General features: G+C 73.5%; 54 protein-coding genes, 3 tRNA genes, 1 other RNA gene and 1 pseudogene (1 of these 59 running past the window's edge). 20 read left to right on the top strand and 39 right to left on the bottom strand.

Going from position 1 to position 55,415, the window contains the following annotated elements:
• Positions 1–1,193 carry the 5' portion of an energy-dependent translational throttle protein EttA gene (ettA, locus tag KVS67_RS01850; RefSeq protein ID WP_063190229.1) on the bottom strand. It extends 490 nt beyond the left edge of the window, so 1,193 of the gene's 1,683 nt are visible here — the first part of the coding sequence; the start codon lies at positions 1,191–1,193; its stop codon lies off the left edge, out of view.
• A 98-nt stretch (positions 1,194–1,291) separates the two neighbouring features.
• Entirely contained in the window at positions 1,292–1,843 is a 552-nt protein-coding gene (locus KVS67_RS01845; protein WP_036381125.1) for a single-stranded DNA-binding protein, read from the bottom strand.
• 198 nt (positions 1,844–2,041) lie between these two features.
• Between KVS67_RS01845 and KVS67_RS01840 the strand changes: the two genes are divergently transcribed.
• Both KVS67_RS01840 and KVS67_RS01835 read left to right on the top strand, forming a co-directional pair.
• A tRNA-Arg gene (locus KVS67_RS01840) sits at positions 2,042–2,115 on the top strand.
• Between the two features lie 115 nt (positions 2,116–2,230).
• Positions 2,231–3,676 carry a DUF2079 domain-containing protein gene (locus tag KVS67_RS01835; RefSeq protein WP_061867776.1) on the top strand — a complete coding sequence of 482 codons (1,446 nt, stop codon included), beginning with the start codon at positions 2,231–2,233 and terminating at the stop codon, positions 3,674–3,676.
• Between the two features lie 36 nt (positions 3,677–3,712).
• On the opposite strand, the gene KVS67_RS01830 is transcribed toward KVS67_RS01835, so the two are convergent.
• Genes KVS67_RS01830 through mptB (KVS67_RS01820) form a run of 3 tightly spaced genes read right to left on the bottom strand, consistent with a single transcriptional unit; the run spans position 3,713 to position 8,474 of the window.
• A complete protein-coding gene (locus KVS67_RS01830) occupies positions 3,713–5,098 on the bottom strand; it encodes a glycosyltransferase family 87 protein (RefSeq protein ID WP_036316843.1) in 1,386 nt (461 codons plus the stop codon).
• The gene (gene mptB / locus KVS67_RS01825) at positions 5,095–6,768 is read right to left on the bottom strand and encodes a polyprenol phosphomannose-dependent alpha 1,6 mannosyltransferase MptB (protein WP_230297487.1); all 1,674 of its coding nucleotides are present in this window, start codon (positions 6,766–6,768) and stop codon (positions 5,095–5,097) included. The genes KVS67_RS01830 and mptB (KVS67_RS01825) overlap by 4 nt, the downstream gene beginning before the upstream one ends.
• A gap of 50 nt (positions 6,769–6,818) precedes the next feature.
• Positions 6,819–8,474 (bottom strand): polyprenol phosphomannose-dependent alpha 1,6 mannosyltransferase MptB, encoded by a 1,656-nt coding sequence (mptB, locus tag KVS67_RS01820; RefSeq protein ID WP_061867779.1) that lies wholly within the window; start codon positions 8,472–8,474, stop codon positions 6,819–6,821.
• Between the two features lie 90 nt (positions 8,475–8,564).
• On the opposite strand from mptB (KVS67_RS01820), the gene orn reads away from it, so the two are divergent.
• Together orn and KVS67_RS01810 are read left to right on the top strand one after the other, a co-directional pair.
• Complete coding sequence (gene orn / locus KVS67_RS01815; RefSeq protein WP_002857127.1) at positions 8,565–9,191, top strand: oligoribonuclease; 627 nt, start codon at positions 8,565–8,567, stop codon at positions 9,189–9,191.
• Between the two features lie 103 nt (positions 9,192–9,294).
• Positions 9,295–9,370, top strand: a tRNA-His gene (locus KVS67_RS01810).
• 68 nt (positions 9,371–9,438) lie between these two features.
• Here the strand turns inward: KVS67_RS01810 and KVS67_RS01805 are convergent.
• Positions 9,439–10,022 (bottom strand): annotated as a pseudogene (locus KVS67_RS01805) (MFS transporter); the annotation flags it as partial.
• Between the two features lie 110 nt (positions 10,023–10,132).
• Here KVS67_RS01805 and KVS67_RS01800 point away from each other — a divergent pair.
• A complete protein-coding gene (locus tag KVS67_RS01800; protein WP_010078879.1) occupies positions 10,133–10,438 on the top strand; it encodes an antibiotic biosynthesis monooxygenase in 306 nt (101 codons plus the stop codon).
• Here KVS67_RS01800 and KVS67_RS01795 read toward each other — a convergent pair.
• Positions 10,354–12,273: a cation-translocating P-type ATPase gene (locus KVS67_RS01795; protein WP_063190240.1), complete on the bottom strand. Its 1,920-nt coding sequence runs from the start codon at positions 12,271–12,273 to the stop codon at positions 10,354–10,356. The two genes, KVS67_RS01800 and KVS67_RS01795, sit on opposite strands and share 85 nt — an antisense overlap.
• A 107-nt stretch (positions 12,274–12,380) precedes the next feature.
• A complete protein-coding gene (locus tag KVS67_RS01790) occupies positions 12,381–12,608 on the bottom strand; it encodes a heavy-metal-associated domain-containing protein (RefSeq protein WP_010078881.1) in 228 nt (75 codons plus the stop codon).
• Between the two features lie 168 nt (positions 12,609–12,776).
• Between KVS67_RS01790 and KVS67_RS01785 the strand changes: the two genes are divergently transcribed.
• Together KVS67_RS01785 and def are read left to right on the top strand one after the other, a co-directional pair.
• Positions 12,777–13,472 carry a Crp/Fnr family transcriptional regulator gene (locus tag KVS67_RS01785; RefSeq protein ID WP_061867780.1) on the top strand — a complete coding sequence of 232 codons (696 nt, stop codon included), beginning with the start codon at positions 12,777–12,779 and terminating at the stop codon, positions 13,470–13,472.
• A 94-nt stretch (positions 13,473–13,566) separates the two neighbouring features.
• Positions 13,567–14,208: a peptide deformylase gene (def, locus tag KVS67_RS01780; RefSeq protein WP_044659107.1), complete on the top strand. Its 642-nt coding sequence runs from the start codon at positions 13,567–13,569 to the stop codon at positions 14,206–14,208.
• Between the two features lie 82 nt (positions 14,209–14,290).
• On the opposite strand, the gene KVS67_RS01775 is transcribed toward def, so the two are convergent.
• Positions 14,291–15,736 (bottom strand): glyceraldehyde-3-phosphate dehydrogenase, encoded by a 1,446-nt coding sequence (locus KVS67_RS01775; RefSeq protein ID WP_061873100.1) that lies wholly within the window; start codon positions 15,734–15,736, stop codon positions 14,291–14,293.
• A gap of 144 nt (positions 15,737–15,880) precedes the next feature.
• Here KVS67_RS01775 and rnpB point away from each other — a divergent pair.
• Positions 15,881–16,259, top strand: an RNA gene (rnpB, locus tag KVS67_RS01770) — RNase P RNA component class A.
• 21 nt (positions 16,260–16,280) lie between these two features.
• On the opposite strand, the gene KVS67_RS01765 is transcribed toward rnpB, so the two are convergent.
• On the bottom strand, positions 16,281–16,595 hold the full coding sequence (locus tag KVS67_RS01765; protein ID WP_061867832.1) for a hypothetical protein: 315 nt from the start codon (positions 16,593–16,595) through the stop codon (positions 16,281–16,283).
• 120 nt (positions 16,596–16,715) lie between these two features.
• Between KVS67_RS01765 and KVS67_RS01760 the strand changes: the two genes are divergently transcribed.
• Positions 16,716–17,513 carry a YaaA family protein gene (locus KVS67_RS01760; RefSeq protein WP_063190228.1) on the top strand — a complete coding sequence of 266 codons (798 nt, stop codon included), beginning with the start codon at positions 16,716–16,718 and terminating at the stop codon, positions 17,511–17,513.
• A gap of 34 nt (positions 17,514–17,547) precedes the next feature.
• On the opposite strand, the gene KVS67_RS01755 is transcribed toward KVS67_RS01760, so the two are convergent.
• The 3 genes from KVS67_RS01755 to KVS67_RS01745 form a co-directional block, all read right to left on the bottom strand.
• The gene (locus KVS67_RS01755) at positions 17,548–18,537 is read right to left on the bottom strand and encodes a reverse transcriptase-like protein (RefSeq protein ID WP_063190227.1); all 990 of its coding nucleotides are present in this window, start codon (positions 18,535–18,537) and stop codon (positions 17,548–17,550) included.
• A gap of 82 nt (positions 18,538–18,619) precedes the next feature.
• A complete protein-coding gene (locus KVS67_RS01750; protein WP_063190226.1) occupies positions 18,620–19,354 on the bottom strand; it encodes a zinc ribbon domain-containing protein in 735 nt (244 codons plus the stop codon).
• Positions 19,351–20,280 (bottom strand): Nif3-like dinuclear metal center hexameric protein, encoded by a 930-nt coding sequence (locus KVS67_RS01745; protein WP_061867836.1) that lies wholly within the window; start codon positions 20,278–20,280, stop codon positions 19,351–19,353. The genes KVS67_RS01750 and KVS67_RS01745 overlap by 4 nt, the downstream gene beginning before the upstream one ends.
• Before the next feature lie 113 nt (positions 20,281–20,393).
• On the opposite strand from KVS67_RS01745, the gene msrA reads away from it, so the two are divergent.
• The 3 genes from msrA (at position 20,394) to epsC (ending at position 22,631) form a co-directional block, all read left to right on the top strand.
• On the top strand, positions 20,394–20,975 hold the full coding sequence (gene msrA / locus KVS67_RS01740; protein WP_012750832.1) for a peptide-methionine (S)-S-oxide reductase MsrA: 582 nt from the start codon (positions 20,394–20,396) through the stop codon (positions 20,973–20,975).
• Positions 20,976–21,064: 89 nt separating this feature from the next.
• Complete coding sequence (gene cysK / locus KVS67_RS01735; protein ID WP_010078892.1) at positions 21,065–22,000, top strand: cysteine synthase A; 936 nt, start codon at positions 21,065–21,067, stop codon at positions 21,998–22,000.
• Positions 22,001–22,043: 43 nt separating this feature from the next.
• Complete coding sequence (gene epsC / locus KVS67_RS01730) at positions 22,044–22,631, top strand: serine O-acetyltransferase EpsC (protein ID WP_036340179.1); 588 nt, start codon at positions 22,044–22,046, stop codon at positions 22,629–22,631.
• Positions 22,632–22,650: 19 nt separating this feature from the next.
• Here epsC and gndA read toward each other — a convergent pair whose 3' ends face one another.
• The 3 genes from gndA to KVS67_RS01715 all read right to left on the bottom strand — a co-directional run bounded on the left by gndA (position 22,651) and on the right by KVS67_RS01715 (position 25,912).
• Positions 22,651–24,213, bottom strand: a complete 1,563-nt coding sequence (gene gndA, locus KVS67_RS01725) for an NADP-dependent phosphogluconate dehydrogenase (protein WP_036340176.1) — start codon at positions 24,211–24,213, stop codon at positions 22,651–22,653.
• A gap of 79 nt (positions 24,214–24,292) precedes the next feature.
• On the bottom strand, positions 24,293–25,207 hold the full coding sequence (gene ppk2 / locus KVS67_RS01720) for a polyphosphate kinase 2 (protein ID WP_036340172.1): 915 nt from the start codon (positions 25,205–25,207) through the stop codon (positions 24,293–24,295).
• Between the two features lie 204 nt (positions 25,208–25,411).
• Positions 25,412–25,912: a hypothetical protein gene (locus KVS67_RS01715; RefSeq protein WP_036312781.1), complete on the bottom strand. Its 501-nt coding sequence runs from the start codon at positions 25,910–25,912 to the stop codon at positions 25,412–25,414.
• 138 nt (positions 25,913–26,050) lie between these two features.
• Here KVS67_RS01715 and KVS67_RS01710 point away from each other — a divergent pair, with 138 nt between their 5' ends.
• A complete protein-coding gene (locus KVS67_RS01710; protein ID WP_063190369.1) occupies positions 26,051–26,635 on the top strand; it encodes a hypothetical protein in 585 nt (194 codons plus the stop codon).
• Here the strand turns inward: KVS67_RS01710 and KVS67_RS01705 are convergent.
• From KVS67_RS01705 to KVS67_RS01685, 5 genes are all read right to left on the bottom strand, one after another.
• On the bottom strand, positions 26,622–26,966 hold the full coding sequence (locus KVS67_RS01705; RefSeq protein ID WP_036312787.1) for an AzlD domain-containing protein: 345 nt from the start codon (positions 26,964–26,966) through the stop codon (positions 26,622–26,624). The two genes, KVS67_RS01710 and KVS67_RS01705, sit on opposite strands and share 14 nt — an antisense overlap.
• On the bottom strand, positions 26,963–27,790 hold the full coding sequence (locus KVS67_RS01700) for an AzlC family ABC transporter permease (RefSeq protein WP_231866374.1): 828 nt from the start codon (positions 27,788–27,790) through the stop codon (positions 26,963–26,965). Before KVS67_RS01700 ends, KVS67_RS01705 begins: the two co-directional genes overlap by 4 nt.
• Positions 27,791–27,876: 86 nt before the next feature.
• Positions 27,877–27,950: transfer RNA gene (locus KVS67_RS01695), tRNA-Val, on the bottom strand.
• Between the two features lie 15 nt (positions 27,951–27,965).
• Positions 27,966–28,472, bottom strand: a complete 507-nt coding sequence (locus KVS67_RS01690; protein ID WP_036312792.1) for a redoxin domain-containing protein — start codon at positions 28,470–28,472, stop codon at positions 27,966–27,968.
• A complete protein-coding gene (locus KVS67_RS01685; protein ID WP_036340159.1) occupies positions 28,465–28,896 on the bottom strand; it encodes a DUF3052 domain-containing protein in 432 nt (143 codons plus the stop codon). The genes KVS67_RS01690 and KVS67_RS01685 overlap by 8 nt, the downstream gene beginning before the upstream one ends.
• A gap of 254 nt (positions 28,897–29,150) precedes the next feature.
• On the opposite strand from KVS67_RS01685, the gene aceE reads away from it, so the two are divergent.
• From aceE to fabF, 6 genes are all read left to right on the top strand, one after another.
• Positions 29,151–31,901, top strand: a complete 2,751-nt coding sequence (aceE, locus tag KVS67_RS01680; protein WP_063190367.1) for a pyruvate dehydrogenase (acetyl-transferring), homodimeric type — start codon at positions 29,151–29,153, stop codon at positions 31,899–31,901.
• Between the two features lie 124 nt (positions 31,902–32,025).
• Positions 32,026–33,228, top strand: coding sequence for a CdaR family transcriptional regulator (locus KVS67_RS01675; RefSeq protein WP_060974030.1), 1,203 nt, complete (start codon positions 32,026–32,028; stop codon positions 33,226–33,228).
• A gap of 104 nt (positions 33,229–33,332) precedes the next feature.
• Positions 33,333–34,256, top strand: coding sequence for an ACP S-malonyltransferase (locus tag KVS67_RS01670; RefSeq protein ID WP_036340154.1), 924 nt, complete (start codon positions 33,333–33,335; stop codon positions 34,254–34,256).
• Between the two features lie 32 nt (positions 34,257–34,288).
• On the top strand, positions 34,289–35,341 hold the full coding sequence (locus KVS67_RS01665) for a beta-ketoacyl-ACP synthase III (RefSeq protein ID WP_060974029.1): 1,053 nt from the start codon (positions 34,289–34,291) through the stop codon (positions 35,339–35,341).
• A 61-nt stretch (positions 35,342–35,402) separates the two neighbouring features.
• Positions 35,403–35,648: an acyl carrier protein gene (locus KVS67_RS01660; protein ID WP_010078906.1), complete on the top strand. Its 246-nt coding sequence runs from the start codon at positions 35,403–35,405 to the stop codon at positions 35,646–35,648.
• Positions 35,649–35,824: 176 nt separating this feature from the next.
• Complete coding sequence (gene fabF, locus KVS67_RS01655) at positions 35,825–37,069, top strand: beta-ketoacyl-ACP synthase II (RefSeq protein ID WP_041103123.1); 1,245 nt, start codon at positions 35,825–35,827, stop codon at positions 37,067–37,069.
• Positions 37,070–37,103: 34 nt separating this feature from the next.
• Here fabF and KVS67_RS01650 read toward each other — a convergent pair whose 3' ends face one another.
• The 17 genes from KVS67_RS01650 to ftsY form a co-directional block, all read right to left on the bottom strand.
• Complete coding sequence (locus KVS67_RS01650; RefSeq protein WP_060974028.1) at positions 37,104–37,607, bottom strand: DUF3145 domain-containing protein; 504 nt, start codon at positions 37,605–37,607, stop codon at positions 37,104–37,106.
• Between the two features lie 170 nt (positions 37,608–37,777).
• Positions 37,778–38,818: a tyrosine recombinase XerC gene (locus KVS67_RS01645; RefSeq protein WP_060974133.1), complete on the bottom strand. Its 1,041-nt coding sequence runs from the start codon at positions 38,816–38,818 to the stop codon at positions 37,778–37,780.
• Positions 38,819–38,875: 57 nt separating this feature from the next.
• Positions 38,876–40,144: a DNA-processing protein DprA gene (locus KVS67_RS01640; RefSeq protein WP_036312818.1), complete on the bottom strand. Its 1,269-nt coding sequence runs from the start codon at positions 40,142–40,144 to the stop codon at positions 38,876–38,878.
• Positions 40,141–41,745 (bottom strand): YifB family Mg chelatase-like AAA ATPase, encoded by a 1,605-nt coding sequence (locus tag KVS67_RS01635; RefSeq protein ID WP_036312821.1) that lies wholly within the window; start codon positions 41,743–41,745, stop codon positions 40,141–40,143. Before KVS67_RS01635 ends, KVS67_RS01640 begins: the two co-directional genes overlap by 4 nt.
• Positions 41,742–42,161: a YraN family protein gene (locus KVS67_RS01630; protein WP_036312824.1), complete on the bottom strand. Its 420-nt coding sequence runs from the start codon at positions 42,159–42,161 to the stop codon at positions 41,742–41,744. Before KVS67_RS01630 ends, KVS67_RS01635 begins: the two co-directional genes overlap by 4 nt.
• 134 nt (positions 42,162–42,295) lie before the next feature.
• Positions 42,296–42,619: a DUF2469 domain-containing protein gene (locus KVS67_RS01625; RefSeq protein WP_002853817.1), complete on the bottom strand. Its 324-nt coding sequence runs from the start codon at positions 42,617–42,619 to the stop codon at positions 42,296–42,298.
• Positions 42,620–42,735: 116 nt separating this feature from the next.
• Positions 42,736–43,488, bottom strand: a complete 753-nt coding sequence (locus KVS67_RS01620) for a ribonuclease HII (protein WP_141843067.1) — start codon at positions 43,486–43,488, stop codon at positions 42,736–42,738.
• A complete protein-coding gene (gene lepB / locus KVS67_RS01615; RefSeq protein ID WP_217564729.1) occupies positions 43,485–44,084 on the bottom strand; it encodes a signal peptidase I in 600 nt (199 codons plus the stop codon). Before lepB (KVS67_RS01615) ends, KVS67_RS01620 begins: the two co-directional genes overlap by 4 nt.
• On the bottom strand, positions 44,081–44,824 hold the full coding sequence (lepB, locus tag KVS67_RS01610) for a signal peptidase I (RefSeq protein WP_144919044.1): 744 nt from the start codon (positions 44,822–44,824) through the stop codon (positions 44,081–44,083). Before lepB (KVS67_RS01610) ends, lepB (KVS67_RS01615) begins: the two co-directional genes overlap by 4 nt.
• A gap of 36 nt (positions 44,825–44,860) precedes the next feature.
• Entirely contained in the window at positions 44,861–45,214 is a 354-nt protein-coding gene (gene rplS, locus KVS67_RS01605) for a 50S ribosomal protein L19 (RefSeq protein WP_002853821.1), read from the bottom strand.
• Positions 45,215–45,462: 248 nt separating this feature from the next.
• Entirely contained in the window at positions 45,463–46,209 is a 747-nt protein-coding gene (gene trmD / locus KVS67_RS01600) for a tRNA (guanosine(37)-N1)-methyltransferase TrmD (protein ID WP_217564728.1), read from the bottom strand.
• A 3-nt stretch (positions 46,210–46,212) separates the two neighbouring features.
• On the bottom strand, positions 46,213–46,815 hold the full coding sequence (rimM, locus tag KVS67_RS01595; protein ID WP_217564727.1) for a ribosome maturation factor RimM: 603 nt from the start codon (positions 46,813–46,815) through the stop codon (positions 46,213–46,215).
• Between the two features lie 104 nt (positions 46,816–46,919).
• Positions 46,920–47,159 carry an RNA-binding protein gene (locus KVS67_RS01590; protein ID WP_029248213.1) on the bottom strand — a complete coding sequence of 80 codons (240 nt, stop codon included), beginning with the start codon at positions 47,157–47,159 and terminating at the stop codon, positions 46,920–46,922.
• Between the two features lie 2 nt (positions 47,160–47,161).
• Positions 47,162–47,584: a 30S ribosomal protein S16 gene (gene rpsP, locus KVS67_RS01585; protein WP_049146048.1), complete on the bottom strand. Its 423-nt coding sequence runs from the start codon at positions 47,582–47,584 to the stop codon at positions 47,162–47,164.
• 200 nt (positions 47,585–47,784) lie between these two features.
• Entirely contained in the window at positions 47,785–49,371 is a 1,587-nt protein-coding gene (gene ffh, locus KVS67_RS01580; protein WP_020628323.1) for a signal recognition particle protein, read from the bottom strand.
• A 123-nt stretch (positions 49,372–49,494) separates the two neighbouring features.
• Entirely contained in the window at positions 49,495–50,757 is a 1,263-nt protein-coding gene (locus KVS67_RS01575; protein ID WP_217564726.1) for an ammonium transporter, read from the bottom strand.
• A gap of 195 nt (positions 50,758–50,952) precedes the next feature.
• Entirely contained in the window at positions 50,953–52,161 is a 1,209-nt protein-coding gene (ftsY, locus tag KVS67_RS01570; RefSeq protein WP_217564725.1) for a signal recognition particle-docking protein FtsY, read from the bottom strand.
• A 71-nt stretch (positions 52,162–52,232) separates the two neighbouring features.
• On the opposite strand from ftsY, the gene KVS67_RS01565 reads away from it, so the two are divergent.
• Positions 52,233–53,537, top strand: a complete 1,305-nt coding sequence (locus KVS67_RS01565) for an MFS transporter (protein ID WP_217564724.1) — start codon at positions 52,233–52,235, stop codon at positions 53,535–53,537.
• A gap of 94 nt (positions 53,538–53,631) precedes the next feature.
• On the opposite strand, the gene wecB is transcribed toward KVS67_RS01565, so the two are convergent.
• Entirely contained in the window at positions 53,632–54,777 is a 1,146-nt protein-coding gene (wecB, locus tag KVS67_RS01560) for a non-hydrolyzing UDP-N-acetylglucosamine 2-epimerase (protein ID WP_217564723.1), read from the bottom strand.
• Positions 54,778–55,415 lie beyond the last annotated feature (638 nt).

Genomic DNA, 55,415 nt, shown 5'->3' with positions numbered 1-55,415 from the left:
ATGTTGGAGCGAGACTGGTCCACGTACGAGATCTTCACGGTCTCGCCGATCTTCAGCTCACCGCCGTCCAGGGGCTCGAGGCCGACGATGGTCTTGAACAGGGTGGTCTTGCCGACGCCGTTCGGGCCGATCACGCCGACGATGCCGTTGCGGGGCAGGGAGAAGGACAGGCCGTCGATGAGGACGCGGTCCCCGAAGCCCTTCTTCAGGTCCTTGGCCTCGATCACGACGGTGCCCAGCCGCGGGCCCGGCGGGATCTGGATCTCCTCGAAGTCCAGCTTGCGGGTCTTCTCGGCCTCGGCCGCCATCTCCTCGTAGCGGGCCAGGCGGGCCTTGGACTTCGCCTGACGGCCCTTCGTGTTGGAGCGGACCCAGTCGAGCTCCTCGGCCAGGCGCTTGGCGAGCTTGGCGTCCTTCTTGCCCTGCACCTCGAGGCGGGCACGCTTGGTCTCCAGGTAGGTGGAGTAGTTGCCCTCGTACGGGTAGAGGCGGCCGCGGTCGACCTCCGCGATCCACTCCGCGACGTGGTCGAGGAAGTACCGGTCGTGGGTGACGGCGATGACGGCGCCCGGGTAGGAGGCCAGGTGCTGCTCGAGCCACAGCACGGACTCGGCGTCCAGGTGGTTGGTGGGCTCGTCGAGCAGGAGCAGGTCGGGCTTCTCCAGCAGCAGCTTGCACAGTGCGACGCGCCGCTTCTCGCCGCCGGAGAGGTTCGTGACCGGCTCGTCCCCCGGGGGCGTGCGCAGGGCGTCCATCGCCTGCTCGAGCTGGGAGTCGATGTCCCACGCGTCCGCGGCGTCGATGGCGGACTGCAGCTCGCCCATCTCCCCCATGAGGGCGTCGAAGTCCGCGTCCGGGTTCGCCATCTCCTCGGAGATCTGGTTGTAGCGCTGGATCTTGCCGTAGATCTCGCCGACGCCCTCCTGGACGTTCTCGAGCACCGTCTTGGACTCGTCCAGCTTGGGCTCCTGCATCAGGATGCCCACCGAGTAGCCGGGAGAGAGCCGCGCCTCGCCGTTCGAGGGCTCGTCCAGCCCGGCCATGATCTTCAGGATCGTCGACTTGCCGGCGCCGTTGGGGCCGACCATGCCGATCTTCGCCCCGGGGTAGAACGACATGGTGACGTCGTCCAGGATCAGTTTGTCGCCCACCTTCTTGCGGGCCTTGACCATCGTGTAGATGAATTCCGCCATGCGGCCCAGGCTAGTCGGTGGCCGCGGGATTCCACTCATCGTGCCGATCCCGCGACCACCGAGCCCGCTCCCCCTCCGTGCTCCGTGCCGCCCCGTGGTCAGGCGACGCCGGCCGCCGCCGGCTCGCGCCCGGGGGCGCCCGCGTCCGACTCGTCCGGGCCGGGCGAGGCCGGGGCGTCGCCACCCTGGAACCCGTCCGGCAGGCCCGCGCTGAACCCGTCGCCGACCGCGCCGGCCCGCCCGCCCGACGCGTCGTCGTCGCGCGGGGCCGACTCGGGGCGCGGCACGGCCGCGCGCTGGCTGCGCTGGAACGCCGCCGAGCCGAAGCCCAGGTCCAGCCCGACGGCGTCCGCCACCACGTCCACGGACGTGCCGGAGCGCTCGCCCGAGGACCAGTCGCGGACCCGGAGTCGACCGGTGACGATCACGGGGTTGCCCTTCTTCACGGACTGGGCGGTGTTCGAGCCGAGCTGGCCGAACGCCGAGATGCTGTACCAGTTGGTGTGGGCGTCCACCCACTCAGCGGTCTCGCGGTCGAAGCGCCGCTCGGTGGTGGCCAGGCGGAAGCCGGTCACGGCGGCCCCCGATGCGGTGTGGCGGGTGGCGGGGTCCGTGGCCACGAAGCCGCGCACGGTGATGAGGTCCTGCATGGTGTGCCTCCTGGGCTGGGCCCCGGTGGGCGCCGGGGCGGGTCGTCGGCGCATCGGCTGATCCGCCATGGCCAGACAACCCCACCGCGGGGCACCCCGGCAGGATCGGGGCCGGTCTGGGGACGCGCGGAGGTCCCCGGGCGACTGTGCAGGAGCCGACGGCGCCGCGGCCGGCGGCCGTTAGACTGACACGGCCCAGCCCCAGTAGCTCAGCTGGACAGAGCAGCGGCCTTCTAATCCGCCGGTCGGGGGTTCGAATCCCTCCTGGGGCACCCAGACCAGGGGCGGAGCCGTCCGAGCACGCCCGACGACCGCCCGAAGGAGACCGTCCTGGACCGTCTGCGCTCCTGGCTCCGCGCCCCGCGACCCGCCGTCCCCGAGGTCCGTGTGACCCGTCGCGAGGGCGTCCAGCTGGCCGCCCTGCTCGTCGCGGCCGCGGCCCTGTACGTGACGCACTCCTTCCTCCGGTACGCCACCTACGAGGCCAAGGGCTACGACCTGGGCATCTTCGACCAGGTGGTGCGGCAGTACGCGCTGTTCAACGCCCCCCTCAGCTCCGTCAAGGGCGTGGACTTCCACATCCTCGGCGACCACTTCCACCCGATCCTCGCGCTGCTGGCGCCCTTCTACTGGGTATGGCCGGACCCCCGCATGCTCGGCGTGGTCATGGCGCTGGCCCTCGCCGCGTCCGCCGTGCCGGTGTACCTGTTCGCCCGTCGTCGCGCGGGACACGGGGTGGCCCTGGCCGCCGTCGCCGCCCTGCTGCTCTCCTGGCCCTTCCAGGCGATGGTGAACTGGGACTTCCACGAGGTCACCCTCGGCGTGCCGATCCTCGCCTGGCTCGTGTGGGCCCTGGACGGGCAGCGGGCGTGGCTCGCCACCGGCCTGGCGGCGCTGCTGCTCACGGTCCGAGAGGACATGGGCGTGACCCTGCTGGCCGTGGCCCTGGTGATGGCGATCCGTCGCTTCTGGCCGCAGGCCGCGGTCACCGCCGTGCTGGGCGTGCTCGGCTACTGGTTCGCCACGTCCGTGGTGATCCCCCACTACTCCCCCACCGGCGCGTTCGGCTACTGGCAGTTCACCGCCCTGGGCCCGGACATGCGCAGTTCGGTCCTGTTCCTGCTGACCCAGCCGTGGAACGCCGTCGCGGTGCTGTTCGACCACCCGCTGAAGGTGGCCCTCTGGCTCCTGCACTTCGTCCCGCTGCTGTTCCTGCCGGTCCTGAGCCCGCTCACGCTGATGGCCCTGCCGATCCTGCTCTCGCGGCTGTTCAACGACCGCCTCAACGTGTGGGCCCCCGTGTACCAGTACGACGCGATCCTCGCCCCGCTGCTGCTCATGGCCGCGCTCGAGGCGGCCCACCGGCTGGCCGGACGCCGGGACACGCTGCGCCGGCTGCCCGCCGTCCTCGTCTCCGCGGCACTGGCCGCCGGTCTGATCGGCACCGCGTTCTTCCCGCAGGTGTACCCGCTGCACCGCACGATCGCCGGCGACATGACGATGACGCAGCACGCCCGCGACCTCGACCACGCGGTCGGGCTGATCCCGGACGGGGTGTGCGTCGAGGCCGCCGACAACGCCGTGCCGCACCTGACGGCCCGCACCCACGTCGGGCTGCACGGGGACATCGGCGACGAGCTGGCCACGTGGATGATCGTGGACACCTCGGTGCCCGAGCTCGGCGGCTGGGACCCCCTCACCCCGGAGCAGGCGCTGGCCCGCGCCGAGCGGCTCGGCTTCGAGCGGGTCTGGTCCGCGGGCGACGTCGTCGTCCTGCACCACCCGGACCGCGCGGTCTCGCCCACCTGCACGACGTACCTCGAGCACCGCTGAGCGGAACCCCACGGCGCCGGCGGACCCGCTCCGCCGTCAGCGGCCCGCGGACTCGCCGAGTGGCTGCAGGCCGAGTCCGGCCGGGGGCAGGAGCAGTCGGTCACGGGCACCGGTGAAGACGCCGGCGTGCGGGTCCTCGGCCACCCCCGGGGCGATCTCGGGGGCCCCCTGGTCGAGTGCGGTGCGGCGCACCGGGTCGCGGACGGGGTCCAGGATGTCCTTGACCACCGTGGTCATGAGCCACACGAGGGCGACGATGTGCGCCACGATCCCCGAGGCATACCAGGCGGTGATCCACCAGGCGCCGCCGGCGAACGCCCCGTCGGAGGTGATGCGCGCCGACTCCATCCACACCCCGCCCCAGTGGTAGACCTCCACGGCCTGCCAGATCCAGAACGCGCGCCACCGCGGCGTCGCGAGGACCACGAGCGGGATCAGCCACATCACGAACTGCGGCGAGTACACCTTCCCCCACAGGATGAAGGACGCCACGATCAGGAAGCACAGCTGGGCCATGCGCGGACGGTGCCGCGCCGCGAGGGCGAGGTAGGCGATCCCCACGCAGCACACCAGGAACAGGCCGTTCTGAAGCGTCGTGAACGTCTCCCCGGACCATCCTGTCCAGGCCAGCGCCAGCCAGGTCGAGGAGAAGGAGACCGCGCGGTCCCCCGAGAACGTGTAGAAGCGCGACCACTGGTCGAACGCCGTCAGCATGAACGGGAGGTTCACCGCGAGCCAGGCCGCGGCCCCGGCCAGGGCCGCCTTCACGAACCCGGCCCAGCGGCCCGTGCGCAGCGCCAGCACGAAGATCGCGCCGAAGAAGAACAGCGGGTAGAGCTTCGTGGCGGTGCCGAGCCCGATGAGCAGGCCGGCGAGGGTCGGACGGCCCGCCGTCCACGCCCACAGGGCCAGGGCGGCCAGCATCACGGCCCACAGGTCCCAGTTGAGCATCGAGGTCAGGATGATCCCCGGGGCCAGGGCCACGAGCAGGGCGTCCCGGGAGCGACCGCGCGCGGTGTACGCGGTCGCGACGACCAGCACGATCCAGCACAGCACCACGCCGATCGCGTTCACGTCGAAGTAGGTCACGGTGCGCTCGTGCAGGTCGCCGGAGGCGGGCACGAGCCACATGGTCACACCCGCGACCACGGCCAGCAACGCCGGGTACTCCATCCACTGCTCGGGCGGCAGCGGCGTGTAGAAGGGGAAGTGGCCGTCCGAGAGGCCCCGCGTGGGGAACAGCTGGGCGAAGTCCGAATAGCACATGTGCGCGTGCACGCCGGGGGCCGCCCAGCCGTTCACGCGGCACCACTGCTTGGTCAGCACGCCGACGGCGGCGGCCACCACGGTCAGGCCGACGAGCAGGCCGACCCAGCGGCCGCTCGGACGGGACGGGGCGGGACTGCGGGGGTGGGAGGTCACGGTCTCTCCTGGGGGATGCGGGTGGACGAGGAGGCGGGGTGCGCGGCGGTCGACGGCGGCCCGTCGGGCGGCGCGTCCGGCGGCACGCCCGCCTCCGGAGGCGTCGGCGACGCCGCCGCGGCCCGCGGCTCGACCACCTCCAGGGGAGGACGCCGCCGCCCGGGGAACAGGGGCGCGGTGACGGGATCGCGGTGGATGATCCATCCGATCCCCGCGAGCATCAGGACCAGGGTGAACACGCGGACGGCCAGGACCGGCAGCCACTGCGCCACGGAGAGCTGGTCCACCACGCCGACGCCGGTGAGCAACAGGACCGCGAGCGCGGTGACCCACCCGAGCCAGCGGGGATGGTCGGCGCCCCACGGCAGCGGGCGGAGGGCGCACGCCAGCAGCGGCAGGACCCAGAGCAGGTACCACGGCTGGACGATCGGGGCGGTGGCGACGGCCACCACGAGCACGGCCGCCGCGCTGAACACCGGGTCCAGGGGCCGGCGGCGCAGGGCCAGCCAGGCCGTGAAGCCGAGGGCCGACACCGTCATCGCGGTGTAGAAGGCCGCGGCCACGTCGCGCGCCCCCAGGGGCGTCACGGCTTCGACGACCGCGCCGAGCAGCAGGCCGAGCAGGCCCACGGGGGCATACGGGAACGCCGCGTCCCCGCTCGTGAGCATGGCCGGGACCCAGCCGAACCAGAGGCCGGAGCCGGCGCCGAGGATCGTGAGGACGGCCAGGGAGATCACCGCCGTCGTGAACCACGGGCCGAGCCGGTCCCGCCGGCGCAGGCGCGGATCGGCCGCGCGGAACCGGGCCCAGCCGGTGGGCAGGAGCAGGGCCACGAAGGGCAGCACCAAAGCTGTCAGGGGCTTGATCGCAACGGACAGGGCGATCAGCACGATCCCCCACAGCGCATGCACGCGGCGGCGGGGCGGGCGGACCATGAGCAGGATGCCCGCGAGCATCAGCCCCGACATCAGCGCGTCGTTGTGGGCGCCGGCGATCATGTAGAGCAGGAACAGTGGGTTCGCCACGGCCACCCACGTGGCCCACACCCCGCATCGGCCCGCGACGGCGGCCAGCCGCGGCACCGCCCACAGGCACAGCGCCAGGCCCGCGAGCGCCAGGAGCCGGAACGCCGTGACGGAGAGCTCGATGTTGCCGCCCGTGGCCCGCCACGTCGTCTCGGCGAACAGCAGGAACAGCGGCCCGTAGGGGGACGGGGACTCGGCCCAGATGGAGTCCGCTCCCTGCATGAACCAGCCGGGCAGGGCGGACACGCCCTGGGAATACGGGTCGAGACCCGACGCGAGGAGCCGGCCCTGCTGGAGGTAGGAGAACACATCGCGGGAGAAGATCGGCAGCGCGAGCATCAGCGGGGCGGACCACCACCAGGCGGCCCGGGCCACCAGGCGGCCGTGCTCCTCCCAGCGGCCCCGCAGCGCGCGCCCCAGCTCGAGCCAGGATCGGACGAGGAGCAGCGAGCCGGCGGCCAGCAGCACGGTGCTGAGCAGCACGCCGGGAAGGTAGACCCGCAGCGGGTTGAGCAGGGTGGTGCCGGAGAACACCGAGTCGGGCGTCATCGGCAGCCACCCCACGCCCCAGGAGCCCACCGTGATGAGCACGGACGCCCACGTGCCCCGGCGGACGGCCGCCTCCGGCTCGGGCTGCGCCGTCACGCGGCTCGGACGGGGCCCTCGGGCGCCGGTCGTCGCGGAGGCGGCGGGCCTCACTCCGCCGGCTCCGCGGGTCGAGGGGCGCCACGGAGCCGGGCCAGGCCGGCGCGTACGGCGGGGCGCACGTGCCAGTGGTCCTTCACGAACCGGCTGGTGCGGCGGTCCACGACGAGGATCCACAGCAGACACACGGCGGAGACGATCAGGGACACGGCCTTGACCTGGTCCGCGATGTCCAGGAACTGCCAGGTGAAGAGCTGGTCCGCGGCGCCGAACGCCAGGAAGTAGCCGACCGTGAACACGACCCACTTGATCTGCCAGTTGTCCCGGATGCCGAGCACGGCGAAGAACGGCAGCAGCCACAGCAGGTACCAGGGCTGGATGATGGGCGAGAGGATCACCAGCGCGGTGAACGCCCAGGTCATGCGCGTCATCACGCGGTCCTGGCGGCCGAGGAACATCAGGGCCAGCACGATGAGCACCGAGAGCGCGCGTCCGGCGGTCTTGTACACGCCCTCGACGGCCTGCACGTCCGCCCCCTGTCCGAAGAGCTCGCTCGCCCCCACCGTGATGAGGGACAGCATGCCGATCGGCCCCCACGGCACGGTGCCCGTGCCCGTGCCGACCATGACGGCCACCCAGCCGAAGCCGAAGCCGTTGAGCACCCCCACCAGGGCCATGAGGCCGAAGGAGATCCCGGCGGTGAGGGCCCAGAAGGCGAACCGGCGCGGCCATCGGGCCGTCGGGCCGGCCCACAGCAGGCCGATGAACGGGAGCAGCACGAGCGTGATGGGCTTGATGCCCAGGGACAGGGTGACCAGCACGACGCCGGCCACCCCCCACGCGACGGACTGCCCGGGCCGCTGGGGGCGGAGCGGATGCCCGGCGCGCAGCGCGCACCACGTGCCGGCCAGGGCGAGGCCGACCATGAGGGCGTCGTTGTGCCCGGACGCGACGAAGCTGATGGTGAAGAGCGGGTTGGCGACGCTGATCCACTGCGCCCACGCACCGTTGACGCCCAGCCGGCGGGCCAGCAACGGCACGAAGACCATGATCAGCGCGACGCCGGCCACCGCCACCAGGCGGAACAGGAAGATCGCCAGGTCCGGGTTCATGTCCCCCGAGATCGCGACGACGGCCTGCTCGATCCAGAGGAAGATCGGACCGTACGGGGTCTCGGAGTCCGCCCAGGTGGCGTCCGCTCCGAGCTGGAACCAGTTGGACAGCGAGGAGATCGTGTCCACGTAGGGGTCTTGCCCCGCCTCCATGAGACGGCCCTGTCCCACGTAGGCGAAGATGTCCCGGCTGAAGATCGGCAGGGCCACGACCTGGGGCAGGCACCACAGGACGGTGGCGAGGTTGACCGTGCGCAGGGCGCCGCGACCGAAGGGGCGGATCGTCTGGCCCAGGCGCAGCCAGGCCCAGAACATCACCCAGCAGCCGAGGGTGAGGAGCGCTGTGCCGGCGAGCACGCCGGTCTCCTGGGTGCGCCACGGGATCAGCCACTGCCAGCGGTTGATCGGGGAGGCCGAGGCCAGCCAGCCGACGGAGTACGAGCCCACCACCAGGAGGAGGGAGCCGAGGGTCCCCACCAGGATGGGCCACCAGTCCGCGCCGGCGACCTGGGGGTCCGCGCGGAGGCCGCCGACGCCGACGTACTCCGGCCGGTGGGCCGTGGACCCGGACGGACGCGGGGTCGACACGCTCATGCGACGGGTCCTTCCGTGCGGTCCTGCGAGGGCGCGCGAGGGCGCGGCTCGCTCGAATCTACCATCGTGACACGCGAGTAGCCTGGGGGCATGAGCGAGACGAGCACCCCCGCGCCGGAGAGCGCCCCCCTGGTCTGGATCGACTGCGAGATGACCGGCCTGCACCCCCAGGTCGACGAGCTCGTCGAGGTGGCGGTGCTCATCACGGACGCCGAGCTGAACATCCTGGACGAGGGCATCGACCTGGTGATCCGTCCCTCCGCGGCGGCCCTCGAGCAGATGGACCCGTTCGTCCGGGACATGCACACCACCTCCGGCCTGCTGCCGGAGCTGGCGGAGGGCCTCGAGCTCGACGACGCCGCCGCGCGCGTGCTCGAGTACATCGCCGCCCGCGTGCCTGCCGGCAAGGGCCTGCTGGCCGGCAACACGGTGGGCCAGGACAAGCTGTTCCTCGCCCGCTACATGCCCGCCGTCGTCGACCATCTGCACTACCGGATCGTGGACGTGTCCACCGTGAAGGAGCTGGCCCGGCGCTGGTACCCGCGCGCCTACTACCAGGCCCCCGCCAAGACCGGGGGCCACCGCGCTCTCGGGGACATCAAGGACTCCATCACCGAGCTGCGTTACTACCGGGCCGCCGTCATGGCCCCCGCCCCCGGCCCCACCACGGAGGAGGCCCGCGCCATCGCGGAGGTGGTGTCCGGGGCGCAGGCCTGAGCCGTCACCCCCGGCCTCGCCGCCCCGATTCGGCGCTGCGCGGGATCTCGTGTACTGTGGACCCCGCTGCGCCGCGCGGATCCGTCCGTGTGAGGCAGGCATGGTGGGCGTAGCTCAGTCGGCAGAGCGTCTGGTTGTGGTCCAGAAGGTCGCGGGTTCAATCCCCGTCGCTCACCCCACTCGAAGCCCCCGGAATCCTTACTGGTTCCGGGGGCTTCTTCGTGTGCTCCCCGAGCGGGCCGCGCTCCCCCTGCGCCCGCAGCTGCGGGATCGTGGTGCCAGCCGAGTCCCGCGTGGCCGCGGCGAGCGAGTCGGCCGCCGGACCGGTGAGGCCGGCGTCGTCCAGGGCCGCGGGCAGCGTGGCGGCGAGGGCGATGGACAGGGTGGCCCCGGCGAACGCGGTGCCCAGCGCTGAGCCGATCTGCCGGACCGTGCTCTGCGTCGCGGCGCCCTGACCCGAGATCTGCACGGGGATGTCCTGGAGCACCATGTCCGTCAGCTGCGCCGAGGCCAGGCCGAGCCCGAGGCCGTACACGACGAGGGGCACGGCGACGAGCCAACCCGAGGTGTCCGGGCCCAGGAGCAGGGCGAGCGCCACGACCCCGGCCACCTCCAGGCCCAGCCCGATCAGCACGGTGCCCGGGGCGCCGAACCGGGCCGCCAGGTGACGGGCCGCGGCGTCCGAGAGGAACGCGCCTGCGGCCATCGCGGCCAGGACCAGGCCCGCCCCCATCACGTCCAGGCCGAGCGGCGCACCTTCTCGCGGTGTCGCTCCAACCCTTCGAACAGCGCGAGGGCGAGCGCCGCGACCGCGAGCGCGACGGGGACGACGCCGCCGGGCATCAACCGCTCGACGGATCCCCGGTCCGCTGCCGGGCGTAGAGTCGGCCGGTGAGGGCGTCGACCCGACGCCGCACCCGCACCGGCGAGGAGGCCTGCCCATGTCCGTCGTGAAGATCAACGCCATCAGCGTCCCCGAGGGCGCCGGCCCGGAGCTCGAGAAGCGGTTCGCCGCCCGCAAGCACGCGGTGGACCAGGAGCCGGGCTTCGAGGGCTTCCAGCTGCTCCGGCCCACCGCGGGCGAGGACCGCTACTTCGTGGTCACGACGTGGGCGTCGGAGGAGGACTTCCAGCGCTGGCGGGACGGGCGCATGCCCGCCGCTCACGCCGCCGAGCAGGGCGGCCGCCCGGCGCCGGTCGCCACGGGCGCCGACCTGCTCGAGTTCGAGGTCGTGGACCTGGGCTGACCCGGGCGCCGCAGCAGGCGCATCGCGTTCACGATGACCAGCAGCACAGACGCCTCGTGCACGAGCATGCCGACGGCCATCGTGACGCCGCCGGCGAAGACGCCGGCCAGCAGGGCCGCGACGGTGACGAGGGAGATCGCGATGTTCTGCCGCATCACCCGCACCGTGCGCCGGGCCAGATCGAGCGCCTGCGGCAGCCGCTCGAGCCGGTCGCCCATCAGGGCGATGTCCGCGGTCTCGATGGCCACGCCGGAGCCGGCCGCGCCCATGGCCACGCCGATGTCCGCCGTCGCCAAGGCCGGGGCGTCGTTGATGCCGTCACCGACCATCGCGACGACGCGGCCCTCGGCCTGCAGGGCCTCGATCGCCTCGAGCTTGTCCTGGGGCAGCAGGCCCGCCCGCACGTCGTCGACGCCCACCTGCCGGGCCACGGCCTGCGCGACGCCGGGCTGGTCGCCGGTCAGCATCACGACCTCGCGGACGCCGATCCCGTGCAGCGCCCGGATCATGCCCGCGGCCTCGGGCCGGAGGGTGTCTGCGATGGCGAGGACGCCGAGCGGGATGCCGTCGACGACGACCGCCGCCGGGGTCCGGCCCGCCTCCGCGAGCTCGGCCGCGACGGTCTCGACCCGGTCGGTCGCGGCCGGATCCACGCCGCGCTCGCGCAGCATCGCCACGTTGCCCACGGCGACGACACGGCCGTCCACCTCTCCGGTGAGCCCACGGCCGAGGACGACGTCCACATCGGTGGCCAGCGGGCCGTCCAGCAGGCCGCGGTCCCGGCCCGCCGCGACGACCGGCGCGGCCAACGGGTGGTCCGAGGCCGCCTCGAGCCGTGCGGCCCAGCGCAGCACCTCGTCCTCGGCCCCGGGCTCAAACGCGACGACGTCTGTCAGCTCGGGGGTGCCCGAGGTGAGTGTGCCGGTCTTGTCGACGGCGACGGCGTCGACCTTCGCGGAGCGCTCGAGGAACTCCCCTCCCTTGATGAGCACGCCGTCCTTGGCGCCGCGGCCGATCCCCGCCACGATCGCGACCGGGATGGAGATCACGAGGGCGCCCGGGCAGCCGATGACCAGCAGGGTCAGGGCCAGGGGGACGTCCCGCGTGATCAGACCGGTCGCGAAGGCCAGCACCATGATCGCCGGGGTGTACCAGCGGGAGAAGCGGTCCATGAACCGCTGGGTCCGCGCACGGGCCTCCTGCGCCGCCTCGACGCGGTGGATGATGCGCGCCAGCGTGGTGTCGGCGCCCACGCCCCGGGCCTGCACCTGCAGCAGGCCGGCCGTGGCCACGGTGCCCGCGTACACGGCGTCACCGTCGGTCTTCTCCGCCGGGATGGACTCGCCCGTGATGGATGCCTCGTCCACGGCGCCGACCCCGGTGAGCACCACGCCGTCCACCGGCACCCGAGCGCCGGCCTTGACGAGGACGGTCGCGCCGGGGGCCACCTCGTGGGCAGGCACGGTGCGCTGGGTCCCGTCTGCGTCCACGACGACGGCGGTCTCGGGCGCCGTGGACACGAGGTCCGCGAGCGCCGAGCGAGTCTGAGACAGGGTCGCGTCCTCGAGGGCGTGGCCGAGGGCGAAGAGGAAGGTCACGGCGGCGGCCTCCCAGAAATTGCCGAGCAGGGACGCGCCGATCGCGGCGGTGGCGACGAGCAGGTCGATGCCGACGGTCTTCACCCGCAGGGCGGCGATCGCGTCGCGCGCGATCGGCAGGCCGGCCACGACGGCGGCGGCGAGCATCAGGCCCGCCGCCACGAGGTGTCCGGTCCCGTGGGCCAGCTGCTCGGGCGCCAGCACGAGCGAGACGGCGATCAGCAGGCCGGCCACCACGGGGCGCCGCCAGCGGCGGGACAACGCGAACCGGGCACGAGGGCGGCCCGGACGTGTGACGGCGGGGGTGGACATGGCGGACTCCGTTCGTCGGGGGCGGGGCGGTGTCAGAAGGCCGACGGCCGGGCGGTGTAGCCGACCTTGGCGACGGCCTCGACGAGGTCCTGGGCAGTGGTGGTCTGCGGGTCGTGGTCGACCTCGATGCGCTGGGTCTCGAAGTGGACCTGCGCGCCGGTCACGCCGGGCAGGGCGTCGAGGGCCTTCTCGATCTTCCGGACGCACGAGGGGCAGCTGAAGCCCTCGGCGCGGAGCAGGGTGTGCGTGGTGGCGGTCATGGTCACTCCTGTGGGTCGTCACCGGCGCGGCCGCCGATGAGGCTGAGCGGACGGGCGGGTGCCCGGTCCGATCCCCGGCCTCCGGGGATGTCACTGACGCTACGAAGGGGACGGCGGGCCCGCCTTGACCGCGGTCAAGCCGCCGTGTGGGAGGCTGATGGCGTGCGTATGGACCTGCCCCTCGCCCCCATGGACGAACCAGAGCCGTGCGCGGCCCGGGTCCCGCTGTTCACCGGGCTGGATCTGGAGCAGCTGCGCCGGGTCTCCGCCCTGGCGCGGCCGCTCGTGCTCGAGGCCGGCGATGCCCTGCACCTGGCCGGTGACCGCACGGACCGCCTGTGCGTCGTGCACAGCGGCCGCCTGGCGCTGACGCTCGGCTCAGCGACCGGCCGGGAACGCGTGGTGCGGATGGTCGAGCCCGGGGACTCCGTGGGCGAGCACGAGTTCCTCACGGGCGAGCCGGCCCGGCACGGGGCGCGCGCCGTGGCCGCGACCCGCCTGTGCACCTTCTCCCACGCCGAGGTCGCCCGACTCCTGGCCCAGCATCCGGGCATCGGGGGACGCGTGATGCGGACGCTGGCCGTCCGCCTGGCCGAGGCGGAACAACGGCTGGCCCGGGAGCATCAGCCTGTCACCGCACGGATCGCCGGACATCTGCTCGGCCTGCCGGCCCTCCGGGACGAGGCCGACCTCGTCGTGGTGCTGGCCGCGCCGAAGAAGGACGTCGCCTCGCTGCTGGGCACCACCCCCGAGGCGTTCAGCCGCGGGCTGCGCCGCCTCGCCGACGACGGCCTGATCGCCATGGCGGGCCCGCGGGTGACGCTGCTGGACCCGGATGCGCTGGAGGCCCTCGCCGCGGAATGACGGCCGTCGTCGTGGTGTCCCCGGCGGTAGGCTGGGGACTCCCCCGTCCCCCCACCCACGCAGGCCCGCAGCCCGGGCCGGGAAGCGCAGTGCCATGGCCTCCATCCGTCCCATCACCGTCTACGGCGAGCCCGTGCTGCACCGGCGCGCGGCCGAGGTGGAGGTGATCGACGACGAGATCCGCGAGCTGATCGAGGACATGTACGTCACGCAGGACGCCGCGCACGGCGTGGGCCTGGCCGCCCCGCAGGTCGGGGTCGGGCTGCGGATCTTCACGTGGACGTTCCCGGACTCCGGCGACGCGCCGAACGTGGGCCACGTGATCAACCCGGTGCTGACGCACCTGGACAAGGCGCCGCGGGAGGAGCCTCACCCGGACGAGCACACCGAGGGCTGCCTCTCGGTGCCCGGGCTCGGCTTCCCCCTGCAGCGCCCGACCCGCGTGCGCCTGTCCGGCCAGCGCGTGGACGGCGAGATGTTCGAGTTCGAGGCCGAGGGCTGGTTCGCGCGCATCATGCAGCACGAGTACGACCACCTCAACGGCACCCTCTACGTGAACCGGCTCGAGGGCAAATGGCAGCGGCGCTGGAAGCGCGCGCAGCGGGCCGAGCGTCTGAACGTGCCCGGTGTGACGTGGCTGCCCGGCACGGACGAGGACCCCTTCGGCCACGACGCCGACGACCACGAAGACCACGAGCACGGCCCCGACGGCGACCACGGGGACGACGAGGCCTGAGCCTCGGCTCCACGTCCGACCCGGTCGGCACACGACGACGGCCCGTCCCCTCCGCGGGGACGGGCCATCGGTCATCGGCGGGTCAGGCCTGCGGGAAGGCGGGGACCTGCTGGCCCGCCATCTTCTCCACCACGCGGATCACCTGGTGCGAGTAGCCGTACTCGTTGTCGTACCAGACGTAGAGGATCGCGTTCTTGCCGTCGTTGTTCACGAGGGTCGCCAGGCCGTCCACGACGCCGGCGCGGTCCGAGCCGACGAAGTCGGTGGACACGACCTCCGGGGAGTCCACGTAGCCGACCTGGCCGCGCAGGGGGCCGGTGAGGGACTCCTGCTTCAGGCGGGCGTTCAGCTCCTCCACCGAGGTGGGCTTGGTCAGCTCGAGATTCAGGATGGCCATGGACACGTCCGGGGTGGGGACGCGGATGGCGTTGCCGGAGAGCTTGCCCTTGAGCTCGGGCAGGGCCTTGGCCACGGCCTTGGCGGCACCGGTCTCGGTGAGCACCATGTTCATGCCGGCGGCACGGCCACGACGGGCGCCCTTGTGGAAGTTGTCCACGAGGTTCTGGTCATTGGTGTAGGCGTGCACGGTCTCCACGTGGCCGTGGTCGATGCCGTAGTCGTCCTGGATGACCTTGAGCACCGGGGTGATCCCGTTGGTGGTGCAGGAGGCCGCCGAGATGATGGTGTCCTGGGGCGTGATGTCGTCCGAGTTCACGCCGTACACGATGTTCTTCATCTCGCCCTTGCCCGGGGCGGTCAGCAGGACCTTCGCGGCGCCCTTGGCCTGCAGGTGCTGGGACAGACCCTCGTCGTCGCGCCAGCGTCCGGTGTTGTCGACGACCAGCGCGTCCTTGATGCCGTAGGAGGTGTAGTCCACCGTGGTCGGGTCGTTCGAGTAGATGACCTGGATCTCAGTGCCGTTGGCGGTGATCACGTCGCGGTCCTCGTCCACCACGATCGTCCCGTCGAACGGGCCGTGGATCGAGTCGCGGCGCAGCAGGGAGGCGCGCTTGATCAGGTCGTCCTCCGAGTTCTTGCGCACGACGACGGCACGCAGGCGCAGCTTGGAGCCACCGCCGGCGTGGTCGAGGAGGATGCGGGCCAGCAGGCGGCCGATGCGACCGAAGCCGTAGAGCACGACGTCCTGGGTCTCGCCCAGGCCCTCACCGGCCTTGCCCTTGACCTCGGCGAGCTCGGCGTCCAGGAAGGCCTGGACGTCCTGGCCCGAGGCCTTCTGCTTGGCGGCCAGCTCGGCCAGGTCGATGGTGGCGGCGCCCAGGTCCATCGCAGCCATGGCCTCGACCAGCGGGTAGGTGGACTCGACGCTCAGCGGAGCCTGCTGCACGCGGCGGGCGTAGCGGTGGGCCTTGATGATGTCGATCACGCCGCGGTTCACGAGGGAGCGCCCGTAGATCGAGGTGACCACGTTGTGCTCGCGGTACAGGGTGCCCAGCAGGGGGACCATCTTCTCCGCGAGCTTCTGCTGCGTGTTCCACTCGGGGGTCTGGGTCGAGGCGGTGTCTGCCACGGGAGTCCTTCCTTGAAACCTGGCGGGGCCGTCCTGGGCAGGCCCCATCCCCCGACCTCGTTGTCGGCGGGCGCCTCCATTCTAGGCGAGGACGCGTCCGCAGCGGCCCCGCGGCCTCGGCGGGGCGTAGACTGGTCGGTCGGGACGGATCGGCGGACGGCCGCGTGCCCCTGCGGGGGTGCGAGGAAAGTCCGGGCACCGCAGAGCAGGATGGTGGACAACATCCACCCGGGGCGACCCGCGGGCCAGTGCCACAGAGAGAAGACCGCCTCCGCGCCGTGTGCGCGGCGGTAAGGGTGAAAGGGTGGTGTAAGAGACCACCAGCGGCCCCGGTGACGGGGCCGGCTCGGTAAACCCCATCCGGTGCAAGGCCGAACAGGACGCGTCACGAGGGCTGCTCGCCCCAGCGTCCGGGTTGGCCGCTCGAGCCCGTCAGCGATGGCGGGCCCAGATGGATGGCCGTCACCTCGCGCGGGGCAACGCGCGCGAGGCACAGAACCCGGCTTACAGCCGGTCCGTCCCGCCTCACGGCCCCCGGCTGGGGTCAGAACCCCTCGTCGTCGAGGATCCGCTCGAACTCGAGCTCCACCACGTGCTCGCGCTCCCGCTTGTCCAGCAGCCGGTACCCGTACGACTCGCCGATCGAGACGACCTTCGCCAGGCTCGGGTGTCGCCGGTCCCGGGGCCATTCGAGCGTCACGCGGTCCTGCCCCGTGAAGGTGCGCTCCCGCAGGCGGTGCTCCAGAGCGGAGGCGTGCGTGCGCTCCCGCCCGCTGGAGCGGACCCCGAGCCACACGGCGGCCGCGATCACGAGCAGGACGAACGGGTACACCACGCCGAACACGTTCATGGCGGTCATCGGGCGACTCCTGGGATGCGGGGCGGCTGTGCGGACCCCACCACTGTGCCAGGTCCGGACGACGACGTCGGCCCGGCCCGTCCGCGCGTCGGTCCGGGGGCGCCTGGCTAGGCTGGCCCGGTGCTGATCCTGCTGCCGCCCTCCGAGGGCAAGACCGCACCCCGCTCCGGGGCCCCGCTCGACCTCGACTCCCTCGCCCTGGCCGACGACGCCGCGGTGACGGGCGCCCGCGCGGACCTGCTCACGCGGCTCGCCGCGGTCTCGGCCGCCCCGGATGCCCTGACGACCCTCGGCGTCGGAGCGTCGCTCGCCGGCGAGGTCGAGGCGAACACGCGCCTGGCCGTCGCCCCCGCCGCGCCCGGTCACCGGGTGTTCACGGGCGTGCTCTTCGACGCGCTCGACCACGCCTCGCTGTCGGCGGCGGCGAAGCGCCGCGCCCGCTTGTCCGTGCTGGTCTTCTCCGCGCTGTTCGGCGCCACCGCGCTGGCGGACCGGATCCCCGCCTTCCGGCTGCCCGTCAGCGCGAAGCTGCCCGGGCTGCCCGGGCTGGCCGCGCACTGGCGCCCCGTCCTGACCCCCGCCCTCGACGCGCTCGCCGCACGGGACGGCGGGCCCGTCGTCGACTGCCGCTCCGGAGGCTACGCGGCCCAGTGGCGGGCACCGGCGGAGCGGACCCTCGCGGTCGACGTGTTCCAGCTGCGCGACGGCGAGCGGACCGTCGTCTCGCACTTCGCCAAGCACACCCGCGGCCTCGTGGCCCGCGCGCTCCTGGAGGCGGGGGCGCGGGAGACCTCGACGCTGGACCGCGTGGCGGACGTGGTCGCGCGGGCCGGGGACGGCCCCGGCTGGGAGGTCGAGCTGGCCCGGCCGTCCGGCGCGAAGCCCGGCGCGCTGCGGGTGATCCTGCCCGAGGGATGATCCCGGACGAGGCGCGGTCCGCCCGGACGCGGCCTCAGTCCTCGACGGCCACCAGCTCCACCTCGAAGCCGTCCGCGGTCTCGAGGTAGGCGGCGTAGTGGTCCGCTCCCCCGGCGTGCGGGTGGCGGTCCTCGAAGAGCAGGCGGAACCCCCGGCCGCGCGCGGCGGCGGTGAGCTCGTCCACGCGGGAGCGTGATCCGGCCCGGAAGGCCAGGTGGTTCAGTCCCGGGCGGGTGCGCTCGTGGGCGCCCGCGGCGACGTCGGGCCCGGCCTCGAGCACGAGGTACTCCCCCGCCCCCTGGTACGTCCGGCCCTCAGCCCACCCCTCGCCCGGCACGTAGCCGAGCTCGCCGAACAGCCAGCCGAGGCTCGCCTCGGCCGCCGCGAGGTCGGCGACCCAGATCTCCACGTGGTGCAGCCGGCCCGTGGGCGCGGGCGCCGGGGTCGCATCCTCCGGCGAGGCGACGGCGTCGGGCCCGTCCGCCTCCACGGCCCGGACGTCCGCGTCGGCCTCGAGGCCGGACTCGGCCACCGCCGACGCGGAGGTCGTGGACGCCTTCGCGGGAGCCGCAACGGGCACCTCTGAGGCGCCGGCGTCCCACTGCCCGCCCCGCGCGCCGGCGTCCATGGCCTCGTTGGAGAGGCGGTCGGCGTCCTTGTTCCGGTTGCGCGGGATCCACTCGTAGCTGACGCGCTCGGGGGGCAGCACGGACCGGGCCTCGGCCGCGAGGCGCCGCATGTCGTCGTGCTTGATCTTCCACCGCCCGGACATCTGCTCCACCACGAGCTTGGAGTCCATCAGCACGTGCACCCGGGCCTCCGGGTCGAGGTCCCGGGCCATCCGCAGCCCGGCCACGAGCCCGGAGTACTCGGCCACGTTGTTGGACGCCTTCCCCAGCGGGGCGGCGTCGGTCCGGAGGATCTCGCCTGTGGCCGGGTCGCGCACCAGGGCGCCGTAGCCGGCGACGCCGGGGTTGCCCCGCGACCCGCCGTCGGCCTCCACCTGCAGGACTCGTCCGCTCACCGTGCGCCTCCTCGTGTCCGTGGTCGCGCCGTCCGACGCGGCCCCCCCACTCTACTGATCGCGCCGGGGGCGGGGCCCGGGGTCAGTCCCGGATGAGGATGGCGCCGGACTCGGGGCAGCGGGCGACGGCGGCCGGCGGGAGGGCCCGGATGCGCGCGACCTCCGCGGGCGACAGCTCCGTGCCCGCGGCCGCGGACCGGTTCCCGACGAGCCGGGCCGCGCCGATGCCGCCGTTGCGCTCCCGCGCCTGCTCGTACAGGGCCAGCAACGACGCGGGGAACTCCGCGGCCAACGCCGCCCGGCGCTGGGTGAGGTCCCGGCCACGCTGGGTCACGGCCTGCCCCTCGCGGCGCACCTCCGCCGCGCGGGCCTCGACCTCGGCCCGCGCCCGCTCCAGGGCGGCGTGGCCCTTCGCGAGCCGGGACTCGGCGGCGTCGGCGGCCTCCATGGCCTCGAGGGCCGCGGCCTCGTGGTCGTCGAGCAGTGCGGTGAGCGTGTCGTCCTCGTGCTGCATGGCCTGCAGCTCCTTGGGCCCGCCCTGGCCCGTTTCGAGCCGCTCCCGGGTCCGGTCCCGACGGGCGCGGGTGGCGGCGGCCTTCTCGGTGGCCTCGGCCCCCGCCCGGTCGGCGGTGCGTGCGGCGTCCTGCAGACCGGGCAGCGCCTCCTCGAACTCCTGCGCACGGGCGCGCAGCCGGGTGTGCTCCGGGTCCGCCTTGAGCCGACGGACGGCGGCGCGGGCCTGGTCCAGGGCCGTGTCGAGCTCCTGCAGCTCCAGCAGCCGGGCCTGGACGGCCGGCGGTGCGGTGACCTCACTCATGCGTGACTCCCCTCGTCGGCCCGCTCTCCCCCGACCAGGAAGTCCCAGGGGTCGCTGCGGTGATCTGAGAACAGGGTGGTGACGCCCAGTCCCCGCTCCGCCAGGGCGGCCTCCAGGGCGCGGGCGCCGTGCTCGAGCCACAGGGACTCGCTCGCCCAGTGCGAGACGTCCACGAGCGCGGGACGTCCATCCCCCGACACCGCCGTCTCCCGGGCCTCCGAGGCCGGGTGGTGGCGCAGATCGGCGGTCACGTAGACGTCCGCTCCGGACGCGCGGACCGCGTCGAAGAGGCTGTCTCCGGCGCCGCCGCACACGGCGACGCGGCGGATGCGCTGGGCGGGGTCGCCCGCCACGCGCACGCCGCCGGCCGTGGCGGGCAGCGCCGCGTGCACGGCGCGGGCGAAGGCGGCCAGGTCGGTCTCCTCGGGCAGGTCGCCCACCCGGCCGATGCCTTCGGCCCCGGTGCCGGCGGCGGAGGTCGTCAGGGGCGAGAGCGCTCCGGTGACGCCGACGGCACGGGCCAGCACGTCCGAGACGCCGCCCACGACGGCGTCGGCGTTGGTGTGCGCGGCGAGCAGGGCGATGCGGTGCTCGATCAGGGTGTGCAGCAGGCGTCCCTTGGCGGCGGCGGCATGCCCGACGGCGGCGACGGACGAGGTCCCGCGCAGCAGGAGCGGGTGGTGGGTGACCACGAGGTCGGCCCCACGGGCGACGGCCTCGTCGGCCACGGCCTGCACGGGGTCCAGCGCCCACAGGACGGTCCGCACCGGCGCCTCCGGGCGCCCGGCCACCGGCCCGACGGCGTCCCACGGCTCCGCCAGCTCCCGCGGCCACAGCCCCTGGACGACCTCGAGGACGTGCCCGAGCGTCGGTGGGGCCAGGGCGTGCTCCGGCGAGGCGGGGACGGCGGGACGGGACACGGCCATACCGGCCATGATGGCCCACCCGGCCCGGGCACGCACGACCCGGCGGCCCTGGGTGAGGGCACGGCGCGGCGCCGTCGGGAATGAAAAGCGCGGGCCGCGTTGCTGTGCCTGCCATGACCGACTCCCCCCGTACCGAGCCCCTCGGCGCCTCCGGCGCGCCCGCCGACGTCCGCGAGCTGACGCTCGCCGGCGGCTGCTTCTGGTGCCTCGACGCCGTCTACCGTCGCGTGCGGGGCGTGCTCGCCGTCGAGTCCGGCTACACCGGAGGCGACGACCCCGCCCCGAGCTACGAGTCCGTGTGCACCGGGACCACCGGCCACGCCGAAGCGGTCCGTGTGCGCTTCGACGCCGCCGTCGTGCCGCCCGAGGTGATCATGGATCTGTTCTTCACCGGCCACGACCCCACGTCGTTGAACCGCCAGGGGGCCGACGTCGGCACCCAGTACCGCTCGGCCGTCTTCGCCCACGACGAGGCCGAGGCCCGGTTCTTCGCGGACGAGATCGCCCGGGCGCAGGCGAACTATGACAGCCCCATCGTCACACGCGTCGAGCCGGCGTCCGCGTGGCACCCGGCCGAGGACATTCACCAGGACTTCTATGCGCGGCGCCGTTCCAATGGATACTGCCGTGTGGTCATCGATCCGAAGCTCGCGAAGGTGCGCCGGAACTACTCCGCGTGGCTCGTGGACGCCTGAGCGGCGCCGCGGCTCGATAGCCTGACGCAGGAACACCCACTAGATCGCCCGCGCCCCGAGGCGCACCACCACCCCCCGGAGGTACCACCATGGCCCGCATCCTTGACGACATCACCCAGGCGGTCGGCGGCACGCCCCTGGTCCGGCTGAACCGCCTCGCGAAGGACCTGCCCGGCGACGTCGCCGTGAAGGTCGAGTTCTACAACCCGGCCAACTCGGTGAAGGACCGCATCGGCACCGCCATCGTCGACGCCGCGGAGGCGGCCGGCGAGCTGACCCCCGGCGGCACCATCGTGGAGGGCACCTCGGGCAACACCGGCATCGCCCTGGCCATGGTCGGCGCGGCGCGCGGCTACCGCGTGATCCTGACCATGCCCGAGACCATGTCCACCGAACGCCGCGTGATGCTCAAGGCGTTCGGCGCCGAGATCGTGCTGACCCCCGGTGCAGACGGCATGCGCGGGGCCCTCGAGCGCGCCCAGGAGATCGTCCGCAGCACCCCGAACTCCATCTGGGCCCAGCAGTTCGCGAACCAGGCCAACATCCAGGCCCACTACACGGGCACCGGCCCGGAGATCTGGGACGCGTCCGAGGGTGCCGTGGACGTGTTCATCGCCGGCGTCGGCACCGGCGGCACCATCACGGGCGCGGGCCGGTACCTGCGCGAGCAGAAGCCGGACGTGAAGCTCATCGCCGTCGAGCCGGCCGACTCCCCCATCCTCTCCGGCGGCCAGGCCGGCCCGCACAAGATCCAGGGCATCGGCGCGAACTTCGTGCCGGAGATCCTGGACACCGACCTCTACGACGAGGTCTACCCGGCCACCTTCGAGGAGTCCATCGAGACCGCCCGTCGGCTCGGGACCGAGGAGGGCATCCTGGGCGGCATCTCCACCGGCGCGATCATCTCGGCCGCCCTCAAGGAGGCCGCCAAGCCCGAGTCCGAGGGCAAGCTGATCGTCGCCATCGTGTGTGACTTCGGCGAGCGCTACATCTCCACCGCCCTCTTCGAGGACATCCGCGGCTGACCGCCGCCCGCTCACCGACCGCACCGACCCGAAGGGGCCGCCCGTGGGACTGTTCTCCCGCATCAAGGAAGACATCGCGACCGTCCGCAGCCATGACCCAGCGGCGCGCGGTGACCTCGAGGTGGCCCTCGTCTACTCGGGTCTGCACGCCGTGTGGGCGCACCGCGTCGCGCACCGGATGTGGCGGCATGACCGGCTGAAGATGCCCGCCCGCGTGCTCTCGCAGGTCACGCGGGCGGCCACGGGCATCGAGATCCACCCCGGCGCGTCGATCGGTCGTCGGTTCTTCATCGACCACGGCATGGGTGTCGTGATCGGCGAGACCGCGGAGATCGGCGACGACGTGATGCTGTACCACGGGGTCACCCTCGGCGGCCGCTCCCTGGCCAAGGTGAAGCGGCACCCCACGCTGCGCGACGGCGTCGTGGTGGGGGCCGGCGCCAAGATCCTCGGACCCGTCGAGATCGGGGAGGGAACGGCGGTGGGCGCCAACGCCGTCGTCGTGAAGGACACCCCCGCCGACGCGATCGCCACCGGCGTGCCGGCCACCGTCCGACCGCGCAAGGGCCCGTCCGAGGGCAAGCCGCTCGTGGACCCCGCGGAGTACGTGGACCCGGCCCTCTGGATCTGAGGGCCGGGTCCACGCCGGGTCAGTCCTGCGTGGGGTCGCCCTCGGTCGGCTGCGGCATGACCACGGGCACGCCCTCGCCGTCGACCTCGGTGCGGTCGCCGGACCACAGCGTGTGGAACGAGCCCTCGCGGTCCACGCGCAGGTAGGTGTGGGCGCCGAAGTAGTCGCGCTGGCCCTGCACGAGGGCGGCCGGCAAGCGGTCGGCCCGCAGGCCGTCGTAGTACGCCAGGGCCGAGGAGAACACCGGGACCGGCACGCCCGCGGCGACGGCGGTGCCGACGACGCGGCGCCAGGCCGGCAGGGCCTCGGCGATCGCCTGGGCGAACTCGGGGGCGAAGAGCAGGTTGAGCGGCTGGCCGGGGGCGCGGGTGCCCGGCGCCGGATGGCGGGAGGTGTCGCGGCCGCCGAAGGCCTGCATGATCACGTCGAGCAGGTCGGCGCGGATGATGCAGCCGTCCCGCCACAGCGAGGCGATGGTGCCCAGGTCCAGCGACCAGCCGTACTCCTCGGCGGCGGCCGCGAGCATGTCCATGCCCTGCGCGTAGGCCACGAGCTTGGAGGCGAACAGCGCCTGGCGCACGTCCTCCACGAACGCGTCCGTGTCCTGCGGGGCGCGCTGCGCCTCCTCGTCGACGCCGGCCGCGAGGGTCTCACGGGCGACCTCGCGCACCGCGCGCTGAGAGGACAGCGAGCGGGCGAAGACGGACTCGGCGATCGCGGCCACCGGGGAGCCGACGTCGAGACCCGAGATCGCGGTCCAGCGGCCGGTGCCCTTCTGCCCGGCCTCGTCCACGATCACGTCCACGAGCGGGCGGCCCGTGGCCGCGTCCACCTGCGCGAGCACCTCGGCCGTGATCTCGATGAGGTAGGAGGCCAGGTCGGTCTGGTTCCACGCCGTGAACACCTCGGCCTGCTCGGCGGGCTCGAGGCCGCCCACACGGCGCAGCAGGTCGTAGGCCTCGCCGATGACCTGCATGTCCGCGTACTCGATGCCGTTGTGGACCATCTTCACGTAGTGGCCGGCGCCGTCCGTGCCGACCCAGGCGCAGCACGGCTCCCCCTCGAACTGCGCGGCGATCTTCTCGAGCATCGGGCCGAGGGCCTCGTAGGACTTCTCCGGACCGCCGGGCATGATCGCCGGACCGTGCAGGGCACCCTCCTCGCCGCCGGAGACACCGACGCCCACGAAGTGCAGGCCCTTCTCGGCGAGGGCCGCCTCGCGGCGGCGGGTGTCCTCGAAATGGGAGTTGCCGGCGTCGATGACGATGTCGCCCTCGTCCAGCAGGGGGACGAGTTGGTCGATGACGGCGTCCACGGGGGCGCCCGCCTTGACCATGATGAGCACCCGGCGCGGCACGGCGAGGGACTGCACGAGCTCGGCGAGCGTCTCCGTCGCCACGAACGCGCCCTCGTCACCGTGCTCGGCCACGAGCTGGTCCGTGCGGGCCCGGCTGCGGTTGTGCAGGGCCACCGTGTAGCCGTGGCGGGCGAAGTTGCGCGCGAGGTTCGCGCCCATCACCGCCAGGCCCGTGACGCCGATGTCGGCGGCGCCGACGGGGACGGTGGTGGTCTGCTCGGTCATCGCGGGGGCCTCCTGTGGCTCGGACGGTGGGACGGGCCGTGCCGGACACGGACCCGCCCCCAGCCTACGTCGACCGCGGTCAGTCCCCCACGGCGTCGCGGCCGCGGCGCACGATCAGCGGGTCCGGGGTGCCGACGACCTCGTGGTCCTTGCCCTCGTACTCGAACTGGGACAGGAAGTAGCGCATCGCGTTGAGGCGGGCCCGCTTCTTGTCGTTGGAGCGGATGGAGATCCACGGGGCGTGGTCCGTGTCCGTGTGGAGGAACATGGCCTCCTTGGCCTCCGTGTACGCCTCCCAGCGGTCCAGGGACTCGAGGTCCATGGGCGAGAGCTTCCACTGGCGGACCGGGTCGATCTGGCGGATCGCGAAGCGCGTGCGCTGCTCGGTCTGTGTCACGGAGAACCAGAACTTGGTGAGGTGGATGCCGTCGTCCACGAGCATCTTCTCGAACAGCGGCACCTGGTTCATGAAGCGGCGGTACTGCTCGTCCGTGGCGAAGCCCATCACGCGCTCGACGCCGGCGCGGTTGTACCACGAGCGGTCGAACAGCACGATCTCGCCCGCCGTGGGGAAGTGCTGGATGTAGCGCTGGAAGTACCACTGGCCGAGCTCGCGGTCCGAGGGCTTGTTGAGGGCCACGACGCGGGCGGTGCGGGGGTTCATGTGCTCGGTGAAGCGCTTGATGGTGCCGCCCTTGCCGGCGGCGTCGCGGCCCTCGAAGACGATGATGTGGCGCTGGCCGGTGTCCTCGCCCCAGTACTGCAGCTTGAGCAGTTCGATCTGCAGGCGGTACTTCTCCAGCTCGTACTCCTCGCGCGTCATGCGCGTCTCGTACGGGTAGTCCTCTTTCCACGTCTCCACGGCACGGCCCTGCGGATCGATCAGGTCGGGATCGTTGGTGTGGCCGTCCGAGACGGTGTAGCCGCCGTCGCGCAGCTTGTCGATGAACTCGCGCAGGTTCTCGCGGGGGGCGTCGGGCTGCAGCAGCTCCATGGACCGTCTCCTTCACTGGGTGCGTCACCGTGCCCGCCCGTCCCCTCCTCGGTACGACGGAGGCGGGCCGCGGCCTGTGCTCTTCACACCATTATGGGTGGGCGGCGGACGAGGAAGCCGGGCCCGGCAGCGCAGCCGGGTGAACAGCAGGTGAACCCTGGGAGGCGAACGGTCACGACCCCGGGCCGACGAACGCCGGCCGGCTCAGCCGCGCGGGCCGACGCCCAGGAGCTCGTCGATCGCCGCGACGGCGGCACGCGCCGCGTCGACGTCGGCGAACTGGGCGACGGCGTCGTCGTACCGGCGGTGCCCGGGAAGCTTGAGGCCGACGGAGGCGCCGTCCGTGGCGGGGAGGATCCAGATCCGGCCGCGCGGCTCGACGTCGCGCTGCTCGGCCACGTCGGCCTCCTCGAACTCGCGGTCGTAGCCGGCCCACTCGATACCGGGCCGCGGGGTGTCGGCACCGTCGAGGACGTCACGGCCGCCCATGCGCAGACAGGTGACGGACTGCAGGAGCGCGTCCAGGGTGCGGGCGGCGGCCTTGCCGGCCAGCTCGTCCTGGAAGAGGGCGAGGATGGACCATTGCCCGTCCTGGAGGAAGAGCATGGTCTGCTGCGCCTCGCCCCCGGTGATGACGGCGAGGTGACGGGCGGCGCCGTCGGGACGTGCGGGCAGCTTCCAGAAGCCGAGGGGGGTCGCGGACATGCGCTCCACCCTAGTGCGCCCCGGACGCCGACGACGCGCCGCCGCCCGGCCCCTGCCCCGCATCCCGGGTTGAGTTGTCGCGGGTGCGCGGGCCCGTCACCCGCGACAACTCAACCCGGGATGCGGGAGGGTGGGCCGATGGGCCTGCTCCGCGACCTCCTCACCCGCCGCTCCGCCCGCGACCGCTCCTCCGACCCGCCGGCGACGCTCGGCCGACACCTCGACAACGCCGCGGCGATCGTGGCCGCCGCACGCCGGGCGGACGTTCCCCTCGCGGTGGCGGCGGCCCTGGCCGAGCTCGAGTCCGGTGGCCGGAACGTCTTCGGGCACGACGCCGGCGGCGTGCACAGCGCCCCGCGCGGGACGGACGTCCTCGTGACCCGGGAGCGCTATGAGGAGCTCGTGGCCCGGGTGGCGCAGGGGGAGACGTCCAACGGCGTGGGGCCCGCGCAGATCACGTGGCCGCCGTACTTCGCGCAGGCGGCGGAGCGCGGTCTCCACCTGTGGGAGCCGGAGGACAACCTGGCCTTCGGGCTGGAGATCCTGCGCGGTCACCTGCGCGGCGACCTCTCCGCGGAGGGGATCGCCCGGGCGGGGACGCTCTACAACGCCGGGACGCTGTCCGACGGGGTCACCGCCTACGGCCGGCGCCTCGCCGCGGCGAGCCGCGCATGGGCCGAACGCCTGGGCGAGCCCGCCCCGCCGCCGGTCAGGCCAGGTTGACCAACAGCACGTAGGCCAGCGTGCCGGCGGCGATCGAGACCAGGGTCCGCCGCCCGGCCAGCAGATGCACGACGACGGTCACCGCCGCCGCGAACAGCGCGTGGGCCACCCGCGTCCCGTCCACGGGCTCTCCGGGGGCCAGCGCCGCGGCGTCGAGCAGCATCACCAGGGCCAGGATGGTCAGCACGCCGGCGGGCATCCACACCGCCAGCCGCGCGGCGAGCACGGACTCCCGCAACGGCTGCAGCAGGGCGAACGGCACCGCGCGCAGGCAGAAGGTCACGAGGCCCGCGACGACGGCCGCGGCCACCAGGTACGCGGCGCCGGTCATCGGGGGTCCTCCCCGGCGCCGGGCTCGGCATCCGTGCCGGCCCGCTCCCCCGTCGCGGCGACGACGGGCACCGGTCCGGTGACGGGCACGGGCTCGGGCAGCGGCAGGGCGGTCCCGCGTGCGGCGAGCACGTGGAACGCGATCAGGACCGCGGCGTAGAGGGCGAAGGCGACGACGAGCACCTGCGCCGGCGCCAGCAGCAGGGCCACCCCGACGGCGACCGCGGCCGCCAGCACGAGGGGCAGCTGGGCCCGCGTGCGGGCGGCGTCCATGGCGAGCACGATGAAGAGGGCGACGAGCGCGAACTCCAGGCCCTCCACCGGTCCGGGCAGCAGCCAGGCCACGGCCACCCCGGCGAGGCCCCCGAGCACCCAGTACGCATGCAGCGCGACCTGCATGGCGACCAGTCGGGGGCCGGTCCAGCCGCGAGGCCGGGCGGCGGCGATGGCGTAGGCCTCGTCGATCAGGGCGCCCATCGAGTAGATCCGCGCGAAGCGCCCCCGGACCACGCGCAGCGGGAAGCTGAACGCATAGAACACGTGGCGGAAGTTCACCAGGAACACCGTCACGGCGATCGTGAGCAGCGGGGTGCCCGCCACCACCAGCGAGACGAGCAGCAGCTCGACGGACCCGGCGAACACGACCACGGAGAACAGGGGTGCGACCCACGCGGGCAGCCCGGCCTGGACCACGAGCATCCCGAAGGCCATGCCCAGCGGGAACAGGCCGAGGCCGGCGCCCAGCGTCACGGCGACGCCGGAGCGCACCTCGGCCCACCGCGAGGGCGTAACGGGGGCGCGCAAGGACTCTGTCGAGGAGCTCATGATGGTGAGCATGGTCTCACACGCGCTCGGCGGGCCAGCGACATGACGGGGCGGGGTGTCACGCCATGTCACGGCCCCGCGATCGGTGCACCCGGAGGGACTCGAACCCCCGACCCTCTCGGTGTAAACGAGATGCTCTGACCGACTGAGCTACGGGTGCCGGTGTCCGTCCAGGCTACCGGTCCGCGAGCAGGTCGCGCGTCGCCGCCTCGTGCTCGCTCCGGGTGCGTGCCTGTCCCGGGGCGGCGACCACGCGCGCGGCCTCGACCCCGTCCGCGTCGAGCAGCACGGAGACGCGGCGGGGCCGCCCGGTCTCCACGTCGAAGACGTCGAGGGCACGGCAGGCCGCGCCGTGGGGCCAGAAATCGGAGAGCAGGGTGAGCGGCTCCGGCAGTGCCAGCTCCTCGCGGACGCGGCGCAGCACGGGGGCGGCATCACACGAGACCACGCGGACAGCCACATCGTCGACCGCCACGTCCTCGGCGAGCGCCCCGATCCAGCCGAGCTCGTCCGTGCACACCGGCGTGAACGCCCCGGGCAGGAAGACGAGCCACGTGCCCCGCGGCCCGGCGGCGTCCTGGGGCCCGCGCGTCGGCGGCCACGGCCACGTCTGGCCGTGGTCGTCGCGCAGCGCGGGGACGACGTCGGCGCCCCGCGTCCCGCCGGACGGGGGCTCAGCCACCGCGCTTCTGGACGAGCTTCTGAGCGGCCCAGTCCTCGGAGGCACCGGCCCCGGTGGTGGCGTGCAGGCCCGCGGTGGAGGCGGCCTCGGCGACGTCCGCCGGGCTGACGTGGCCGGGGCGCCCCTTGCGGGGGGTCATGATCCAGACGGGGCCGGCATCGAGGGAGCGCTGGGCGTCCACGAGGGCGTCCGCGAGATCCATGACGTCGCCGTCGTCCGCGCGCCACCAGAAGAGGACCGCGTCCGCCGGCTCCTGGTCGTCCTCGGTCAGCAGCTCCTCGCCGAGCGCGTCCTCGAGCGCGTCGCGGAAGGTGACGTCGACGTCGTCGTCGTACCCCCACTCCTGCACCAGGTCGCCCCTCGAGAGGGCGAGCTCCGCCAGCAGGGCGCTGTCCGTCGAGGTCGGCGTCGACCCAGCCTGCATAGTGTCCGGTCCTCCTTGATGGTGGCGGGCACTGCGGCCCGCGCCGTCGAGCGGGTGATGATGACCACCATACGCCGTGGACGCCGCCGTTCCGGGGCCTCCGGCCGGGCGGACGCGGCGGCTCCGGTCTACTCTGGGGAGGAACAGACGCACTCTCCGGGCGACGCGCCCGGCTCGGCGTCGCGGGCCCGGACCGGATCGTCTGCCCGCAGCCCACCGCGGAGCACCCCTCCGCACGAGAACCAGGAGGCACCGTGAGCGCAGCCGAAGAGAGCTCGCAGATCCGCAGCGGTCTGACCGACCAGCTCCCGGACAAGGATCCCCAGGAGACGTCGGAGTGGATCGAGTCCCTCGACGGACTCATCGAGGAGCGCGGCACGGAGCGGGCGCAGTACATCATGCGCTCCCTCATGCAGCGCGCGAGCGCCCAGTCCGTCGCCCTGCCCTACGTGACCACCACGGACTACGTGAACACGATCCCGGCGGACCAGGAGCCGGAGTACCCGGGCGACGAGGAGCTCGAGCGCCGCTACCGCAACTACCTGCGGTGGAACGCCATGGCCCTCGTGCAGCGCGCCCAGCGCGACGGCGTCGGCGTCGGCGGTCACATCTCCTCCTACGCAGGCCAGGCGACCCTCTACGAGGTGGGCCTGAACCACTTCTTCCGCGGCCAGGACCACCCGGGCGGCGGCGACCACATCTTCTTCCAGGGCCACTCCTCGCCGGGCAACTACGCCCGCGCGTTCCTCGAGGGCCGCCTGACCGAGGAGGACCTCGACGGCTTCCGCCAGGAGAAGTCCCGCCAGGGCCACGGCCTGCCCTCCTACCCGCACCCGCGGATGATGCCGCACTTCTGGCAGTACCCCACCGTGTCCATGGGCCTGGGGCCGATGAACGCCATCTTCCAGGCGCAGACCAACCGGTACCTGCACAACAACGGCATCAAGGACACCTCCGACCAGCACGTGTGGGCCTTCCTCGGCGACGGCGAGATGGACGAACCGGAGTCGCGCGGCCAGCTGCACATCGCGGCCAACGACAAGCTCGACAACCTCACCTTCGTCATCAACTGCAACCTGCAGCGTCTCGACGGGCCGGTGCGCGGCAACGGCAAGATCGTCCAGGAGCTGGAGTCCTACTTCCGGGGCGCCGGCTGGAACGTCATCAAGGTCCTGTGGGGCCGCGAGTGGGATCCGCTGCTCGAGGCCGACGACGAGGGCGAGCTCGTGCGCATCATGAACGAGACGCTCGACGGCGACTACCAGACCTACAAGGCCGAGTCCGGCGGCTTCGTGCGCGACCACTTCTTCGGCCGGTCCTCCGTCACCAAGGAGATGGTGGCGGACATGACCGACGACGAGATCTGGGGCCTCAAGCGTGGCGGCCACGACTACAAGAAGGTGTACGCCGCCTACAAGGCCGCCATGGAGCACAAGGGCCAGCCCACCGTGATCCTGGCCCACACCATCAAGGGCTACGGCCTGGGCAAGTCCTTCGAGGGTCGCAACGCCACGCACCAGATGAAGAAGCTGACGGTGGACGACCTCAAGGTGTTCCGGGACCGCCACCGCATCCCGATCTCGGACGAGCAGATCGAGAAGGACCCGTACAACATCCCGTACTACCACCCGGGCGCCGACGCCCCGGAGATCACGTACATGATGGAGCGGCGCAAGGAGCTGGGCGGCTTCGTGCCGGAGCGGCGCAGCGACTACCACGCGATCCCGCTGCCCCCGGAGTCCGCGTACAAGCAGGCCCGCAAGGGATCGGGCAAGCAGCAGGCCGCCACGACCATGGCGTTCGTGCGCCTGCTCAAGGACCTGATGCGGGACAAGAACATGGGACCGCGCTTCGTGCCGATCATCCCGGACGAGGCCCGCACCTTCGGCATGGACTCGTTCTTCCCGACCGCGAAGATCTACAACCCCAAGGGCCAGAACTACCTGTCCGTGGACCGGGACCTGTTCCTGTCCTACAAGGAGTCCCCGCAGGGGAAGATCTACCACGTCGGCATCAACGAGGACGGCGCCACCGCGGCGTTCAACGCGATCGGCACGGCGTACTCCACGCACGGCGAGCCGATGATCCCGGTGTACATCTTCTACTCGATGTTCGGCTTCCAGCGGACCGCGGACAACATCTGGGCCGCAGGCGACCAGCTCGCGCGCGGCTTCATGATCGGCGCCACCGCCGGGCGCACCACCCTCGCCGGCGAGGGCACCCAGCACATGGACGGTCACTCCCCCGTCCTGGCGTCCACGAACCCGGCCGTGAAGCACTACGACCCGGCGTACTCGTACGAGATCGCCCACATCGTGCGCCAGGGCCTGGAGGACATGTACGGCGACCACGACCGCGGGGACGACGTCCGCAACGTCATCTACTACCTCACGGTGTACAACGAGCCGATCACCCACATCGAGGAGCCCGAGGGCCTCGACGTGGAGGGCCTGCTCAAGGGCATTTACCGTCTCTCCGAGGGCCAGGGCGACGGCCCGAAGGTCCAGCTCCTGGGCTCCGGCGTCTCCGTGCCGTGGGCGCTCGACGCCCAGCGGATCCTCTCCGAGGAGTGGGGCGTGAACGCCTCCGTGTGGTCGGTAACCTCCTACAACGAGCTGTACCGCGACGCCGTCGCGGCGGAGAAGGACGCCCTGAAGGACCCGTCCGCCACCCCGCGCGTGCCCTACGTGACGCAGGCGCTGCAGGGGGCCGAGGGCCCGATCGTGGCCACCTCGGACTACTCCACCTCGTGGACGAACCAGATCCGCCCGTTCGTGCCGAACCGCTTCTCGGCGCTCGGCGCCGACGAGTTCGGCTTCGCGGACACCCGCGCCGCCGCCCGTCGGTACTTCCTCATCGACACTCACTCGATGGTGGTCCGCGCGCTGCAGCTCCTCGAGGAGGAGGGCGAGGTCGAGCGGGGCACGGCCGCGAAGGCGCACGAGAAGTACCGCCTGGACGACGTCAACGCCGGCACCACCGGCATCGCGGGCGGCGACGCCTGACCCGCATGCCGCGGGGAGGCCGACGCCCTCCCGTCCCGACGCCGGCCGCTCGCCTCCGCCAGGGAGGCGAGCGGCCGGCGTCGTCGCTGTAGGAACCCCACAACACGCGCCTAGGATGAAGCGCATGCCCGAGCCCCGCCCCGCCGCCCCTCGCCCCGTGAGCACCGACGGGCTGGCCCGCCTCAGGAGCCACCTGGGGGCCCTGAACACGGCGGTGCTGCAGCGGCTGGACGCCACCCTGCCCTGGTACCGCCGACTCACCCCGGACGAGCGCAGCGCCCTCGGGCTCGTGGCCCAGCGCGCCCTGCAGGGCTTCCTCACGTGGTTCGAGCGGCCCACCTCCACGGGCCACGTCCTGCAGGACGTCTTCGGGCCCGCGCCCACCGATCTCACCCGGGCGATCTCGCTGCAGCGGGCCCTCCAGCTCATCCGGACGATGGTGGACGTCGTCGAGACGCGGGTGCCGGAGCTGCTGGCCGAGCGCGACCAGGCGCCCGTCCGCGAGCACATCCTCCACTACTCGCGCGAGGTCGCGTTCGCGCTCGCAGACGTGTACGCCCGGGCCGCGGAGATGCGCGGAGCGATGGACTCGCGGCTCGAGTCGGTCCTGCTGGACGCGGTGCTGCGCGGGCAGGACCCGGACGAGATCCGGCACCGGGCCACCGCGCTGGGCTGGCGTGGGGACCACGACGTGATGGTCATGGCGGGTCTCGCCCCGGGGCAGGACAAGCCCGCGTTCATCCCGGACCTGCGGCGGGCCGCGGCGAGGCTCGACTGCGACCTGCTCGTGGGCGTGCAGTCCGAACGGCTCGTCCTCGTGGTCGGCTCGGTGCGGGACGCGCGGGCGGTGGGCGAGGCGCTCGCGCCCTGGTTCGCGCCGGGACCGGTGATCGTGGGACCCGTCGTGGACTCGCTGGTCTCGGCGCACGTCTCGGCGCGGCACACCCTCGCCGGGCTCAGCGCCGCGGCCGCCCACCCCCGGGCGAGCCGGCCCACCCCGGCGGAGGACCTGCTGCCCGAGCGGGCGCTGCTGGGCGACCCCACGGCCCGGGAGGCCCTCGTGGACGGGGTGTTCACGCCCCTGGCCGACGCCGGCACCTCCCTGCTGGAGACCGTGGACGCGTACGGCGCGCTGGGCCACTCGCTCGAGGGCACGGCCCGCGAGCTGTTCGTCCACGCGAACACCGTGCGGTACCGCCTCAAGCGGGTGGCCGAGGTGACCGGCTGGGACCCGCTGGTCCCTCGCGACGCGTACGTCCTGCAGACCGCGATCACCCTGGGCCGGCTCGCGGGGGCGCGGCCGACGACCGGGACAGGCTCGGACTGAGCCGGGGCGGCGCCCCCCCACTTGTAGAAACCCTCCAAACCCACTCGCCGTGCTTCGTGGCGCGATCTGCCCGGGCTGGCGGCCGATCCTGACACGATGGAGCAATGCTTGCCATCGTGTGCCCCGGACAGGGGTCCCAGACGCCCGGCTTCCTCGCCCCCTGGCTCGAGCTGGACGGGACCCGCGACCTGCTCGCATCCCTCTCCGACGCCGCGGGCGTGGACCTGATCCGCCACGGCACTGAGTCGGACGAGGAGACCATCAAGGACACCGCCGTCGCCCAGCCGCTGATCGTGGCGGCCGGCCTCGTGGCCGCCGCGGCCCTCGAGGCGGATGCCGCCGCACCGGAGTCGACCGTCGTGGCCGGCCACTCCGTGGGCGAGATCACCGCGGCCGCCGTCACCGGCGTGCTGTCCCCCGCCGAGGCCCTCTCCCTGGTGCGCGTGCGCGCCACCGGCATGGCCCGGGCCGCCGCGGCCACGCCCACGGGCATGGCCGCCGTCGTGGGCGGGGACCAGGACGAGGTCCTCGCGGCCATCGAGGCGGCGGGCCTGACGCCCGCCAATGTCAACGGCGCCGGCCAGATCGTCGCCGCCGGCCCAGCGGAGGCCCTCGGCGCGCTCGCCGGGTCCGCCCCCGCCCGCGCCCGCGTGATCCCGCTCAAGGTGGCCGGTGCGTTCCACACGGAGCACATGCGCCCCGCCGTGGACGACCTCGCGACCCACGTCGCCGGCCTCTCCCCCTCGGACCCGCGCCTGCCCCTGCTGTCCAACCGGGACGGCGAGACCGTCGAGTCCGGCACGGACGTGCTCGCCCGGATCGTGGACCAGGTCACCCGCCCGGTCCGCTGGGACCTGTGCATGGCGACCATGGCCGCGCGGCAGGTCACGGGGGTCCTGGAGCTGCTGCCCGGTGGCACACTGACCGGACTGGCCAAGCGCGGCCTCAAGGGCACAGCGCAGCTCGCCGTGAAGACCCCCGAGGACCTGGACGCCGCGCGGGCGTTCCTGGCCGAGCACTCGGCCTGAACCCCGCGCACCGCCCGGCAGAGAGAGGCACCATGACCGTCACCCTGAAGCAGCACGAGCGCCCCGCGGCCAGCCGCATCGTGGCCGTGGGCGCCTACCACCCGGCGAACCTGGTCCCGAACGAGGACCTCATCGGCCCCATCGACTCGTCGGACGAGTGGATCCGCCAGCGCACCGGCATCGTCACGCGCCAGCGCGCCACGGCGGAGGAGACCGTGCCCGTCATGGCCGTGGGCGCCGCCCGGGAGGCCCTCGAGCGGGCCGGCCTGCAGGGCTCGGACCTGGACGCCGTGATCGTCTCGACCGTCACCTTCCCGCACGCCACCCCCTCGGCCGCGGCCCTCGTGGCGCACGAGATCGGCGCCACCCCGGCGCCCGCCTACGACGTCTCCGCCGCGTGCGCCGGCTACTGCTACGGCGTGGCCCAGGCCGACGCGCTCGTGCGCTCCGGCACCGCGCGGCACGTGCTCGTGGTCGGCGTCGAGCGCCTCTCCGACGTCGTGGATCCCACGGACCGTTCCATCTCCTTCCTGCTGGGCGACGGCGCGGGCGCCGTGATCGTGTCGGCCGCGGACGAGCCGGGCATCTCCCCCTCGGTGTGGGGTTCGGACGGGGAGCGCTGGTCCACGATCTCCATGACGCACTCGCAGCTGGAGCTGCGCGATGCCGTGGAGCACGCCCGCACCACGGGCGACGCCTCGGCGATCACCGGCGCGGAGGGGATGCTCTGGCCCACGCTGCGCCAGGACGGGCCCTCCGTCTTCCGCTGGGCCGTGTGGTCGATGGCGAAGGTGGCCCGCGAGGCCCTCGACGCCGCGGGCGTGGAGCCCGAGGACCTCGCCGCGTTCATCCCGCACCAGGCCAACATGCGGATCATCGACGAGTTCGCCAAGCAGCTGAAGCTGCCGGAGTCCGTCGTCGTGGCCCGGGACATCGCGGACGCCGGCAACACGTCGGCCGCGTCCATCCCGCTGGCCATGCACCGTCTGCTGGAGGAGAACCCCGAGCTCTCCGGCGGCCTGGCCCTGCAGATCGGCTTCGGCGCCGGGCTGGTCTACGGCGCCCAGGTGGTCCGCCTCCCCTGAGGCGGCGCCGTCTGATTCACTGTCCACGTACACCTCACACCCCTACCGAAGGAGACGCCCCATGGCTTCCAAGGAAGAGATCCTCGCCGGCCTCGCCGAGATCGTGAACGAGGAGACCGGTCTCGACACCGCCGAGGTGCAGCCGGAGAAGTCCTTCACGGACGATCTGGACATCGACTCGATCTCGATGATGACCATCGTGGTCAACGCCGAGGACAAGTTCGGCGTGAAGATCCCGGACGAGGAGGTCAAGAACCTCAAGACCGTCCAGGACGCCGTCGACTTCATCGACGGCGCCCAGGCCTGACCGGCCCACGACGGCGGCGGGCCCGGCCCGTCCCGTCCCCTCGGTGAGCGCCGGGGGCGCGTGAGCGCCCCCGGCCCCCGACACCCTCGACTTCCGGCACCCCGGCGAGCGCCGCGCATCGTGCCGACGACACCCCTCCGCCCGATCCCCACTCGAGACCCAGAGGCAGCAGACCCATGACCCGCACCGCAGTGATCACCGGCCTCGGCGCCACCACGCCCATCGGCGGCGACGTGCCCACCTTCTGGTCCCATGCCCTGCAGGGCGTCTCCGGTGCGCGCACCATGGAGCACGACTGGGTGGAGAAGTACGAGCTGCCGGTCACCTTCGCGGCCGAGCTGGCCGTGCCCACCTCCGAGGTCCTGTCCAAGGTGGAGCAGAAGCGCCAGGACCCGGCCACCCAGATGGCGACCGTCGCCGCGCGCGAGGCCTGGAAGGACGCCGGCCTCGAGGGCGCGGAGGTCGACGGCGACCGGCTCGCCGTGGCCTTCGGCACCGGCATCGGCGGCGTGTGGACCCTCCTGGACGGCTGGGACACCCTGCGCGAGCGCGGCCCGCGCCGCGTGCTGCCCATGACCGTCCCGATGCTCATGCCCAACGGCGCCGCCGGCGCGCTCTCCCTCGAGTTCGGCGCCCGCGCCGGCGCCCGCACGGTGGTGTCCGCGTGCGCCGCCGGCACCGAGGCGCTCGAGACCGCGCTGCTGCTCGTCCGCTCCGGCCAGGCCGACGTCGTGATCTGCGGCGCCGCCGAGGCCGCCGTGCACCCGCTGCCGATGGCCGCGTTCGCCGCGATGCAGGCGCTGTCCAAGCGCAACGACGACCCGCAGGCCGCGTCCCGCCCCTACGACGTGGACCGCGACGGCTTCGTCCTCGGCGAGGGCGCCGGCGTCATGGTGATCGAGTCGGAGGAGCACGCGAAGGCCCGCGGCGCGCGCGTGTACGCCGAGCTGGCCGGCGCGGGCGTCAGCTCCGACTCCCACCACATCACCGCGCCCGAGCCCGAGGGCCTGGGCGCGACCCGTGCGATGCGCGCCGCCCTGAGGTCGGCCGACATCACCCCCGAGGACGTGTGCCACGTGAACGCCCACGCGACGTCCACACCGAAGGGCGACGCGCCGGAGTACCTGGCCATGCGGGCCGTGTTCGGCGATCACCTGGACCAGGTGCAGGTCTCGGCCACGAAGTCCCAGACCGGCCACCTGCTGGGCGCCTCGGGTGCGATCGAGTCGATCCTGTCCGTGCTCGCCGTCCACCACGGCCAGGCGCCCGTGACCATCAACCTGGACCACCAGGACCCGGAGATCCCGCTGAACGTGGTCACCGGCTCCCCCGCCCGCCTGCCCGAGGGGCCGCGCGTGGCCGTGAAGAACTCGTTCGGCTTCGGCGGCCACAACGCGGTGGCCGTGTTCCGCAGCGTCTGAGCCGGAGCGCCGCCCGCGTCGGCCGGACGAAGGCTCAGACGGCGCGGTGCAGCCAGCGCACGTTGGCGTGGGCGGCGGCCAGCCGGAACGGCTCGAGCTCATCATCCCAGGCCTCGCCGAGCGCGAGGGAGAGTTCGTGCATCAGCACGCTGGGGTCGCCCGCGCCGGCCTCGTAGGCGTACCGGATGCGGTCCTCGGAGACCATGATGTTGCCGGAGACATCCGTGGTGGCGTGGAAGATGCCGAGGTCCGGGGTGTGGGACCAGCGCGAGCCGTCGACCCCGGCGGACGGCTCCTCCGTGATCTCGAAGCGCAGGTGCGGCCAGCCACGCAGGGCGGAGGCCAGACGCGCGCCGGTGCCGGCGGGCGCCGTCCAGTGCACCTCGGCGCGGTGCTGGCCGGGCGCGACCGGCTGACCCTCCCACTCCACCGAGGTCGCGGGGCCGAGCACGGAGCTCAGCGCCCACTCCACGTGGGGGCAGAGGGCGGTGGGGGCGGAGAGGATGTGGACCACGCCGCGGGTATGGGTGCTGATCATGGATGCCTCCGAGGGTGCGATGCGGTGCGTCTTCCCCTACGACCACGTCGCGGCTCCGGTGGATCCTGGGGCCATTGTGCACCAGGGATGCTGGGCCGGCAACGAGGCGGCGCGGCGCCCTGCGTGTCGCGGTGGCGCAGGGGAGGGGCCGGGGGCGCTCCGGGGCAGCGTCAGGCGCGTGGGTGGGCCTGCCGGTAGCCCTCGCGGAGGCGATCGATCGAGACGTGCGTGTAGACCTGCGTGGTGCGCAGGGATGCATGGCCCAGCAGCTCCTGCACGCTGCGCAGGTCGGCGCCGCCGTCGAGGAGGTGGGTCGCGGCCGTGTGGCGCAGCGCGTGCGGCCCGCGGGCCGCGGTGTCCCCCAGGCCCTCGAGCGCCCGGTCGACGACGGTGCGCGCCTGGCGCACCCCCAGCCGGCCGCCGCGCGCGCCGAGGAAGAGGGCGGGGCCGGAGTCCGGCCGGGCCAGGCGGGGGCGACCGAGCCGCTGCCACGCCTGGAGGGCGCGGCCCGCGGGTGCGCCGTAGGGGACGGTGCGCTGCCGGTCTCCCTTGCCGGTCAGCCGGACGACGCCGCGGCCGGCCTCGAGGTCGTCCACGTCCAGGGCGGAGAGTTCGGCCACCCGGGCGCCGGTGGCGTAGAGCAGCTCGAGCAGGGCGGCGTCCCGCAGGGCCAGCGCGTGGGCGGCAGGGTCGTCGCCCGCGGCGGCGGCGTCCACACGCTCCTGGGCAGCCGCGAGGAGCCGGGTCGCCTGCTGCTCCTGGAGCACGTGGGGCAGCGTCCCCTCGGGTCGGGGCGAGCGCAGCCGCAGGGCGGGGTCGTCCGAGCGCAGGCCCTCCCGGCGCAGCCAGGCCGTGAAGGTGCGGACGGCGGCCACCCGGCGGGCCAGGGTCGCGCGGGCGAGGCCGGCCCCGCTCATGGCCGCCAACCAGCCACGCAGGTCCTCGATGTCCAGCTCGGCGAGGACGTCCGGTGCGCTGGGCACGTGGCGAGCGGGGGCGTCGTCATCCACGGCGGGCGCCGCCGCGGTGCCGGCTGTGCCGGCGACGTGGTCGATGAGGGCGCGCAGATCGGCGAGGTACGCGCGCACGGTCTGGGGGCTGCGGTTCCGCTCGTGGCGCAGGTGCTCCTCGAACGCCTCGAGCCAGGCCGTGTCCCGGGGCGAGGGGGCGCGCGGGACCGGGACGGGACGGACGGAGGACGACGGGGTCATCCCCCCACTCTGCCATCCGCCCCAGGGCGGCGCCGCCCGGGAGCACGCGGCCGGAGGTCATCCCCGCCGCCACCGGTCCTCGACCCGTTCGGCCAGGCCCGCCCGCTGCAGCCGGGACAGGCACGCCAGGACGGTGGGCAGCGCGAGCCCGGCGCTGACGGTGATCCGGTCGACGGGCACCGCCTGGCGCAGGGGCAGCGCCTCGTGGACGAGGGCCTCCTCCATCGTGAGCCCGTCGGTGGGCCGCGCGGCGGACTCGGGAGCTGCCCGGGTGGAGGTGCTCCCGCCCGCGCCGCCGCTCCGGGCGGGCCCCTGGCCGAGCAGGGCGAGGGCCTCCTGCTCGGTGGTCACGAGACGGGCGGGGCTCTCCTGCAGCAGACGGTGGCAACCGGCGGAGCTGGGCGAGGTCACGGGGCCGGGGACCACGCCCACCTCGCGGCCGAGGCCGAACGCGTGGCCCGCCGTGTTCTGCGCTCCCGACCGCCAGCGCGCCTCGACCACCAGCACGGCCCCCGCGAGCGCGGCGATGACCCGGTTGCGCTGCAGGAACCGGTACCGCGTGGGACTCGCACCGGGCGGCATCTCGGACACGAGCAGCCCGGCGGCCATCACCGCGCGAAGCAGGTCCTCGTGGCCGGCCGGGTAGAACCGGTCGAGGCCGCCGGCCAGCACCGCCACCGTGGGCGGGACGCCGTCGCGATCCGCCGCGTCTTCCGGTGCGGCGGGCGCCTGCAGCGCGGCCCGGTGGGCGGCGCCGTCGATGCCGTACGCACCGCCGGAGATCACGCACGCGCCCTGCTGGACGGCGTGGGCGGCGCAGCGGGCGGTCACGGTCCGTCCGTACGCGGTCGCCTCCCGGCTGCCGACGACGGCGAGCATCCGGTCCGCGGGAGGCAGCGTTCCGGAGCCGCGGAACCACAGGCCCAGGGGCGCCTCCTCGCCCAGGTCCGCCAGGGCGGCGGGCCAGGCGTCGTCCTCGGGGATCAGCAGGCCTCCCCCGAGCCGGTGCAGAGTCACGAGGTCACGCTCCGGCTCCAGCCGGGCGGCCCGGGGCGCCCAGCGGGCCAGCCCCGCGGCCCAGCGCCGGGGCAGCGTGTCGGGCGCGCCGGCGCGATCGGCGAGCAGATCGCGCTCGGCGGGCTGGATCGTCTCCCGGCCCGTGAGCAGGGCGAGCGCCCGCTCCGGCCCCAGCGCCGTGACGGTCTGCACCGCGAGCGCGTCCCCGGGCTCGACCAGCCGGGTCAGGGCGGCGCGGGCGAGCCGGGCGGCGTCCGGCCGGCGCGGCCCGGCGACGTGGTCTGCCGCCGGGGTGACGTAGGTGGTCATGCGTCCTCCTCGTTCTGGTGGCGCAGCGTGAGTGCCACGTCGGTGTCCTCGGGTGCGGGCCGTTCGGCGCCGCGCAGGTCTGCCAGGGTCCAGGCGAGGCGCAGGACGCGGGCGTGGCCGCGCGCGCTCAGCAGGCCCTGGTCGACGGCGTCGTCCGCGGGCCGGCGGGCCGCCCGGGGCACGGCGTACGGGCCGTGCCGCAGCACCCCGGCGGGGACGTGCGCGTTGCGGCGCAGCCCGGACGGGACGAGCCCGCGCTCGGCGGCGGCGGCCCAGCGCCGAGCCTGCCGGTCGGCGGCCGCGGCGACCCGGGCGGCCACCTGCGACGTGGTCTCGGAGGCGGGCGCCCCCGTGAGCTGCCGCGCGTCGACGGGCCGTACGGTGACCTGCAGGTCGACGCGATCCAGCAGCGGCCCGGAGAGCCGCTGGGCGTAGCGCCGGCGTTCGGGCACGCTGCACCGGCATTCGACGCCCGTGCCGCCGCCCTTGCCGCACGGGCAGGGGTTGGCGGCCAGCACCAGCTGGAACCGGGCCGGGTAGACGACGGCGCCGAGGGCCCGGTGCAGCAGCACCTCCCCGGACTCGAGGGGCTGGCGCAGCGCCTCGAGGGTGCGCCGTTCGAACTCGGGGGCCTCGTCCAGGAACAGCACGCCGCCGTGGGCGAGGGAGGCCGCTCCCGGCCGGGCGAGGCCGCTGCCGCCGCCCACGAGGGCCGAGCGGGACGCCGAGTGGTGGGGTGCCTCGAACGGCGGGGTCCGGTCGATGTCACCGTCGAACCCCTGGGCCGTCCCGCCCCTGCGCCGGACACGGGCGTCGCCGCCGCGGAGGGAGCGCAGGGCGGCGCACTCGAGCGCGGTGCGCCGGTCCAGGGGAGGCAGGATTCCGGGCAGGCGCTCGGCGAGCATGGTCTTGCCCGCCCCCGGGGCGCCCATGAGCAGCAGGTGGTGGGCGCCGGCGGCTGCGACCTCGAGCGCGAACCGGGCCTCGGCCTGTCCGGCGACCTCGGCGAGGTCGGGCACCGCACGGGCCGGCTCCGGTTCCGGGGCTGTCACCTGCCGTCGGGCCGGGCGGTGGGGCGGCTCTCCGTCCGGTTCCCCGCCGAAGGCGCGGATGACGTCGTGCAGATGGGCGAAGCCGCGGACCTCGGCGCCGGGGACCAGTCGGGCCTCGGCCTCCGCATCCTCGGCGACGACCACCTCGGAGCACCCCGCGTCGACGGCGGCCATCACCATCGCCACGGTCTCCGGCGAGCGGTGCAGGGCGCCGTCGAGGCCGAGCTCGGCCAGGAACACGGGCCCCTCGACGTTCCGCACCCGCCCGTCCGCGGCGTAGGCCGCCAGGACGATCGCCAGGTCGTGGCACGCACCCCGCTTGTGCACCCCCGCCGGCAGCAGGTTCACGGTCAGGTGCCGCCGGGTCAGGGGCAGTCCGGCGTTGCGCGCGGCGGAGCGGATGCGGTCCCGGCTCTCCTGCAGCGCCTGGTCCGGCAGGCCGAGGAGGGTGAACCCGGGCAGGGACTGGGCGATGTCCGCCTCGACGTGCACGACCTCCCCGCGCAGACCCGCCAGCGTGATGGAGCGGGTGCGTCCGATGCCGCTCACGGCCGCACGTCCTGCAGCAGGTCGAAGCGGATCCCTCCCGTGCGCGGCACCAGCACGGCGACGGCGTCGACGCGCCAGGGCGTGCCCCGGCGGTCCGCGGCGTGGGCCCGCACCCACGCCGCGGTGAGGCGGTGCAGCCGGGTGAGCTTGCGCCGGTCGATCGACTCGAACGGGTCGCCGAAGGCCAGGCCCGAGCGGGTCTTCACCTCGACGCCCACCCACCAGCCGGCGTGGTGGGCCACGATGTCCAGCTCTCCGGCCTCGCCCCGCCAGTTGCGGTCGGCGATCACGTAGCCGCGCTCGGCGAGCCAGCGCGCGGCGGCGTCCTCACCGAACCGGCCCAGCGCCGTGTGCGCGCGGCTGGCGCGCCTCTCTCCGGGCGGCTGCGCCCCGATCTGTTCCGCGGTCCCCGTCATCCCGACCACCTCCTGGGCACCAGGGTGGTCCCGGGCGAGGCCGCGGGGTGGGCGGCGGCGGGGATTGTGCGGGGCCGGACGCCTGTGCAGGAGTGGACGTCTGCGTCCCGTCCTCTGGACCGCTCAGGGGTGGGTCAGCTCGGCAGCTGGCCGTCCGGCGGGACCGTCAGGTCCTCGGTGGGCAGCTCCTCGATGTTCACGTCCTTGAAGGTCAGCACCTTCACGCGCTTGATGAACCGCTGCGTGCGGTACACGTCCCACACCCAGGCGTCCTCGAGCAGGATCTCGAAGAACACGTCCCCGTCCGCCTGGCGGGGCGTCAGCCGCACGTCGTTGGCGAGGTAGAAGCGCCGCTCGGTCTCCACGACGTAGCGGAACAGGCCCACCACGTCCCGGTATTCGCGGTAGAGCAGCAGCTCGGCCTCGGCCTCGAAGTCCTCGACGTCGTCTGCGCTCATGACATGCCTCCTCAGTGTTCGCCGCGCACCCGCGACAGTCCGGGCACGCACGGCCTCCATCCTCCCCCGTCCGGGGGTCGCACGTCGAACGGGCGGCCTCGCCCGGCCCCGGGGGCTCAGTCGAACAGCGTGGGCGGCGCCTGCGCGGGCGCGCCCGGCAGCCCGAGGTTCCAGCTGCGCCGGTGCTGCTCGCTCGCCCCGCGCTCGGCCAGGGCGGCCCGGTGCGCGGCTGAGCCGTACCCCTTGTTCCCGGCCCATCCGTACCCCGGGTGCGCCGCGTCGAGGGCGATCATGACGTCGTCGCGGGCCACCTTCGCGGCGATCGACGCGGCCGCCACCGTCGCGCACCGGTCCTCGGCCCGCACCAGCATCGTGGGCTCGGGCGGCAGCGGGCGCGGCGCGGGCGCGGGGCCGGCGTCGGGATCGGAGCGGCTCAGCCAGTCGTCCCGGCCGTCGAGCACGAGGGCGACCGGCTCCTGCCCCACCGCGGCGCACAGCGCCGCCCACGCCCGTCGCCCGGCGAGGCCGAGGGCCGCCGAGATCCCCAGCGCGTCGATCTCCGCGGGGCCGGCCTCGCCCAGCGCCACCCCGGCCGCCCAGTCCTCGATCTGCGGGACCAGGGCGCGCCGGCGTCGGTCCGTGAGCGCCTTGGAGTCGCGCACCGGAGGGATCTGCCCCGCGGCGGGCAGCCACGCGGCGCACACCCCGACGACGACGGGCCCGGCCAGCGCGCCCCGGCCCACCTCGTCCATGCCCGCCACGAGCACCCGGTCCACTCCCCGCGCGGCGAGGACCGGCGCGGCCAGTCCCGCCTCGACGTCCAGGCCGGCGCGCACCGTCGGCCGACCACCGCTTCCGCGGGGGGTCACGTGCGCTCCTCTGGCGCGGGCGCGTCCGGCACGGCGGCGAACGCGTCGGGGTCGGCACCGGCGCCGCCGATCCGGTCCAGCGGCCAGACCACGAACCGGGCGCGGCCCACCACGTCGTCGAGGGCCACGAACCCGCCCCCGGGCCCGGCGCGGTGCGCGCGGGAGTCCGCCGACGCCGAGCGATGGTCGCCGAGCACCCACAGCCGCCCCGCGGGGACGGTCACCTCGAACGCCTCCTGCGCGGGCGTCTCCCCCGGCGCGAGGTACGGCTCGTCGACGGGCACCCCGTTCACGCGCAGCGTCTCCTCGCCGGGCGTCCAGGAGACGGTGTCCCCCGGCAGCCCGACGGCCCGCTTGATCACGTGGCCGCCCCCGGGCAGCCAGCCCTTCGTGTCGTCGAACACCACCACGTCACCGCGGCGCACCGGGAACGGATCGGGGGTGAGCAGCGTGGCGACCACGCGGTCGCCGGCCTGCAGCCCGGGCTCCATGGACGAGGACGGGATGGCGTACATGCGCGCCAGGAAGGCCCACGCCAGCACGCAGGCGAGCACGGTCACGGCGGCGGCGATCAGCGCGGTGCGACGCCCGGTCACGGCGTGTCCCCGGAGGGGGCGTCCACGGTCCCGCGGCGGGACAGGGGCCACACGATCTCCGCGGCCCGGCCCTCGACCCGCTCGAGCGGGATCAGCCCGCCGCCGGGGGCGCCCAGCAGTGCGCGGGAGTCCCGGGAGGCGGCGCGGTGGTCGCCCAGGACGACCATGCGCCCGTCGGGCACCTCGAAGGACCAGGTCCCCGCCGCGGCCGGCTCGTCTGCGGTCACGGGCCTGCCGAGATACGGCTCGTCCAGCGGCTCGCCGTTGCGCAGCAGCCGGCCGTCCGGGGCGCAGCACTCGAGGCGGTCCCCCGGCAGGGCCAGCACGCGCTTGACGAAGACGTCCTCGGCCGCGCCGACACCCCACCACCGGGCGACGTCCTCGAGGCCGCGCTCGAGCGATCCGGCCGAACGGTACGGCGCCAGGCTGCCGGCGCCGTCGAACACCACCACGTCGCCGTGGTGCAGGCCCTGCCCGCCGGCCGCGGCGGCGTCCACCCGCACGCGGTCGCCGGGCTGCAGGGTCGGCTCCATCGACCCGGAGGGGATGAGGTAGACGGGGCCGGTGAGGGCTCGCAGCACCGCGGCCACCACGACGGCGGCCACCACGGTCAGGCCGAGCCACGCCCACCAGCGGCTCGCGCCGGAGGCGGGGGCCGCCGTCGGGCCCGAGGAGGAGCCGGCCCCGGACGCGACGGAGCCCCGTGACCGGCGGGGGTCACGGGGCTCCGAGGTGCGCATGGGTCGATCACCGGTCGGCGGGGCCGACCGGGATGATCACTTGGCGTCGGCGCGCTTCTCGCGGATGCGGGCGGCCTTGCCGTGGCGGTCGCGCATGTAGTACAGCTTCGCGCGGCGCACGTCGCCCTTGGTGACGACCTCGATCTTGTCGATGACCGGGGAGTGCACCGGGAACACGCGCTCCACGCCGATGCCGAAGGACACCTTGCGGACGCGGAAGGTCTCGCGCACGCCGTAGCCCTGACGGCCCATGACGTAGCCCTGGAACACCTGGACGCGGGCGGTCTTGCCCTCGATGATGTTCACGTGCACCTTGACGGTGTCGCCGGGGGCGAACTCCGGGATGTCGTCGCGCAGCGTCTTCTTGTCGAACGAGTCGAGAATGTGCATGTCGTCTCTCCTGGCGGATGCCACAGGTCAACCGCGTGGTATGCGGGCGCACGGCCCGTCCACGTCCGCATGACGAGGGGGCCGGGTCCCGAGCCGAGGGCCGGGCTCCGCACGTGGGGTGCGGTCCCGGGGTCCGATCCGTTGACGCGCGCCCCCTGTGGCAGGTCGGGCGTCCGGCGGACACGAGGATCCATTATGCCACAGCCGACGACGTCGCGACGCCCCTCCGGCCCGTCGGGCGCGGCGGGTCAGGCCTCAGAGCCGTACGCCGCCCACAGGTCCGGTCGCCGCTCGCGCGTGCGCTCCTCCTGCTGGGCCCGACGCCAGGCCGCGACCTTGCCGTGGTCGCCCGAGAGCAGCACGGGCGGCACCGCACGGCCCCGCCAGTCCGCGGGCTTGGTGTAGACCGGGTACTCCAGCAGGCCGTCCTCGTGGGACTCCTCGACGAGCGAGGCCGGGTTGCCCACAACGCCCGGCACGAGGCGGCCGACGGCCTCGATCATCGCCAGCGCCGCGACCTCGCCGCCGTTGAGCACGTAGTCGCCCAGCGAGACCAGCCGCACCTCGAAGAGCTCCTCGGCCCAGCCGAAGACGCGCTCATCGATGCCCTCGTAGCGGCCGCACGCGATCGCCACGTGCTCCCGGCCCGCCAGTTCCCGGGCGAACCGCTGGGTGAAGCGCTCCCCCGAGGGCGTCGGCACGAGCAGCACGGGGCGGACCCCCGGCTCCGCCGACGACGACTCGGCGGGGGCCGGTGACACGGGCCCCTGGGCCGCCACGTGCTCGAGCGCGAGCGCCCACGGCTCCGGTTTCATCACCATGCCGGCGCCGCCACCGTAGGGCGTGTCGTCCACGGTGCGGTGCCGGTCGAAGGTGAAGTCGCGCAGGTCGTGGACGTGCACGTCCACGAGTCCCTCGCGGCGGGCACGGCCCAGCAGCGAGACGTCGAGCACCGCGAAGTACTCGGGGAAGATCGTGACGACGTCGAAGCGCACCGCTCAGTCCTCCGCATCCGCATCGGCGGGGCGTGCCACGGCGGGCCCGTCTGCGGCGTCCTCGTCGACGCCGGTGGCGAGCTCGAGCAGCCCCGGCGGCGGGGTCAGCACGAGCACGCCGGCCTCGGGGTCGATCTCCGGGACGATCTCCTCGACGAAGGGCACCAGGGCCTCCTCCTCCACGCCGTCCAGGGCGACGTGCAGCAGGTCCTGGACCGCCCCGGTGGTCAGGGCGGTGACGACGCCGACCCGCGCGCCGTCGACCCGCACCTCGAGGTCGACGAGGTCCTCCTCGTACCACTCGTCGGACTCCTCGGGCGCGGCGGGAACGGCGAACAGCTGGGCGCCGCGCAGGGTCTCGGCGACGTTGCGGTCCGGCGACTCGGCGAAGCCGACCACGAGGATCTGCTTGTTCCACCGGGCCCGGGTGACGGTGAGCTCCGCCGGCAGGCCCGGGGCGCCGTCGCGCACCACGAGTCGCTCGCCGGGGGCGAAGCGGGCGTCCGGGTCGTCGGTGAAGACCTGCACGGTCACCTCGCCGCGGATGCCGTGCGGCTTGCCGATGCGGGCGACGCGGACGAGGTCGTCCTGGGCTGCGGGACTCATGGGCTCTCCTGGGTGGGACGGTCGGTGGCGGGAGGGGGCGGGGCCGCAGACGACGACGGCCCGCCGGCCCGGTGAGGGGCGGGCGGGCCGTGCGTCACGGGCCGTCAGGAGCGGCGGTCGGTCTCCACCACGTCCACGCGGACGGGGTGGCCGGCCAGGCCGTCCAGCACGGTGCGCAGCGCGGTGGCGGTGCGACCCTGGCGGCCGATCACGCGACCCAGGTCCTCGGGGGCCACGCGGACCTCCAGCATGTCGCCGCGCCGCTGGGAGCGGGCGTCCACGCGGACCGCCTCGGGCGTGTCCACGATGCCGCGCACCAGGTGCTCGAGGGCCTCGGTCAGCATGGTCACTCGGACTTCTCGGCGTCCTCGGCCGGAGCCTCAGCGGCCTCCTCGGACTCGGCCGGGGCCTCCTCCTGCTTCGGCTCCTCCGGCAGGATGACCGAGCCCTTCTCGGGGGCCACGAAGGCCTCCTTCTCGGACTTGGACTTCAGGGTGCCCTCGGCGCCCGACTCGCCCTTGAACTTCTGCCAGTCACCGGTGACCTTCAGCAGCGCGGCGACCTGCTCGGTCGGCTGGGCGCCGACGGAGAGCCAGTACTGGGCGCGCTCCGAGTCGATCTCGATGAACGAGGGCTCCTCGGTGGGGTGGTACTTGCCGATCTCCTCGATGGCACGGCCATCGCGGCGGGTGCGCGAGTCCATGACGACGACGCGGTAGAACGGGGCGCGGATCTTGCCGAACCGCTTCAGACGAATCTTGACAGCCACGAGTGTGGTTCTCCTTCAGTGGATCTGGGGGGCCGGGGCACGACGCCGCGTGGGGGCAGCGGGCGTCGACGACCTGGCACACGGAACGGAGCGCAGCGGAGGATAGAGGGTCGTCCGGGCTCACGCTCAGTACCGTGCCATTCTGCCAGATCGGGCGGGCCGGTGCACACCCGGCGCGCCGCGACCGAGCAGCGGGCGGCTCAGCGGTCCTTGAGGTACTTCTCGAAGCCCGCCGGCAGGTTGAGGGTGGACGGGTCGAAGCCCTCCATGCCCGCGCCGTCGCGGCCGAACACCGCCCCGGCCTGCGCCTGGGCGGCGCGGGCGCGCCGCTCCTCGATCGCCTTGCGCTCGGCCGCGGCCTTGGCCGGGTTGCCGGACTTCACGCGATCGCGCTTCGCGTTCTTGCCCTTGCCCTTCGTCTTGCGGGAGGCGCCGCCCGGCATCCCGGGCATGCCCGGGATGCCACCGCCGGCGGCCATGCGCTTCATCATCTTCTGCGCCTCGGCGAAGCGCTCGAGCAGGCCGTTGACCTCGGACACGCTCACGCCCGAGCCGCGGGCGATGCGGGCACGGCGCGAGCCGTTGATGATCTTGGGGGCCACGCGCTCGTGCGGGGTCATCGAGTGGATGATCGCCTCGACGCGGCCGATCGACGACTCGTCGAACTGCTCGAGCTGCTGCCGCATGCCCTGGGCGCCCGGCATCATCATGAGCATCTTCTTCAGCGAGCCCATCTTCTTGAGCTGCTGCATCTGGGCGAGGAAGTCGTCGAGGGTGAAGTCCTCCTGGTCCGCGAACTTGCGGGCCATCTTCTCGGCCTCGCTGCGGTCCCAGTTCTGCTCGGCCTGCTCGATCAGGGAGAGCACGTCGCCCATGTCGAGGATGCGCGAGGCCATGCGGTCCGGGTGGAAGACCTCGAAGTCCTTCAGGCCCTCACCCGTGGAGGCGAACATGATCGGCTTGCCGGTCACGTGGCGGACGGACAGCGCGGCGCCGCCGCGCGCGTCGCCGTCGAGCTTGGTGAGCACGACGCCGGTGAAGCCGACGCCCTCGTTGAACGCCTGGGCCGTGGCGACGGCGTCCTGGCCGATCATCGCGTCGATGACGAAGAGCACCTCGTCCGGGTCCACGGCGGCGCGGATGTCCGCGGCCTGCTGCATGAGCTCGGCGTCCACGCCGAGGCGGCCGGCGGTATCGATGATGACCACGTCGTGGTACTTCGTGTTGGCCTCGGCGACGCCGTCACGGGCCACCTGCACCGGGTCGCCGGTGGCGGCCTCGAACTCGGAGGAGACGCCGGGGTGCGGCGCGTAGACCGGGACGCCGGCGCGCTCGCCGCCGACCTGCAGCTGCTTCACGGCGTTCGGGCGCTGGAGGTCGCAGGCCACGAGCAGCGGGGTGTGGCCCTGGGACTTGAGCAGGTGGGCGAGCTTGCCGGCGAGGGTCGTCTTGCCGGCGCCCTGCAGGCCCACGAGCATGATGACGGTGGTGCCCGTCTTGGCGTGCTGGATGCGCCGGGTCTCGCCGCCGAGGATGCCCACGAGCTCCTCGTTGACGATCTTCACGACCTGCTGGCCCGGGTTCAGGGCCTGGGCCACCTCGGCGCCGAGGGCGCGCTCCTTGATCTGCGCGATGAACTGGCGGACCACGGGCACGGCGACGTCGGCGTCCAGGAGGGCGCGGCGGATCTCGCGTGCGGTGGCGTCGATGTCCGCCTCGCTCAGCCGCCCCTTGCCCTTGAGGCTGCGGAAGGTGGCTGTGAGGCGGTCGGACAGGGAGTTGAACACGGCGGGTGTGATCCTTCGAAGCGGGGTCGACTGATCCGGACGCGGTCGGTCGCGGGCGCCGCGGCATCCACCGCGGCGCCCGCCAAGCCTAGCAACCGACCGGCCTCACCCGTCCGCGGCGGCTCACCGCGCCTCGGCGGGGACGGGCACCCCGCCGAAGCCGACGTCGTAGGCCGACTCGTCGTGCAGGGTCAGATCGACGCCCCGCTCCTCGTCCTCCTTGCTCACCCGCAGGCCCATGGTCCCGCGCAGGACCAGGGCGATGGCCGTGGTCACCACGGCGGTGAAGACCACGGCGACGAGCACGGCCACCGTCTGGGCCACCAGGAGACCGGCGTCTCCGCCGTAGAACAGGCCCGCCCGGCCCTCGTTTGGCAGGGCGAAGAAGCCGATCAGCACGGTGCCCAGGATGCCGGAGGTGAGGTGCACGCCGACGACGTCGAGCGAATCGTCGAAGCCGAGGCGGTACTTGAGGTTGACCGCGAGCGCGCTGGCCGCACCGGAGACCAGACCGATCACCACGGCCCCCAGGGGGCTCACATAGGCGCACGCGGGCGTGATGGCGACCAGGCCCGAGACGATCCCGGATGCGGTGCCGATCGAGGTGGGCCGCCCGCGGCGCAGCCACTCCACGAACACCCAGCCGAGCATGCCGGCGGCGCCGGCGGCGAGGGTGTCCACCCAGATCAGTCCGAGCTCGTCGACACCGCCCGCCGCGCCCCCGTTGAACCCGAACCAGCCGAACCACAGCAGGGCCGCGCCGAGCATGGTGAACGGGACGTTGTGCGGCCGGTGGCCGGGGTCCACGCCGAAGCCGTGGCGCTTGCCCAGCATCAGCGCGAGCACGAGGGCGGCCACGCCGGCGCTGATGTGCACCACGAGGCCACCGGCGAAGTCGAGGGCCTCCCCCAGGCGGGCGCCGATGGCGCCGTCCTCGGAGAGGAGCCCGCCGCCCCACACCATGTAGGCCAGCGGGGCGTAGACGACGGTGGTCCAGACGGGCACGAAGACGCACCACGTGACGAACTTGAAGCGGTCGGCCACCGCGCCGGAGATGAGGGCGACCGCGATGATCGCAAAGGTGGCGCCGTAGGCCGCCGCGACGAGCCCGCCCTCGGCCATCGTGCCGGTCAGCCCGAGGTCAGCGGCAGGGTTCCCCACCACCCCGGCCCACCCGTCGCCGCCGGTCATCCCGTGGACCCACAGGACCCAGACGACGCCGACGAGGCCCATCGAGACGAAGGACATCATGATCATGTTGAGCGAGGACTTCGCGCGGGTCATGCCGCCGTAGAAGATGGCCAGTCCGGGTGTCATGAGCAGGACCATCGCCGCGCTCGTCACCATCCACACTGTCCCTGCGTCCAGGACGTTCGACTCCTCCATGGGGGTCTCCTTCGGTCCGGGCCGCGAGCCGGGGGCGAACGCCCGTCCCGCGGCGTCGCTGCCCGGCCCCGATCGGGGCCGATGGAGGGACGGTACCGGAGGAGTGGGCCGCACCACACATTGATGACGTCTCCGTGACAGGGAAGGGCCCCTCCCGACGTCGTCGGGAGGGGCCCTGGACCGGGGTGCGGGGCGTCAGTCGGCCAGCAGCGCGTCCACGAAGCCCTCCGCGGTGAACGGTGCGAGGTCGTCGGGGCCCTCGCCGAGGCCGATCAGCTTGACGGGCACGCCGAGCTGGCGCTGGATGGCGATCACGATGCCGCCCTTGGCGGTGCCGTCCAGCTTGGTCAGCACGATGCCCGTGACGTCCACGACCTCGGCGAACACCTTCGCCTGGGTCAGGCCGTTCTGGCCGGTGGTGGCATCGAGGACGAGCAGGACCTCGTCCACCTCGGCCTGCTTCTCGATGACGCGCTTGATCTTGCCGAGCTCGTCCATGAGGTTGGCCTTGTTCTGCAGACGGCCCGCGGTGTCCACGAGCACGACGTCGACGCCCTCGGCGATGCCGCGTTCCACGGCCTCGAAGGCGACGGACGCCGGGTCGGCGCCCTCCTTCTCGGAGCGGACGGTCTCGACGCCCACGCGGGCGCCCCACGTGGCGAGCTGCTCGGCGGCGGCGGCGCGGAAGGTGTCCGCGGCGCCGAGCACGACGGTGCGGTCCTCCGCCACGAGCACACGGGCGAGCTTGCCCACGGTGGTGGTCTTGCCGACGCCGTTGACGCCCACGACCATGGTCACGGCGGGGCGGTCGCCCTTGCGGGTCGCGGCGAGACGGCGGTCCATCGAGGGGTCCACCATCGCCACGAGCTCCTCGCGCAGCAGGGTGCGCACCTGCTCGGGGTCACGCGTGCCCTCGACCGTGACGCGGGCCTTGAGACGGTCGACGAGCTCCAGGGTGGGCTCGGTGCCGAGGTCCGCCATCAGCAGCGTCTCCTCGATCTCGTCCCACACGTCGTCGTCGATGAGGTCCTGGGACAGCAGCGCCAGCAGGCCCTTGCCGAAGACGTTGTTGGACTTGAGCAGGCGGGCCCGCAGGCGGGCCAGGCGCGAGCCGGCGGCCTCGGGCCGCTCGTACTCGGGCTTGGCCGGGGCGGTCTCCGCCTCCTCGACGACGGCGGGCTCCGGCTCGGCGACGACGGGCGGCGCCTCGTCGACCTCGGGGCGTTCCAGGACGGCGGTGGAGCCCGACGGGGCCGCGTGCCGCGGACTCGGGCGCGGGTCGTCCGCGTCCCGCACTCCCTGGTACGAGCCCTTCGGCGGGGCGGGGCGCCGATCCAGCAGGCCGACGAGCACGCCGCCCAGCAGCAGGGCGGCCACGACTGAGACTATGAGCACGATTTCCACGGGCCCAGTCTGTCACACGGGCCCTCGCCCGCCCCGGGCTGCACACCCGGCACCGTGCGAGGATGGCGGTCATGCCGTCGTCGTCCGCCCGCTCCTCGCGGGTCCCCCTGCCCCGTGAGATCAAGGTCCTCGTCGCCGCCGCGTTCATCATCGCGATCGGCTTCGGCATCATCGCCCCGCTGCTGCCGCAGTACGCGGCGACGTTCGACGCGTCCGCCGTCGGGGTGGCCGCCGTCGTGTCCGCGTTCGGGCTGACCCGCCTCCTGTTCGCCCCGGTCTCCGGCAAGCTGACGAACCGGCTCGGCGAGACGCCCGTGTACATGACGGGCGTGCTGATCGTGGCCGCGTCCATGTTCCTGATCGCCTTCGCGCAGACCTTCCCGCAGCTGATCCTCTTCCGCGCGATCGGCGGCATCGGCTCCACCCTGTTCACCGTGTCCGCGATGGCGTTCCTGGCCCGGAAGTCCCCGCCCACGATGCGCGGCAGGATCTCAGGCGCCTACGCGTCCGCCTTTCTGATCGGCAACATCGTGGGGCCGATCGTGGGCTCCGCCCTGGCCGTGTTCGGGTACCGGGCCCCGTTCCTCATCTACGGCAGCTCCCTGGTGGTGGCGGCGGCCCTCGTGTTCTTCCTGCTCAAGGACACCCGGCTCGCGGACCGCGCCGTCCGCGACGTCCGCCCCGCCATGCCGGTCCGGGAGGCCCTGGCCAACCCGTCCTACCGAGCCGCGCTGGTCTCCTTCTTCGCCAACGGCTGGGCGACGTTCGGGGTGCGCAACTCGGTGATGCCCCTGTTCGCGGCCACCGCGTTCGCCGGCACGGGGCTGCTGGGCTGGCAGGTGGACGGCGCGCTCATGGCGGGCCTGGCCCTGTCCGTGTTCGCGCTCGGCAACGTCACCGCCGTGACGTTCAGCTCGCGGCTGTCCGACCGGCATGGACGCCGTCCGCTGATCCTGGCGGGCCTGCTCGTCATGGCCGTCACCACCGGGGTGATCGGCTGGATGACCTCACCGCTGTCCTTCTTGCTCGCGTGCCTGCTGGCCGGCGCCGGCACGGGCACCCTCAACGCCCCGCAGCAGGCGGCCATCGCCGACGTCGTGGGCCAGGGACGGCGCTCCGGCGCTGTGATGTCCACCGCCCAGATGTCCGCCGACCTGGGCGCCATCTCCGGCCCGCTGCTGGCCGGCCTCGTGGTGGACACCGCCGGCTACGGGTGGGCGTTCGTGCTCACCGGCGGCGTCATCCTGCTCGGCGCGCTCGCGTGGTGGCGCGCCCCGGAGACCAACCTGCCGATCGTGCCCGGCGGACCCCGCACCGGGTCCCTGCCGCTGGTCCGCCCGGAGGACGCCCGGGTGACCCCGCGCGAGGACGGGTGAAGTCGGGGGCACGCACGAGGCCGCCGTCCCCGCGGGGACGGCGGCCTCGTGACGTCGACGGGGTGGGTGTCCCCGTCCGGGGGTGTGGTGCGGCTCAGGCGCCGTCGAAGGCCGGCAGCCGCTCGCCCACGCCGAGCAGCTCGGCGATCGCCGAGACCGTGCGCTCCGCCGCGCGGCCGTCGCCGTAGGGGTTCACGGCCTGGGACATCGCGGTGTACGCGGCCTCATCCGTCAGCAGGCGGGTGACCTCGGTGACCACGACCTCCTCGTCCGTGCCGATCAGACGCACGGTGCCGGCGGTCACGGCCTCGGGACGCTCGGTGTTCTCGCGCATCACGAGGACGGGCTTGCCCAGGGACGGGGCCTCCTCCTGGACGCCGCCGGAGTCCGTCAGCACGACAGTGGCCACGGACAGCAGGTGGGTGAACTCGCCGTAGGCCAGGGGCTCGGTCACGAGCACGTTCTCGCGGCCCTCGATCTCGGGAAGGATCGCTTCGCGAACCACCGGGTTGCGATGCGCCGGCAGCACGAAGGTGACCTCCGGGTGGTCCGCGGCCAGGCGGGCCAGGGCGCGCCCGACGCCGCGCATCGCGTCGCCCTGGTTCTCGCGCCGGTGGGTCGTCACCAGGACGACGCGACGGCCGGACGCCTCCAGCTCGGCCAGACGCTCGTCCTCGAACGGCACCTGGTGGCTGACGGCCTCCAGCAGCGCGTCGATCACGGTGTTGCCCGTGACGTAGATATCCTCCGCGGCCACGGCCTCACGCAGCAGGTTGTCCCGGCTCACGGTGGTCGGGGGCAGGTGCAGCGCCGAAATCTGGCTGGTGATCTTGCGGTTGGCCTCCTCCGGGAACGGGGAGAGGATGTCGAAGCTGCGCAGGCCCGCCTCGGCGTGGACCACGGGGATGCCGCGGTTGAAGGCGGCGACGGCGCCCGCCGTCGAGGTCGTGGTGTCGCCCTGGACCACGACGGCGTCCGGCCGCTCCTGCTCCAGGACGGCGTCGAGCCCGTCCAGGGTGCGGGCAAACACGCCGTTGAGGGTCTGCCGGGGCTGGAGGATGTTGAGGTCGTGGTCCGGGACGATACCGAACAGCTCGTTGACCTGGTCCAGCATCTCGCGGTGTTGCCCCGTGACGGTCACCACGCACTCGAACCGCTCGTCGGCCTGCAGCGCCTTGACGATGGGGGCCACCTTGATCGCCTCCGGGCGGGTTCCGTAGATGGGCATGATTTTCTTCACGGTGTTCCTCGCTGCATCGACGACGGCTCAAAGGGGAGGAGATCAAGTCCAAGCGGCGGGACCTCCAGACGGCTTCACCATAGTCGAAGCCAACAATCCGACCCCCTCAGCAGCCGCGTTCCCGCGCCGCCGTCTCCTACACTAAGGAGGCGGTCGACGCGCCTCCCGCGCGCGGCATCGCCGTCGTGGGGCACCGTCAAGAGAAGTCCCGCATCGACGGCCGGTCCCCCACTCGGGTGGCCCACGCTCAGAAAGGCAGGCGCGAACCGATGACCACACGGCGACCAAGACGACCCTCCGAACCCGTCGCCAGCGCGTTCCGCGCCGCGGCCGTCCAGGCTTATGGTGACGCTTCGCACCTCTCACCTGTCACAGGTCGCCCTGCCCCTCGCCGCTATCTGGTGGAGCTCTGGCAACGCCGACACTTCATCTGGTGGCAGTCCCGAGGACGGCTCGTCACAGGAGACGACGACAGTCGTCTCGGGTCGGTATGGCTCATCCTTCGCCCAATGCTCGACGCGATCTTCTACTGGCTGATCTTCGGTTTGCTTTTGCGTTTCGACCACGGAATGGACAATTTCGTCGCCTTCGTCATCGTGGGTGTGTCCATGTTCCAGATGACCAGCGCCGCATTGACA

It is taken from the genome of Micrococcus sp. GbtcB5 (genome assembly GCF_019091605.1).
Taxonomy (GTDB): Bacteria; Actinomycetota; Actinomycetes; order Actinomycetales; family Micrococcaceae; genus Micrococcus; species Micrococcus luteus.
The sequence above is the reverse complement of the archived record's forward strand: the minus strand, read 5'-3'. Positions and strand labels throughout refer to the sequence as shown.

Bases quoted from the DNA above. Each gene is read 5' to 3' on its own strand.
- KVS67_RS01845 (WP_036381125.1), bottom strand. From the start codon at position 1,843: ATGCAGGACCTCATCACCGTGCGCGGCTTCGTGGCCACGGACCCCGCC.
- mptB (WP_061867779.1), bottom strand. From the start codon at position 8,474: ATGAGCGTGTCGACCCCGCGTCCGTCCGGGTCCACGGCCCACCGGCCG.
- orn (WP_002857127.1), top strand. From the start codon at position 8,565: ATGAGCGAGACGAGCACCCCCGCGCCGGAGAGCGCCCCCCTGGTCTGG.
- KVS67_RS01800 (WP_010078879.1), top strand. From the start codon at position 10,133: ATGTCCGTCGTGAAGATCAACGCCATCAGCGTCCCCGAGGGCGCCGGC.
- KVS67_RS01790 (WP_010078881.1), bottom strand. From the start codon at position 12,608: ATGACCGCCACCACGCACACCCTGCTCCGCGCCGAGGGCTTCAGCTGC.
- KVS67_RS01785 (WP_061867780.1), top strand. From the start codon at position 12,777: ATGGACCTGCCCCTCGCCCCCATGGACGAACCAGAGCCGTGCGCGGCC.
- def (WP_044659107.1), top strand. From the start codon at position 13,567: ATGGCCTCCATCCGTCCCATCACCGTCTACGGCGAGCCCGTGCTGCAC.
- KVS67_RS01765 (WP_061867832.1), bottom strand. From the start codon at position 16,595: ATGACCGCCATGAACGTGTTCGGCGTGGTGTACCCGTTCGTCCTGCTC.
- KVS67_RS01750 (WP_063190226.1), bottom strand. From the start codon at position 19,354: ATGAGTGAGGTCACCGCACCGCCGGCCGTCCAGGCCCGGCTGCTGGAG.
- KVS67_RS01745 (WP_061867836.1), bottom strand. From the start codon at position 20,280: ATGGCCGTGTCCCGTCCCGCCGTCCCCGCCTCGCCGGAGCACGCCCTG.
- msrA (WP_012750832.1), top strand. From the start codon at position 20,394: ATGACCGACTCCCCCCGTACCGAGCCCCTCGGCGCCTCCGGCGCGCCC.
- cysK (WP_010078892.1), top strand. From the start codon at position 21,065: ATGGCCCGCATCCTTGACGACATCACCCAGGCGGTCGGCGGCACGCCC.
- gndA (WP_036340176.1), bottom strand. From the start codon at position 24,213: ATGACCGAGCAGACCACCACCGTCCCCGTCGGCGCCGCCGACATCGGC.
- ppk2 (WP_036340172.1), bottom strand. From the start codon at position 25,207: ATGGAGCTGCTGCAGCCCGACGCCCCCCGCGAGAACCTGCGCGAGTTC.
- KVS67_RS01715 (WP_036312781.1), bottom strand. From the start codon at position 25,912: ATGTCCGCGACCCCCCTCGGCTTCTGGAAGCTGCCCGCACGTCCCGAC.
- KVS67_RS01710 (WP_063190369.1), top strand. From the start codon at position 26,051: ATGGGCCTGCTCCGCGACCTCCTCACCCGCCGCTCCGCCCGCGACCGC.
- KVS67_RS01705 (WP_036312787.1), bottom strand. From the start codon at position 26,966: ATGACCGGCGCCGCGTACCTGGTGGCCGCGGCCGTCGTCGCGGGCCTC.
- KVS67_RS01700 (WP_231866374.1), bottom strand. From the start codon at position 27,790: ATGAGCTCCTCGACAGAGTCCTTGCGCGCCCCCGTTACGCCCTCGCGG.
- KVS67_RS01685 (WP_036340159.1), bottom strand. From the start codon at position 28,896: ATGCAGGCTGGGTCGACGCCGACCTCGACGGACAGCGCCCTGCTGGCG.
- KVS67_RS01675 (WP_060974030.1), top strand. From the start codon at position 32,026: ATGCCCGAGCCCCGCCCCGCCGCCCCTCGCCCCGTGAGCACCGACGGG.
- KVS67_RS01670 (WP_036340154.1), top strand. From the start codon at position 33,333: ATGCTTGCCATCGTGTGCCCCGGACAGGGGTCCCAGACGCCCGGCTTC.
- KVS67_RS01665 (WP_060974029.1), top strand. From the start codon at position 34,289: ATGACCGTCACCCTGAAGCAGCACGAGCGCCCCGCGGCCAGCCGCATC.
- KVS67_RS01660 (WP_010078906.1), top strand. From the start codon at position 35,403: ATGGCTTCCAAGGAAGAGATCCTCGCCGGCCTCGCCGAGATCGTGAAC.
- fabF (WP_041103123.1), top strand. From the start codon at position 35,825: ATGACCCGCACCGCAGTGATCACCGGCCTCGGCGCCACCACGCCCATC.
- KVS67_RS01650 (WP_060974028.1), bottom strand. From the start codon at position 37,607: ATGATCAGCACCCATACCCGCGGCGTGGTCCACATCCTCTCCGCCCCC.
- KVS67_RS01645 (WP_060974133.1), bottom strand. From the start codon at position 38,818: ATGACCCCGTCGTCCTCCGTCCGTCCCGTCCCGGTCCCGCGCGCCCCC.
- KVS67_RS01640 (WP_036312818.1), bottom strand. From the start codon at position 40,144: ATGACCACCTACGTCACCCCGGCGGCAGACCACGTCGCCGGGCCGCGC.
- KVS67_RS01630 (WP_036312824.1), bottom strand. From the start codon at position 42,161: ATGACGGGGACCGCGGAACAGATCGGGGCGCAGCCGCCCGGAGAGAGG.
- KVS67_RS01625 (WP_002853817.1), bottom strand. From the start codon at position 42,619: ATGAGCGCAGACGACGTCGAGGACTTCGAGGCCGAGGCCGAGCTGCTG.
- lepB (WP_144919044.1), bottom strand. From the start codon at position 44,824: ATGCGCACCTCGGAGCCCCGTGACCCCCGCCGGTCACGGGGCTCCGTC.
- rplS (WP_002853821.1), bottom strand. From the start codon at position 45,214: ATGCACATTCTCGACTCGTTCGACAAGAAGACGCTGCGCGACGACATC.
- rimM (WP_217564727.1), bottom strand. From the start codon at position 46,815: ATGAGTCCCGCAGCCCAGGACGACCTCGTCCGCGTCGCCCGCATCGGC.
- KVS67_RS01590 (WP_029248213.1), bottom strand. From the start codon at position 47,159: ATGCTGACCGAGGCCCTCGAGCACCTGGTGCGCGGCATCGTGGACACG.
- KVS67_RS01575 (WP_217564726.1), bottom strand. From the start codon at position 50,757: ATGGAGGAGTCGAACGTCCTGGACGCAGGGACAGTGTGGATGGTGACG.
- KVS67_RS01565 (WP_217564724.1), top strand. From the start codon at position 52,233: ATGCCGTCGTCGTCCGCCCGCTCCTCGCGGGTCCCCCTGCCCCGTGAG.